At 37.2% G+C, this 48,119-nt stretch carries 46 protein-coding genes, 4 tRNA genes, 3 other RNA genes and 1 pseudogene; 48 read left to right on the top strand and 6 right to left on the bottom strand.

Features of this window, described 5'->3' with window-relative positions; all coding sequences use genetic code 11:
- Positions 1 to 415: 415 nt before the first annotated feature.
- The gene (locus J2S10_RS17340; protein WP_307410023.1) at positions 416 to 982 is read right to left on the bottom strand and encodes a membrane-spanning protein; all 567 of its coding nucleotides are present in this window, start codon (positions 980 to 982) and stop codon (positions 416 to 418) included.
- Between the two features lie 124 nt (positions 983 to 1,106).
- On the opposite strand from J2S10_RS17340, the gene J2S10_RS17335 reads away from it, so the two are divergent.
- Positions 1,107 to 1,244 carry a hypothetical protein gene (locus J2S10_RS17335; RefSeq protein WP_307410020.1) on the top strand — a complete coding sequence of 46 codons (138 nt, stop codon included), beginning with the start codon at positions 1,107 to 1,109 and terminating at the stop codon, positions 1,242 to 1,244.
- Between the two features lie 413 nt (positions 1,245 to 1,657).
- Here the strand turns inward: J2S10_RS17335 and J2S10_RS17330 are convergent, their stop codons facing one another.
- A complete protein-coding gene (locus tag J2S10_RS17330; RefSeq protein ID WP_307410018.1) occupies positions 1,658 to 1,993 on the bottom strand; it encodes a hypothetical protein in 336 nt (111 codons plus the stop codon).
- Positions 1,994 to 2,116: 123 nt separating this feature from the next.
- Between J2S10_RS17330 and J2S10_RS17325 the strand changes: the two genes are divergently transcribed.
- The 15 genes and pseudogenes from J2S10_RS17325 to J2S10_RS17255 all read left to right on the top strand — a co-directional run bounded on the left by J2S10_RS17325 (position 2,117) and on the right by J2S10_RS17255 (position 13,747).
- Positions 2,117 to 2,311: a hypothetical protein gene (locus tag J2S10_RS17325; RefSeq protein WP_307410016.1), complete on the top strand. Its 195-nt coding sequence runs from the start codon at positions 2,117 to 2,119 to the stop codon at positions 2,309 to 2,311.
- Positions 2,287 to 2,466: a hypothetical protein gene (locus J2S10_RS17320; RefSeq protein WP_307410014.1), complete on the top strand. Its 180-nt coding sequence runs from the start codon at positions 2,287 to 2,289 to the stop codon at positions 2,464 to 2,466. The genes J2S10_RS17325 and J2S10_RS17320 overlap by 25 nt, the downstream gene beginning before the upstream one ends.
- A 22-nt stretch (positions 2,467 to 2,488) precedes the next feature.
- On the top strand, positions 2,489 to 2,758 hold the full coding sequence (locus tag J2S10_RS17315; RefSeq protein ID WP_307410012.1) for a recombinase family protein: 270 nt from the start codon (positions 2,489 to 2,491) through the stop codon (positions 2,756 to 2,758).
- Positions 2,759 to 3,404: 646 nt separating this feature from the next.
- Positions 3,405 to 4,052, top strand: a complete 648-nt coding sequence (locus J2S10_RS17310) for a TetR/AcrR family transcriptional regulator (RefSeq protein WP_307410010.1) — start codon at positions 3,405 to 3,407, stop codon at positions 4,050 to 4,052.
- Positions 4,053 to 4,308: 256 nt separating this feature from the next.
- Entirely contained in the window at positions 4,309 to 5,091 is a 783-nt protein-coding gene (locus J2S10_RS17305) for a tyrosine-protein phosphatase (protein ID WP_307410008.1), read from the top strand.
- A 108-nt stretch (positions 5,092 to 5,199) separates the two neighbouring features.
- On the top strand, positions 5,200 to 6,549 hold the full coding sequence (locus J2S10_RS17300; protein WP_307410005.1) for a glycoside-pentoside-hexuronide (GPH):cation symporter: 1,350 nt from the start codon (positions 5,200 to 5,202) through the stop codon (positions 6,547 to 6,549).
- Between the two features lie 60 nt (positions 6,550 to 6,609).
- Positions 6,610 to 8,319, top strand: a complete 1,710-nt coding sequence (locus J2S10_RS17295; protein WP_307410066.1) for a glycoside hydrolase family 3 protein — start codon at positions 6,610 to 6,612, stop codon at positions 8,317 to 8,319.
- A 924-nt stretch (positions 8,320 to 9,243) separates the two neighbouring features.
- Positions 9,244 to 10,500 carry an MDR family MFS transporter gene (locus J2S10_RS17290; protein WP_307410064.1) on the top strand — a complete coding sequence of 419 codons (1,257 nt, stop codon included), beginning with the start codon at positions 9,244 to 9,246 and terminating at the stop codon, positions 10,498 to 10,500.
- A 140-nt stretch (positions 10,501 to 10,640) separates the two neighbouring features.
- Positions 10,641 to 10,742: pseudogene (locus tag J2S10_RS17285) on the top strand (cupin domain-containing protein); the annotation flags it as partial.
- Positions 10,743 to 10,777: 35 nt separating this feature from the next.
- A complete protein-coding gene (locus J2S10_RS17280; RefSeq protein ID WP_307410003.1) occupies positions 10,778 to 11,215 on the top strand; it encodes a hypothetical protein in 438 nt (145 codons plus the stop codon).
- Positions 11,216 to 11,535: 320 nt separating this feature from the next.
- Positions 11,536 to 12,015: a hypothetical protein gene (locus tag J2S10_RS17275; protein WP_307410001.1), complete on the top strand. Its 480-nt coding sequence runs from the start codon at positions 11,536 to 11,538 to the stop codon at positions 12,013 to 12,015.
- Positions 12,016 to 12,349: 334 nt separating this feature from the next.
- Positions 12,350 to 12,517, top strand: a complete 168-nt coding sequence (locus J2S10_RS17270; RefSeq protein ID WP_307409999.1) for a hypothetical protein — start codon at positions 12,350 to 12,352, stop codon at positions 12,515 to 12,517.
- The gene (locus J2S10_RS17265) at positions 12,514 to 12,813 is read left to right on the top strand and encodes a hypothetical protein (RefSeq protein ID WP_307409997.1); all 300 of its coding nucleotides are present in this window, start codon (positions 12,514 to 12,516) and stop codon (positions 12,811 to 12,813) included. Before J2S10_RS17270 ends, J2S10_RS17265 begins: the two co-directional genes overlap by 4 nt.
- A gap of 74 nt (positions 12,814 to 12,887) precedes the next feature.
- Entirely contained in the window at positions 12,888 to 13,028 is a 141-nt protein-coding gene (locus J2S10_RS17260; protein ID WP_307409995.1) for a hypothetical protein, read from the top strand.
- 242 nt (positions 13,029 to 13,270) lie between these two features.
- Positions 13,271 to 13,747, top strand: a complete 477-nt coding sequence (locus tag J2S10_RS17255) for an MgtC/SapB family protein (protein WP_307409993.1) — start codon at positions 13,271 to 13,273, stop codon at positions 13,745 to 13,747.
- A 96-nt stretch (positions 13,748 to 13,843) separates the two neighbouring features.
- Here the strand turns inward: J2S10_RS17255 and J2S10_RS17250 are convergent, their stop codons facing one another.
- On the bottom strand, positions 13,844 to 14,722 hold the full coding sequence (locus J2S10_RS17250) for a hypothetical protein (protein ID WP_307409991.1): 879 nt from the start codon (positions 14,720 to 14,722) through the stop codon (positions 13,844 to 13,846).
- Positions 14,723 to 15,872: 1,150 nt separating this feature from the next.
- On the opposite strand from J2S10_RS17250, the gene J2S10_RS17245 reads away from it, so the two are divergent.
- From J2S10_RS17245 to J2S10_RS17130, 24 genes are all read left to right on the top strand, one after another.
- Positions 15,873 to 16,550, top strand: a complete 678-nt coding sequence (locus J2S10_RS17245; RefSeq protein WP_307409989.1) for a FadR/GntR family transcriptional regulator — start codon at positions 15,873 to 15,875, stop codon at positions 16,548 to 16,550.
- 16 nt (positions 16,551 to 16,566) lie between these two features.
- A complete protein-coding gene (locus J2S10_RS17240) occupies positions 16,567 to 17,739 on the top strand; it encodes a trans-sulfuration enzyme family protein (RefSeq protein WP_307409987.1) in 1,173 nt (390 codons plus the stop codon).
- A 69-nt stretch (positions 17,740 to 17,808) separates the two neighbouring features.
- On the top strand, positions 17,809 to 19,125 hold the full coding sequence (locus tag J2S10_RS17235) for an ABC transporter substrate-binding protein (RefSeq protein ID WP_307409985.1): 1,317 nt from the start codon (positions 17,809 to 17,811) through the stop codon (positions 19,123 to 19,125).
- Positions 19,126 to 19,190: 65 nt separating this feature from the next.
- Complete coding sequence (locus tag J2S10_RS17230; RefSeq protein ID WP_307409983.1) at positions 19,191 to 20,123, top strand: carbohydrate ABC transporter permease; 933 nt, start codon at positions 19,191 to 19,193, stop codon at positions 20,121 to 20,123.
- Positions 20,123 to 20,956, top strand: coding sequence for a carbohydrate ABC transporter permease (locus J2S10_RS17225; RefSeq protein WP_307409980.1), 834 nt, complete (start codon positions 20,123 to 20,125; stop codon positions 20,954 to 20,956). The genes J2S10_RS17230 and J2S10_RS17225 overlap by 1 nt, the downstream gene beginning before the upstream one ends.
- A gap of 76 nt (positions 20,957 to 21,032) precedes the next feature.
- On the top strand, positions 21,033 to 22,535 hold the full coding sequence (locus J2S10_RS17220) for an L-fucose/L-arabinose isomerase family protein (RefSeq protein ID WP_307409978.1): 1,503 nt from the start codon (positions 21,033 to 21,035) through the stop codon (positions 22,533 to 22,535).
- Between the two features lie 93 nt (positions 22,536 to 22,628).
- Positions 22,629 to 22,955 (top strand): L-rhamnose mutarotase, encoded by a 327-nt coding sequence (locus J2S10_RS17215; RefSeq protein WP_307409976.1) that lies wholly within the window; start codon positions 22,629 to 22,631, stop codon positions 22,953 to 22,955.
- 233 nt (positions 22,956 to 23,188) lie between these two features.
- The gene (locus tag J2S10_RS17210) at positions 23,189 to 24,196 is read left to right on the top strand and encodes an ROK family protein (protein ID WP_307409974.1); all 1,008 of its coding nucleotides are present in this window, start codon (positions 23,189 to 23,191) and stop codon (positions 24,194 to 24,196) included.
- Positions 24,193 to 24,852, top strand: coding sequence for a D-sedoheptulose-7-phosphate isomerase (locus tag J2S10_RS17205; RefSeq protein ID WP_307409971.1), 660 nt, complete (start codon positions 24,193 to 24,195; stop codon positions 24,850 to 24,852). Before J2S10_RS17210 ends, J2S10_RS17205 begins: the two co-directional genes overlap by 4 nt.
- A complete protein-coding gene (locus J2S10_RS17200; RefSeq protein WP_307409970.1) occupies positions 24,849 to 26,888 on the top strand; it encodes a GSU2086 family protein in 2,040 nt (679 codons plus the stop codon). The genes J2S10_RS17205 and J2S10_RS17200 overlap by 4 nt, the downstream gene beginning before the upstream one ends.
- Positions 26,885 to 27,934, top strand: a complete 1,050-nt coding sequence (locus J2S10_RS17195; protein ID WP_307409968.1) for a bifunctional heptose 7-phosphate kinase/heptose 1-phosphate adenyltransferase — start codon at positions 26,885 to 26,887, stop codon at positions 27,932 to 27,934. Before J2S10_RS17200 ends, J2S10_RS17195 begins: the two co-directional genes overlap by 4 nt.
- Positions 27,935 to 27,981: 47 nt before the next feature.
- Positions 27,982 to 28,764, top strand: a complete 783-nt coding sequence (locus J2S10_RS17190; protein WP_307409966.1) for an HAD family hydrolase — start codon at positions 27,982 to 27,984, stop codon at positions 28,762 to 28,764.
- 419 nt (positions 28,765 to 29,183) lie between these two features.
- A complete protein-coding gene (locus J2S10_RS17185) occupies positions 29,184 to 30,485 on the top strand; it encodes a hypothetical protein (RefSeq protein ID WP_307409964.1) in 1,302 nt (433 codons plus the stop codon).
- Between the two features lie 171 nt (positions 30,486 to 30,656).
- Positions 30,657 to 31,856, top strand: coding sequence for a M20 family metallopeptidase (locus J2S10_RS17180; RefSeq protein WP_307409961.1), 1,200 nt, complete (start codon positions 30,657 to 30,659; stop codon positions 31,854 to 31,856).
- 12 nt (positions 31,857 to 31,868) lie between these two features.
- Complete coding sequence (locus J2S10_RS17175; RefSeq protein WP_307409959.1) at positions 31,869 to 32,066, top strand: DUF3311 domain-containing protein; 198 nt, start codon at positions 31,869 to 31,871, stop codon at positions 32,064 to 32,066.
- Positions 32,066 to 33,547, top strand: coding sequence for a sodium:solute symporter family protein (locus J2S10_RS17170; RefSeq protein ID WP_307409956.1), 1,482 nt, complete (start codon positions 32,066 to 32,068; stop codon positions 33,545 to 33,547). The genes J2S10_RS17175 and J2S10_RS17170 overlap by 1 nt, the downstream gene beginning before the upstream one ends.
- A 624-nt stretch (positions 33,548 to 34,171) precedes the next feature.
- Positions 34,172 to 35,329: a cell division protein FtsZ gene (gene ftsZ / locus J2S10_RS17165; protein ID WP_307409954.1), complete on the top strand. Its 1,158-nt coding sequence runs from the start codon at positions 34,172 to 34,174 to the stop codon at positions 35,327 to 35,329.
- A gap of 817 nt (positions 35,330 to 36,146) precedes the next feature.
- Positions 36,147 to 36,542, top strand: a complete 396-nt coding sequence (gene spxA, locus J2S10_RS17160; protein ID WP_307409952.1) for a transcriptional regulator SpxA — start codon at positions 36,147 to 36,149, stop codon at positions 36,540 to 36,542.
- A gap of 126 nt (positions 36,543 to 36,668) precedes the next feature.
- Positions 36,669 to 36,803 (top strand): BA3454 family stress response protein, encoded by a 135-nt coding sequence (locus J2S10_RS17155; RefSeq protein WP_307409950.1) that lies wholly within the window; start codon positions 36,669 to 36,671, stop codon positions 36,801 to 36,803.
- A 106-nt stretch (positions 36,804 to 36,909) separates the two neighbouring features.
- Entirely contained in the window at positions 36,910 to 37,251 is a 342-nt protein-coding gene (locus tag J2S10_RS17150; protein ID WP_307409948.1) for an IDEAL domain-containing protein, read from the top strand.
- A gap of 520 nt (positions 37,252 to 37,771) precedes the next feature.
- Entirely contained in the window at positions 37,772 to 38,599 is an 828-nt protein-coding gene (locus J2S10_RS17145) for an electron transfer flavoprotein subunit beta/FixA family protein (RefSeq protein ID WP_307409946.1), read from the top strand.
- The gene (locus J2S10_RS17140) at positions 38,599 to 39,639 is read left to right on the top strand and encodes an electron transfer flavoprotein subunit alpha/FixB family protein (RefSeq protein ID WP_307409944.1); all 1,041 of its coding nucleotides are present in this window, start codon (positions 38,599 to 38,601) and stop codon (positions 39,637 to 39,639) included. The genes J2S10_RS17145 and J2S10_RS17140 overlap by 1 nt, the downstream gene beginning before the upstream one ends.
- The gene (locus J2S10_RS17135; RefSeq protein WP_307409942.1) at positions 39,623 to 40,918 is read left to right on the top strand and encodes an FAD-dependent oxidoreductase; all 1,296 of its coding nucleotides are present in this window, start codon (positions 39,623 to 39,625) and stop codon (positions 40,916 to 40,918) included. Before J2S10_RS17140 ends, J2S10_RS17135 begins: the two co-directional genes overlap by 17 nt.
- A complete protein-coding gene (locus J2S10_RS17130) occupies positions 40,918 to 41,214 on the top strand; it encodes a ferredoxin family protein (RefSeq protein ID WP_307409940.1) in 297 nt (98 codons plus the stop codon). Before J2S10_RS17135 ends, J2S10_RS17130 begins: the two co-directional genes overlap by 1 nt.
- Positions 41,215 to 42,202: 988 nt before the next feature.
- Here J2S10_RS17130 and J2S10_RS17125 read toward each other — a convergent pair.
- From J2S10_RS17125 to J2S10_RS17115, 3 genes are all read right to left on the bottom strand, one after another.
- Positions 42,203 to 43,117 carry an alpha/beta hydrolase gene (locus tag J2S10_RS17125; protein WP_307409938.1) on the bottom strand — a complete coding sequence of 305 codons (915 nt, stop codon included), beginning with the start codon at positions 43,115 to 43,117 and terminating at the stop codon, positions 42,203 to 42,205.
- Positions 43,118 to 43,653: 536 nt separating this feature from the next.
- Positions 43,654 to 44,038, bottom strand: an RNA gene (rnpB, locus tag J2S10_RS17120) — RNase P RNA component class B.
- 98 nt (positions 44,039 to 44,136) lie between these two features.
- Complete coding sequence (locus J2S10_RS17115) at positions 44,137 to 44,841, bottom strand: alpha/beta hydrolase (RefSeq protein ID WP_307409936.1); 705 nt, start codon at positions 44,839 to 44,841, stop codon at positions 44,137 to 44,139.
- A gap of 339 nt (positions 44,842 to 45,180) precedes the next feature.
- Between J2S10_RS17115 and J2S10_RS17110 the strand changes: the two genes are divergently transcribed.
- From J2S10_RS17110 to J2S10_RS17075, 8 genes are all read left to right on the top strand, one after another.
- Positions 45,181 to 45,963, top strand: a complete 783-nt coding sequence (locus J2S10_RS17110; RefSeq protein ID WP_307409934.1) for an alpha/beta fold hydrolase — start codon at positions 45,181 to 45,183, stop codon at positions 45,961 to 45,963.
- 185 nt (positions 45,964 to 46,148) lie between these two features.
- A tRNA-Ser gene (locus tag J2S10_RS17105) sits at positions 46,149 to 46,239 on the top strand.
- Between the two features lie 9 nt (positions 46,240 to 46,248).
- Positions 46,249 to 46,611: a transfer-messenger RNA gene (ssrA, locus tag J2S10_RS17100) on the top strand.
- A 6-nt stretch (positions 46,612 to 46,617) separates the two neighbouring features.
- A tRNA-OTHER gene (locus J2S10_RS17095) sits at positions 46,618 to 46,680 on the top strand.
- A 26-nt stretch (positions 46,681 to 46,706) separates the two neighbouring features.
- Positions 46,707 to 46,791, top strand: a tRNA-Leu gene (locus J2S10_RS17090).
- Positions 46,792 to 46,826: 35 nt separating this feature from the next.
- Positions 46,827 to 46,898 (top strand) — tRNA-Asn (locus J2S10_RS17085).
- Positions 46,898 to 46,982, top strand: an RNA gene (gene ffs, locus J2S10_RS17080) — signal recognition particle sRNA small type. The genes J2S10_RS17085 and ffs overlap by 1 nt, the downstream gene beginning before the upstream one ends.
- A 397-nt stretch (positions 46,983 to 47,379) precedes the next feature.
- Positions 47,380 to 48,045, top strand: coding sequence for an MIP/aquaporin family protein (locus J2S10_RS17075; RefSeq protein WP_307409932.1), 666 nt, complete (start codon positions 47,380 to 47,382; stop codon positions 48,043 to 48,045).
- Positions 48,046 to 48,119: the final 74 nt, after the last annotated feature.

Genomic DNA, 48,119 nt, shown 5'->3' with positions numbered 1-48,119 from the left:
AACTCATATCAATTACACGTAAATCCAAATACAAGGGTTATGAAATCCTGCGAATAAGTGAGCATTCGAGAGATAATCGTATCAAACTGAGGGAGATAATCGTATCAAACTGAGGGAGATAATCGTATCAAACTGAGGGAGTTATATAAGATAATCCTTACTCTATTTTTATATCTTAGTTTAAATGTTTATCATACATAGTTATGGGTGCTTTTTATTTTACCTAAGAAGGTGATGTTATGAAAATTGCTGATGATTTATCCAAAGAACACAAACAGCAGCTGAACTAAATTAAACACACCTAAGAAGAAGCAAGGGGAGTTAAGCAAAAAGGATTTAAAGAATTTGATGAAGCCACCCACGCCTATTTTACATAGGAAACGTGGAGGAGCATGGGGAAATAAATATTGATATTTTAAAACCTTCTTTTAATACAAACAGAATAAATGGAAACAAGAAGAGCACTAGCTGTACTTGAGATTAAGTCAATCATGGTATCTTTATTACCGCCTTCTTGCATAATATGGGTAAAAGTCTGATCACCTATAAACTCATAGATTTCCCATAATACACTTACCATCACTGGAAATGACAGTACAAAAAGAAAAATAAACGGTCGTGAAATATCTTTTTGTATATTATTGGGAATCAAATGCTTATAAATTGCAATACTTACAAAAGCCATATACATCCCCTTGTACGCATGGAGTGATGTGTCCCACCAGGTGAAGCGATAATAAAAATTTGCAATTGACCCCAAAATTGCAGAATAGACAAGGGTAAAATAATATCCGATAATTATAGGTAAGTTAAAAGGATTCTTCTTGAAAAATAATAATGTCGCTGGAATTGGACTAACCATCATTCCTCCAAGTGCTACGAGCCAACGAGTTGAATCACCCTTTATTAAGTAAAAGATGAAAAGACCTGTAAATATTATAAAAAAAACGATACTTAAAATTATAATTGTTTTCTTTTTCAAAATAACCAACTCACCTAAAATTCATTTGGTAATTAGTATGATTAATATAAGAATATTTATGTATGAGTTTCTTTTAGAGCATCTATCGGGGTGCTTTTTATTTTGCAAATTGGAAGATGTTGAAATGAGAATTGCTGATCATTTATCTAAAGAACTGAAACAGCAGCTAAATAAAATTAAGTCACCGAAGAAGAAGCGTAAAAAGAAAAAAGAGAATCTTAGCTTTAAAGATTGGGAAAGATATCATGGGTACCAGACGTGATACTTATGAAAGAAAGAATGGAGCTGTGAGGAGGAAATAAAAAAGACCCCTTTTTTAGGTAAGTAGTTCAGTTTTGAGGTAGAACTAATTCCTAAATTATATCATCAGTTTATTAAAAGGCATATGGACTATCGTAGATAATATCATTCAACTCAAAGATTTTACCTGTTATCCCTAGCCTTTTCAGCATAAAATTTAGCATTCAAATTAACAAAAGACCAACAGCTATTGTCCTTCAACCAATTCATATGCTAATTTCAATGTTGTTTTTACTATTTTTTGAGTGAAAATGTTGATATGACAACAAAAATAAATAGTCCAATTCATCTGCAAATTGGACTACAAAATATATTGCTAATTTAATTTTTCTACTTCAAAACTGAACTACTTACTTTTTTAGGAGCGATTTTAAATTAATAATAAGCAGGAATTTTATAAAATGACAAAATATTACTGCCGTTGATATCCCTTATATAAGCGTTATATTTCTTGGAATCTGATAGATCTGAAAAACAACGGTGCATTTCAATACTAGTTTTTGCTGTAGATATTATTGCATCAAAGTCAATCTTATCAAATTTTTCTATGTTTACTTGAATCTCATGATTTTCTGGCGTAATGAACCATAAACTAGAGTAACTTATGTCATAATCTTCTATTTGAATATTGTTTAAGGTAACTGTTCCAGATAAAAGGTCAAACCTTTTTTTAGTATTCCTTAAATGTTCAAGTAATGTTACAATCGCCATTCACAATCCCTCCATTTTAAATAATTTGTAAAGATATATGTAAATAAAGAACAATTAAGTCCTAATAATGAATGATTTTTGAAGACACCCAAAATGGGTGTTTTTTTATTTGGAGTGAAATAAATGCCAAGTAAACCATTAAAGCCATGCAATAAAATTGGTTGTTCCAATCTAACTAAAGGAAGATATTGTGATGAACATAAACAACAAGAACTGCAGAAGGGGACAGTCAATCGAGATAAGACTAGGCAATACGATAAGCAACGTGGTAGTGCTGCCAGTCGTGGGTGGGGATGGCTGTCAGTGCTAAAGCATTAGCAAGTAGTATTCCGATTTGGGCAAATGAAGATGCTGCAGCATCAGATAAATTAGTTCGCCAAGCAGATGGAGTATCTTATACCGTGGGTTCTGATGTGAAAAATAAAACGGTTGTTTTCCACAGGGGGCTTAAATATAGAACAAAGAGGAATTGATTTTATCAGTGTTAATGACAACATGGACACAACAACAGCTATTGGTAAAGCCATGTTCCGTATGTTGGCGGTATTGAGCGAAATGGAACGTGATCTAATAGCAGAACGGACAAGGGCGGGGCTTGAAGCTGCAAGGGCAAGGGGCAGAAAATGCGGCAGACCAAAAACAGATTCAAAGATACTAGATAAGGCTATCCGATTATACAAGACAAAGGAAAACTCAGTTAAAGAATTTACGGAAATGACTGGTGTTTCAAAGGCTAAGCTATATCAAGTATTAAAGGAAGTTTAAAGCTATTAAACAGAATGTAAAATTTTTCATTTAACTGAGCAGTTAAGTGGAAGAGTCCCGTTTGATCTTTGTTCAGCAATTGGGCCATTTAACGGAGTAATACTTCCAAACTAAACTGTGTATTTTTGTTAAAATTTGGTGCGATATGATAATCGTAGACTCCACCAGCCGGAAGTATCATTTTTTAATTGCCAATTGGATTAGAGAGTATATGGAACCTAACTTTTAAAGGTGTATCTTTGCGTGCATCTTTTTGTTTTTTCTATAGAAATTCCTAATTAAGATTTATATTAATTGTCGAAATTGGCAAAGAAAAGTAAATTCCACCCTTTTATATATAAGATTTCTGACGAAGAAATATGTTTGTAAGGAGTGATAATGATTAAAATTCTTTGGGTGATTTTATATTTATGTTTTTAGGCTTCTACTATGGTATTTACGAAGTATTTAACGATAGCGAACATAGATACTCGTCAAAAATTGCGGGATTACTTTCCCTCTTTTTATGTACATGGATACTGTTTTCATTTTTGATGTCTGCAAAAAAACGAAATTGACATAAATAATTGTTTCTAAAATGTATGTGAAGTTATTAATTATACATGATAAAATGTCTAGGAGTTTAGAGTTAGGGGGCAGTAGCTAAATGAATCAGCAGTGGAAAGAGCAATTAAAGAAACACAGAAATAATCGTAAAGAAGAAATCCTTACTGCAGCTCAGCAGTTATTTCTTGAAAGAGGATTAGGAGTTGTAAAGTTAAACGATATCGTAAAGCAGTGTGGGATTAGCAAAGTTACCTTTTATAAATATTATAAATCAATCGATGAAGTCATTTTTGCAGTACAAATGAAAATACTTAGGGAGTTTATTGAAAAGGATAAAAATTGGATGACAAAAGGAAAGAACGGATGGGAAAAAATGGAGTATGTTCTCCGAATTCAAATTGAGACTTTAAAAACTGATAAAGCTTCAGTCAGTTTCATAGGTCTTTTTGATATGCATTATCGTGACCATTACCCCACTCCGGAATTGGAAAATGCATTTTTAGATCTTTTGAAAAAAGGTCGGTCACTCTTTAAAAACATACTCTTAGAAGGAATTCAGGATGGATCAATTCGTAATGATATTGATATAACGACTCTGCAATTTACAATTAGCAATATAACGAGTGCGACTATTCAACGTATGGCTTTAAGAGGGAAAATTTTAAAATATGATCAAGGTATTGATCCAGACTTGATACTTGAACAGATGGTTAATATAATATTGACATACTTAAAACCAATGAAATAAATAGAATGAAAAAAGGATGTTGTCTTTAATTGAGACGGCATCCTTTTTTTTTTGTAAGATTTACAATTCTTTAACAATATAATTACACTTAATTAAAAAAGGATTACTATAATTAAAAATGTATTTACCGACGGTAAACACTTAATTATACCGTGTAAATAGAATAGGGGGTCAACCAACCAAAAAGGAATCTTAACAAAAATTAATCAACTGATGGCATTACTAAGACTAATCAGGGCACGGAGGAGAATTAGGTATGAATATAAAGGATAACCAAACATTAGAAAGTAGAACAAATTTTCGACCGATAGCGAGTTATCGAACAAGGGATGGACGAAAAATCATTGAGAACCGACTTTTTCGTTCAGGAGAACTAGCTCAATTTAATGAAGAGGACCTTCATTTTGTCCATTCTCTTGGGTTAAGTTACATTATAGATTTTCGTTCTGAAAAAGAAATTGATGCAAAACCGAACCCCATTATTAAAAATACTAAGTACGTCAACATACAAGCTATTGGGGGGTCGATGAATCAAGATGAAATGATGATTGCCCTTAAGAAATTATTAGAATCTAGTCAATCAGGAGGTTTCTTAGAAAACGTCAACCGTAATTTTATAAGAGATACTACTTCTAAGAAGGCTTTTAGACAATTTATTGATTTGGCAATTGAGGCTGATGGGCGCCCATTTCTGTGGCATTGTACTGCAGGTAAAGATCGAACTGGCTTTGCTGCAGCTATCCTATTAATAATACTTGGAGTACCAATGGAGCAAATTTTTGAGGATTATTTACAAAGTAATAACAATCGAATTGAAGAGAACAAAAAAATACTGGAAATAATTAAAACGATGTTTCCAAATAAAGATGAATTTGAATATATCAAAGAATCTATGTCAGTAAAATCATCCTATCTTCAAACGGCATTGGATGAAGCCGAGAATAGCTATGGCTCTATTGAAAACTATCTAGAAGAAGGACTTGGTGTAACAGCAGATATACGTTTACGCTTACAGGAACTTTACTTGGAACAGGAGTGAAATCATGTCCTCATTTAAATTAAGAAACGTTACAAAAAACTATATTAAATCTAAAACAGTAGTAGACCAAGTGGATTTAGCTAACATTACAACGATGAGGTGGCAAAAATGAAGGTTTCGTCAAAAACAGTTCTATCATACGGGCTGGGGAGTCTTGGGTCGAATTTGATTTGGGGGTTAACTCTTGGTTATTTAATGCTATTTTATACCGATTACTTTGGGATTTCGGCAGCTGCTGTAGGAACATTATTTCTTGTAGCTCGAGTTTGGGATGCTTTAATGGATCCTATTATGGGTGTCATTGTGGATAATACAAAATCCAGATGGGGAAAGTTTAGACCGTATCTTCTGGTTGCCCCGGTTATTATGGCCGGTTTTACGGTTCTTTGCTTTTTACAGCCTCATATCAGTCCCGCATCCAAGATTATTTACGCATATGTAACGTATATCATGTGGGGAATGAGCTACTCTGTAGTGGATGTTCCGTATTGGTCCATGACTTCCGCCATTACAGACGATCCAAAGGAACGGACAAAAGTGGTTATGGTGCCCCGGGTAATGGCAATTATCGGTGGATTAGTTGTAAGCGTCTTTACCTTACCGCTTGTTAAAGCGTTAAACAGTTGGTTCCTTGTGAGCTTGATCTATGCAGTATTATGTGTCGTTTTCTTCTGGACTACATTTTTCAACGTAAAAGAACAAGTTACAGTAACACGAAATGAAAAGTTTACGTTCAGAGATGCTTTTCGCGTAATCAAATTGAATCAGCCGCTTCTGCTGTTGTTGTTGACAATGTTAATAGAAGACATCATAACAAAATTCCGCGGTGCTTTCGGTATCTACTATTTCAAATATTATTTACATGCTGAAAATCTTTTCCCTCTATTTTCTTTGGTGAGCATAGTGCCAATATTAATAGGAGCCATGTTAGTACCGATGATGTCGAAGCGCTTAGGGAAAAAGAAAACGACTATCATCGGACTTGTTGGTTCCGGTGTGTCGGGAATTGCTTTATTCTTTGTAGGCAAAAGTATGATTCCGTTCTTTACACTAACTATTCTAGGTGGTTTGTTCTTTGGTATAGCGACGATTACGATGAGTGCTATGATTGCCGATTGTGTGGAATACGGCGAATGGAAAACTGGAAAACGGGCAGAGGGAACGGTATTTGCAACTAACACCTTCCGCTCTAAATTCGCAGGGGCGATTGGGGGAGGAATAGGAGCTTATCTGCTTTCTGGTATTGGTTATATCCCTAATCAAACTCAAACAGGTACAACGATGGTGTGGATGCAGCTATTATTTACGATTATTCCAGGAATCATATTGCTTATCTCTGTTGTGCCGCTCATTAAATATCAGTTAACAGAAGTGACTTATGAGAAGATTTTAACTGAGATAAAAATGAAACGGGAAAGCAATAAAGCTAAGGCTGAGACTTTAGCTAAGGTTCAGTGAAAACACAATTTTTTCATCAGATCAAAATATAAAAAAGTGACTCGAGGAGGAAAAACATTGATGAATTTAAAAGGAAATCCATTTTATTTAACAGATGAAGATATTGATTGGGTTAAAGCTACTTTATCATCTATGACGGTTCAAGAAAAGGTCGGTCAGCTTTTTTGCCTGCACGGAACGTATAAGGATAAAGAGCTTTTAAAAGAGACATTAGATACCTATAAGCCCGGGGGATTTATGTTTAGACCGGATAAGGGGGAGACGATTCAGGATGTTCATCGTTTCTTGCAAGAGCAATCCGCTATTCCTCTACTTCTTGCAGCAAACCTAGAAGCCGGAGGAAATGGCATTGCATTGGACGGGACAGCAGTTGCTAATCCTATGCAGGCAGCAGCAACAGGAAACACAGAAATAGCATACAAGCTAGGGGAGATTGCAGCTAAAGAGGGTAGTGCTGTCGGCTGTAACTGGTCTTTTGCACCTGTAGTAGATATTGATATAAACTTTCGAAATCCTATCACCAATATTCGTACCTTTGGATCAGATGTTTCCAGCATTATAAAAATGAGCAAAGCGTATGTACAAGCCTTGCAAGAAAATGGACTAGCGGCATCCATCAAACATTTTCCAGGAGACGGTGTCGATGAAAGAGATCACCATCTAGTGACTTCTGTCAATTCTCTCTCTATAGAGGAGTGGGATCGTACCTATGGTATTATTTATAAGGAATTAATTGAGGCAGGTACAAAAACAATTATGCCTGGACATATTATGCTCCCTCATTATTCTAGAAAGCTTCGTCCTGATATTAAGGAAGATGAAATAATGCCGGCTACTCTATCTAAAGAATTGTTACAAGATTTACTAAGAGAACAACTGCAATTTAATGGTGTTATTGTCTCTGACTCTACCATGATGGCTGGTTTCGCAATGGCAAAAAATCGTGAAGAGGCAGTTCCTTTAACAATCGAAGCAGGCTGTGATGTGTTCCTCTTTAACCGAGACATACAAGAGGACTTTAAATTTATGATGAAGGGCCTTGAAAACGGACTGCTGACGGTGGAAAGAGTAGAGGAAGCAGCCACGAGAGTGTTGGCCTTAAAAGCATCTCTTGGTCTCCATAAAAAAGAAGCCGCTTCGCTAATTCCGAGAGAAGAGGAGCTCAAGGTACTCGGCTGTCAAGAACATAAGAAGTGGGCATCCATTGCAGCAGATGAATCCATTACCCTGGTAAAAGATACAAAACAATTACTGCCTATATCGGCTGATCAACATCGGCGAGTTTTGTTAATTCCTGTAGAAAACATAAATTCTCAGTTAAAAGCAGAGGGCTTCTACTCAAAATCCTATACTGAAAGCTTTGCAGATAAGCTGCGAAAAAATGGGTTTGAGGTGGTTCTCTTTGACCCAAATCAAAATTTTGGAGCGTCATTTTCAGCGCCTACGTACACAATAAAAGAACAATTTGACCTTGTTATATATTTGGCGAACCTTCCTACGGTTAGCGTAAAGCCTACTTTACGGCTGCAGTGGTCGCCATTGCTTGCGGGCGACTTACCATGGTTCATTCAGGAAGTGCCTACTATTTTTATTTCTTTAGCTAATCCGTATCATTTATTCGATATTCCTAGAGTCCCTGTCATGATCAACTGCTATCACGCAAACGAAAACATTATTGATTATCTTTATAAGAAGTTAACGGGGAAATCCGAATTTAAAGGAAAGAGTCCGGTAGATCCGTTTTGTGGATGTTGGGATACACGGTTTTAACCAATGATGTGTTATTTTAGTGAGGAAAGTTGTACTCAAAAACGAAAAAAATAAGCTAAATTCTTATAAATAACTGTAGGGATATATTATTTTCTTTTTGGGAGCACTTCAAATACTAGCTTGATGGTTATGGGATAACACTTACAAAATGCGGATTTTGTATGTTGGCAATATCGAAATAAAAAAGTCGATTTTCTTACAGAAAAATCGTCACTTATTCTGTTACGTTTTGTTGTAATCGAATTTAAAATTCAGTTCCTATAGTGTAAATTTTCATGTTATTCCAGTTTCGCATAGTCACAGAATTCTAGAATGGTTAAATAAGTAAAAGATGTGTTGTACGGCTTTACATGGAGTAGTGGGTATGGTATGCTCGGTACCTTGTGAAATAAGCGTTTATCGTTTCGGCTTTCACTAACATCCATGCCTACAGAGGCTCCATGTCAAGCCATTTACAGGTTAACATACAAATTTTAGGTAAAGTTCTTTCACATTACACCAGTTTTTTGCTGGAAAAATGTGCGAAATCACTAACTAATTTGAAAAAAAGTAGGGGTTGTTTGCCGAAAAAATGTGCAAATTTACACCTATAGTTATTCTACAATCGGGCGCTTTTCCGGAATTGAGAAAAGCGTCTTTATTATGTCTCCAGGGGTTATACAATGTTTGATTAAATTGTTTTTTTGGCACCTACTAAGGAGCATAATCAAGTATGTGATACCTCAAGAGTTATGAATTGGGAAGTTAAGGTAGAGGAACAGAGGACTTTTATCACGACTCCCAATAACTTTAAAAGCAGCGATAACCTCCATTAAATTACGAATTTATTTTTTGTTAAAAATATTCAAAAAATATGATATATGAAGTTTAGCTGTTTTGTTGGGAGGGCTCTATGAAGTGTTAGCTTTTCGTAAATTAAGAGGGATGGATCGGAATGTATGGATTCGCGTCATAGGGGAGACTGTGACGAATAGTACAAAGATGATGTTGATGCCTTTTTTTGCTTTATATTTAGAAAATCGAGTAGATTCCATGTTCAAGGTCGGATTTATTATGTCAATTGCCCCGATCGCGTCTTTATTTGGAGGTATGATTGGGGGAAGATTAGCAGATTTATATGGCCGTAAACGGATAATGGTTTATTCTACAGTGTCTAATGCAATTATTTTAATGAGTTTTACATTATTTGATGGTTATAAGGCTTATTTGATTCTTTCAATCTTAATGGGTTTAAGTAATTCTTTCTTCAGTCCTGCATCTTCAGCGATGGTCGCTGATGTGACTAATCAAGAACAGCGAACAGAGGCTTACGGTCTTTTAAGAGTTGGACATAATCTAGGTACTGCTATTGGTCCGATCATTGGAAGTACCGTTGTTTTTTTCTCAAAAGATGCACTTTTCTATATCACTTCTATTACATTGTTTCTTTACAGTCTGGTCTTAATTTTTTTCTTAAGAGAAACGCTTCCATTACACAAACCATCAATCAAGAAAGAACCGAAACAGCAAAATATCACGACGAAGGAATTGCTGAAAATTATTCTTTCAGACAAACTATTAATATTCTATATAACTACAGGGATTATCATCTCAATGGGATTCTCACAAATAGAAGGAATGCTCCCACTTTATTTTAAACAAACACTATCGATTGTTTTTGAAAAATGGAGTCTGTATCCTTTTCTCATGTCGATCAACGGCTTACTCGTTGTATTGTTTCAATTTCCAATTTCTGGATATTTATCGAAAAAATCAATTGGTAAAGCGATGTATTATGGGACGCAATTGTTTGGAATTGGAATTCTTTCTTTTGGTATGTTACCTCCATTATTTGTTTTATATGGAACAGGAAAACTCCTTATCATAGTAATTTTAATTTTTGTAACTGTTTACTATACAATGGGTGAAATGGTCATGTCACCTGTTCAGATGACATTTGTCGCCAATATTGCACCTGAACATTTACGTGCTACTTATATGGCTGTAGGTGGTTTCCAATTGACAATTGGTGGATTTTTAGGACCACTTATTGGAGGATGGTTTTTCGATTTAAAATTAGGTTTATGGTTATTTATCTTTCTAGGAGCTGGTGTCATTATTGCCGGATTAACATATCGTTCGTTAGATGGAAAAGTTGCTATGCGTGAACAAGAACAGAATCATGCTTTAAAATATTTGTAATAACAATTCCTTTAAGATCAGTTTGGCAATTTTAGTGGCTTATCCTATTGTGTTAAACCAGCTAATAGAAGGTACTCAGTTATTCCAGAAATGGGCGCGTTTCCTGTATAAGAGATGCCCCAGTTTTTTTTATCATAACTACGGATGCAGGCTTGCTCCCAAATATGAAATTTTCATTCTCAGATACTTCTATGAAATTAGATCACGGAGGATGGTCCCGCGAGATCACGGTGAGGGAACTAACGGGGGCAAGAGTTGAAGTAGCAAGGAGAATTTTATGGGAGTAAACGACTCTATTTTATTAAAAAACATATTTTTTCACTTAATATTTTCTTTGTTTTTTATATATACTTCTATTTGTTTTATAGGAAATCTAAATCCATTTAATTACAAGAAAATTGTAACCACTAATATTTTTATAAAGATATTTAGTAGGGTAATAATGCCAATTGTATTATTTTCTGCATCACTTTGGTTTAGTGACGAGATTATTTTAGACTATACTTTGAAGGATTATCAGAGTGGCAAAGGGGTTATCGAGGGAATCAATAATCCATATAGGGATTTTAACTCTGAACTATTAATTGTTGGGAAAGATGGTTCATATTCTATACCTAGAGAGTTATTAAAGGGGTTAGATAAAGGACAAATAGTGCAGTTTGTATATGGCAAGAGAAGTGAAATAATTTTTGAAATAAATAAAGTTAAAAAATAGTCGATGTTCTTCAACGAACGGGTGCTTGAGTTCAATATCCAAAAATCCTAATAAGCCGAAAATATGCAAGTTTTTATTCATTTCTTGCTTATTTTCGGCTTTTTTGCATTCAAAAAACATATTGCTATAAACAGCATTTTTTAATTGCCAAATACACTTTGACCCCTTTTTACATTTTTTTCTATCTATCATGCCGTTTTTGGACTTATCTCGGATTTACCCCAAATTAGATTAAAATTGCTGTTGAGTACTTTGCACATATCTTCTGCATTTGGAATAGTCTACAACAAATCCGGTATCTAAAGGAGGGAGATTATTGAATGTACCAATATGTTGGATACTACCACCCTCTTCCCCCTTATCCATACACTTCTCAAAATATTGTTAGGTATCCGTATTCATACCCGTATGTTTATCGAGCACCTTATCATCCATTTTGGGAGGGTCCTAACATATCAGGATATTGGCACACTAAATACGGTAGTAAAGCAGGGGTTGAACCCGAAACCCCAGCAGGTATGTATCTAAATCATCATCCAGATGGTAAGGTAGATGGATATTATAAAGGAGCTACTGCTGCAGGGTGGTTAGATGGTATGTATTCCGAAGATGAAGATACATTTAAAGGGGAATGGAGATCTGACAACTTACTTTTCCCGGATAGGAAAGGTAGGTTTGAATTTAAATTTAAACCAGATGGAAAGTCCTTTACAGGAAAATGGAGTTACCGAGAAGATGCTCCACGTTTACCGTGGAATGGCACTTTTGTAAAGGACGGTCAGCATCCAGAGTTTCGCTAACTTCACTGTGAATGTTTTTGCAATGACTTCCGAAATGCTTCGGCTCTGGACTAAGCTGACCGTAAAGGCGATACTGAAAACTTTACTATCATTATTAACCTATTGACCGAAATGTTTTCAGCATTTCGGTTTTTTTATTTATCATACCATTGCGTAGACGCAATTTACATATACAACCATACACGAAAAGAATTTTAATTTTGAGTATGACCTCGCTAGCAACACTGTTTTGGGAACAAAAAAGAAGATTTCGAATATTTTTTTCCAAATAATTCATATCAGAGTATAATGGATTTGTAAAACCGTGGCGTCAAAACTAGTGGGGGGCATTATTATGTCGGAAAATGAGTTGGGAGTTCTTGAACAAATTGAACAGGAAGTATTAGAGGAGGAAGAGGGAGCCTCCGGTGAAAAAGAAGTAAGCTTAGAAAAGCAATTAGAGAGAAAGAAGAAAGCAGATGCATTATGGAAAGCCGTTCAAATAGGGATGATAAGCATTTGACTACTAGGGTAGCAAATATTTTAAATAGGTACCCTGAAACCAGAAAATCAGATATTACTCTCCAAATAAAATACTGGCAAGTTTATAGTGGTCTCAAATCTAATTTTGTTGATTTGACAAAATTGTATAGTCTGGAGCGATTAACTTCCCTTGCAAGGGCTCGTGCAAAAATTCAAAATGAATACAAATTATTCCAAGCTGACATAGAGACAAGACGTCGAAGAAGAACATTAGAGGAAGAAGAAAAGGAAGCCCAAATGTTAGACAAGCCTTCAGGTTTGGCTACCTCGTGCTGAATATGAAGACGGTTCAATTGCTATAGGTGACGTACTTGAGATGGTTAGGGAAGCTTTAAAAGTACGAAAAATAGATGAATTTAAGTTCATCGGGAAAAGAACGTATTTGGAGCAGAAACTGGTGGAAGAACGCTTCTGATGAAATCGAAAGAATTGATCAGAAAGTTAAAGAACTGTTGAAAAGCGATGAGGTTCAGGAGAAGGTAGTTCATTAATTAGGTCAAATTAGTGTGCCAGGGACCTTTAAGAGATTGGTGGTTCCTGGCGTTTGCATAAGTTTAAACATTGATGAAAAAATAATGATTATATCGAAATTTAACATTGTCAGTAAATTTGACAGTAGTTAAAGGGTCTATCATCGTACGTGATTATGATTACGAGAAAAGTAAAGCGCCAAGCTGGATGGTATGAAGATTTTGGAAGAAGTTAAGAGTTTAAGTAGAAAGGTGTGTCTTTTATGGTTAATGATATTAATACTGAATTACACTATTTGCCCATTATTATCCTTCGTCTTTTTCTCGCATTTATTGCAGGAAGTGTGATTGGCTGGGAACGGGAAACTAGTGCGGACTTGCCTGTCGATCATCATGGTTCCATGTACCGAATGTTTGCTTTGGTTTGCATAGGTGCTTGTATATTTACGGTTGTTGGTGAATTTGGTTTTTCTAAACCGCTAACTGCTCCAGACAGGGTGGCTGCTAACGTTGTTACTGGGGTTGGTTTTTTAGGGGCGGGGCTAATTTTGAAAGATAAAATAGGAGAGATTCACGGTTTACCCACAGCTGTAGGAATATGGGTGAGTGCCTCTATCGGGGTGATGATTGGCGCAGGAAATTACATTTCAGGGTTAATAGGAGCCTTATTTGTCTATTTTGTCATGGATATGCCTCATCGCTTTCCCCGCTTATTCCAAAAAAGAAAAATTAAGGATTGAATTAACAAAAATGCAAAATATTGGATTAAATGGTCATGTCGATGAAAAACAAGTAATTGAGGGGCATCCAGCACTTTTTTTTCAAAAGTTTTGCCCTTACCAATCCAACGTAATCATTTCTCCACCCATATGTACTTCCATCACTTTCATTCCTCTATTCGCTTTTTCTCCTAACTCAAATAACTCCTCATGAAAAACCTTATCCAACTTCTTATTTAAGATTCCAAAGAAGTAGGCAATCGGTTTTTTTATCGCATTCGTAAATTTTAGTTTTCTAATTAATTGTTTAAACGATTGGATAGAAATATCCACGATTTGATCTGTTTCCTTTTCCAGGTTATAGCGGTATGCGGCAATTTGGGTCATATGCCAATATTCTTCAATCGTTTTTGCTTCTGAGAAGAAGCACTTTACAAACTGGACAAATGGCTGTGGAACGCGATTACTTACATAGGTGTGGTCTAATTCGAGCGTTTTTTCGTTACATTTATTTGGTTGAATCATTTCAGACGTTTCTTCTTTACGTTTAGTTATCTTTTGATTTTTAGTTTTTAAAAGATCAATGGTTTCATTATGGTGGTCCATTATTTCTTCTTTGGGTGGTTCATTAGCGGGAAAACGGTTAAACACGTATAAATTACTGGACTGGGATCCGTTTTTTCGTTCCGTCTCATAGACAGTGAATATTCCGAAATCTCTTGCCTTGATTATCATCCGTTTAAAAGTGGAACGGGAAATGCCGTTATTGTTGTATTCTTCATTAATTGCTTTTAATACAGTGGCTATTTTGGCATTGCAGACCCCCGGGACTTTTGCAGCAAAGCGGACTAAACGTTTTAAACCTGCCAATTCTCCTTTTGTAAACTCATGCTTGTAATCCAACATCCAACTCTCGAAGTGGGAATTAAATTCCTTCAAACTAGTAAATTGCGAATATTGTTCAAAACCTTCAACCTTGCCTGATTTTAAATGCATTTTTTTGCACCACCCTTTTACCTTTTATATATAAATCAGGTGGCAAAAAGGACATGGTTTCAGGCAGGAGGTTGTGACAAATTTGTGAAAAAATAAGTACATATTTTAATGGATATATCAACTCTAGTTTATATATAGGTATGACTAGGGCAAAGAAATATCTTGGTTTGTGGTATTCGGGAGAATCGGAATTTACGAATTATCTTAATAAAAAAGGCTCTTTTCGTAAACTTTGTTGCTCTCTCCGTACTTATTTGTGCTCACTTTGTGGCGACTTCGGACAGGAGTGGTGAAATCAAGGAAAATCGAGTCCGAACCTAGGCCGACTTCGGACAAGTCTGGTGAAATCAAAGGCACTCGAGTCCGAACTAGTGGTGACTTCGGACAACTTTGGCGAATCCAAGGGCAACTGAGTCCGAACCCGGGACGACTTCGGACAAGTTTGTTGAAATCAAAGGCACTCGAGTCCGAACTAGTGGTGACTTCGGACAACTTTGGCGAATCCAAGGTCAACCGAGTCCGAACCTGGGACGACTTCGGACAAGTTTGTTGAAATCAAAGGTACTCGAGTCCGAACTAGTGGTGACTTCGGACAACTTTGGCGAATCCAAGGGCAACTGAGTCCGAACTAGTGGTGACTTTGGACAAGTATGGCGAATCCAAGGGACAACTGAGTCCGAACCTGGGACGACTTCGGACACGTTTGTTGAAATCAAAGGCACTCGAGTCCGAACCAGTGATGACTTTGGACAAGTATGGCGAATCCAGAGGCACCTGAGTCCGACCTTGATGCCCTTAAATCTATTCGAAAAACACCAATCTTTGCGAAAATAGCCTAAAAAAAAGATCGATCAAGTCAAGAAGAAAAGTGTTTCGGAGTTTTCAACAAGAAGTACAGATGATGAAGATATTTTTACGGATCCCAGAATTAAAAGAATACCGGAAATTGATTAAGGTTCATCTAGTAATTAAAGCCATTTGTATCTTATATAGAAACAAATGGCTTTTTTCTTTGTCTATTAAAAATTTAATCAAAACAGATTTATTTAAATTTATTGACTTTTTAAAACATTCAGAATAAAATTTACCTATCGGATAGGTAGACAGTCGTAAAGCAGTGAAAAATAAGACCATTAGAGGGTGTCCGTCTATGAAAAGCATTAAAAAAGTGTCTTTACATGAAATGATTGCGGAAGAAATTAAGAGATACATTAATGATCATCAATTAAAAAGGGGTAATAAACTCCCTTCAGTGGCTGAATTGACTGCCATTCTAAATGTTAGCAGATCAAGTATTCGTGAGGCCTTACGATATCTTGAAGGTATAGATGTCCTTGAGGTGCAAAACGGAAAAGGGATTTTTGTTAAAGATAATGATGAATTAAAAATAGTAGCTAAAATTGCTGTCGAACAGGAAAAAAATTATTTATTGCATATCAGCGAGCTGAGAAGAGCTCTTGAAGGCAAAGCAGTGGAGCTAGCTTCAATAAGAGCGACCGATCATGAAATTAAAGAAATGGAAAGACTGCTTGCGGAAGTAATCTCTCTAAACGATGAAGGGATTGATTCCTCTAAAGAAGATTGGGCTTTCCATAAGACTATTTATAAAGCGTCCCATAACCCGCTTTTAGAAAGTGTTGCTGAATCTGTCTCAGAAACATTCAACAAGCTTTGGAGTAAGCCTTTTGGAATCGAACATATTTTTGAAGATACGTTGCCATTTCATTTTACGATGATGGAGGGTATTAAGCAGCGTGATCCAGCCTATGCAACACAAGAGTTTAATAAAATTATAGACACCGTAGAAAAAACTGTTCGAAAAATATAGGAAAGAAGGAATGAGAATGACAAGCCATCTGTTTTCAGATGAACATATTTGTACACATCAGGGGGATGAATATGAACGGTTCCATGGAGCGGTTGTTCCTCCTATTTATCAGAATTCACTTTTTGTATTTAAGGACTTTGACCAGCTTACGGAAGCGATGAAGGATGAGCAAAACAGCTATCTTTACACACGCGGAACGAATCCAACTGTTGAAATTGTGGAGAAAAAAATTGCCGCGCTTGAAAAAGGGGAGAAGTGTAAATTATTCTCCTCCGGAATGGCTGCGATCTCATCAGCTATCTTAACCTTCTTAAAAGCAGGAGACCATGTTTTAAGCATCAGCAATATTTACGGGCCGACGACTAAGTTTTTAACCTACTTAGAAAAATTCGGAATCTCCCATACCAATACTCTTAACACTGAATTAGATAATATTGAGTTACTGATTCAACCAAACACAAAGGTTATTTATTTAGAAAGCCCTACCACTATGAACTTTAAACTCGTAGATTTGAAAGCGGTTTCAATTATAGCGAAACAGCGAGGGATTAAAACAATCATTGATAACACATGGGCGACTCCTATATTCCAGAATCCTATTACATATGGAATTGATATCATCATTCATTCTGTTTCTAAGTATTTAGGGGGGCATAGTGACCTTGTAGGGGGTGCATTAATTACAAGTAAAGAAACCATGGACCATCTATTCTACCATGAGTATCAATTATTGGGCGGAGTAATGCCACCCTATGAAGCATGGTTATTAATGCGTGGACTTCGAACGCTTCCAATCCGCATGAAAGCACATCAAGAAAGCGGATTGAGAATAGCTTCCTTTTTAGAAAATCATCCTTCTGTAAAAAAAGTCAATTACCCAGGATTAAAAAGCTCACCTGATTATGAACTTGGTAAACAGCAATTAACAGGATACTCGGGTTTGATGAGCTTCGAACTAGCAAATAATTCCTTTGGGTCTGTTCGAAATGTCATCAACCGTTTGAAACAATTTCAAATCGGAGTTTCCTGGGGCGGCTTTGAAAGTTTAGTAATATCACCGAATTATGGCTATAACTCAGAGCAATTATTGAATAGCGGGATGGACCCAGGGTTGATTCGTATTTCCGTAGGCTTAGAAAATGTGGATGAACTAATAGAAGACTTACATGCGGCATTGCAGGCGACATAACGAACGGTATAAAAGGAGCTGGTACCTTTTATATAAAAAAGAACACATTTCAGAGGGGGTTAAAATTTTATGCTTCATCTTAAAAAAGGATTTCTGTTTTTGGTGTCGGCAATGGTATGTTTAGGCATCATCGCAGGCTGCAGCAGCTCAACATCGGAGAAAACAGGAGGAACAGACGGAAAAGTCACGTTAAGGATGGTTGAAAGTCTCACAAGTCCTGCAAGAACAAAACTGTTAAGGGAAATGCTAAATAAATTTGAAGCTGCAAACCCAACGATTAAAGTTGATTTGATTTCTCCTCCACTACAAAGTGCGGATCAAAAAATAACACAAATGCTTATGGCGAAACAGGATATTGATGTATTAGAAGTTCGCGAACAAACGGTAAAAAATTGGGCCAATGACAAGTTTATCGAAGATCTATCCCCATACACAAGCAAATGGGCGAACTGGAATAATTTAACAGAAACTATCAAGCATGGAGCAACAGCTGTGGATGATAAGCCTTACTATATTCCGTATGGTGTTTATGAAAAAACGCTTTTCTATAGAAAGGATTGGTTTAAAGCGGCAGGTTTGGAAGCTCCTAAAACATGGGATGAATTAGTAAATGATGCTATAAAACTTACTGACCCTTCCAAAAATCGATATGGTTATAGCTTCAGAGGCGGTGCGGGTGTATCTGACTATATCGAATTTATGACATGGTCCAATCTTGGTAAGCAAATTAATCAAAAAGACTCTTATTTCACGAAAGACGGCCATGTGATGTTTGAAACACCGGAAGCCAAGCAGGTTCTAGATACATTAGTGAATTTATATAAGAAAGCATCCCCTCCTGACTCCATTAGCTGGAGCTATCCGGAAATGGTTCAAGGCTTCACGTCTGGGGAGACAGCCTTGTTAATCCAGGACCCGGAGGTCATTGCTACAGCAGAAAAAAACATGGTAAAAGGTACTTGGGATACGGCGCCTCTTCCTAAAGGAACGCCATCAAATGTAGCTCAACAACCTGCAGGAACAGCCGGCTGGGGAATCGGTGCTTTTTCTAAACATAAAGAGGAAGCCTGGAAGCTCCTTTCTTTCCTATCAAGTCCTGAACAAAATTTATACTTTTCGAAAAATAATTCTTTAATCCCGATCTATTTAAGTGCCGGAGATGATCCATACTTTAAGGAAGGCTATTATAACTCCTATATCCAAATGAATGCCAAGCCGGAAGAATTCTTAGTTGCTGACCGCCCTGTTCAATATCAGGGATATGCTGAATACAGAGCAATGGTTGACAAAGACGTTCAATCCCTGCTATTAGGTAAGTTATCGAATGAAGCTGCTTTATCCAAATGGACTGATTTTTGGAAAAAGCAAAAAGAAAATAAAAAATAGAGTATATTGAGGGCAGTCCTATCCTGCTGCCCTTATTTCTTTTTTTAGAATGGAGGAAATGAATCTTGAAAACGCAAACGGAAACAATTGTAGATCGAGGCTTGCCATCGTTTCGTGTAGCCAAACATGGACTTTTCATCTTCCTTTGCTTGTTCCCGGCTTTACTTCTCGTAACTGTTTTTATCTATTACCCCTTGTTCAAAGGGGTGATCATGGCCTTTCAAAATTATTCGTTATTTGATTTAAACAACATCGATTTTATAGGTCTAGGAAACTTCAAAACCATTTTAGCTGATGCAGGGTTTAAACAATCACTACTAAATAGTTTCTATTGGGTCTTTTGTTCTTTAATTCCCCAATTAATAATTGGTTTCATTGTTGCATTATTATTAAGGAAGAAATTCCGAGGGAGGGGAATTTATCAGTCTTTCATCTTTTTCCCATGGGCGATGTCCGGGTTCTTAATCGGTTTAATTTGGCGTTGGATGTTAAATGGCCAAGGTGGTGTGATTAACGACCTTTTGATCAAGCTGAAGATCATTCATTCAGCTATTCCCTTTTTAGCCGATCCGACCTGGGCAATGGTTTCTGTCATTGTGGCGAATGTTTGGTATGGCATTACCTTCTTTTCCATCATGATATTAGCCGCATTGCAATCGATCCCGGACGAATTGTTTGAAGCTGCGAAGATCGACGGTGCCAACTATATGCAGCAGCTTTTCAAGATTACGATTCCCTATATCCTGCCAACCCTTATTGTTACAACATTACTACGAGTGATTTGGATTTTAAACTTTCCGGATTTAATTTATTCTCTTACAAATGGAGGACCTGCTGGTTCTACCCATATTCTTTCGACCTATATGATAGATAAACTTATTAATGGACAAAATTACGGTCAAGCAGCTGCGGTTGGTGTCATGATGATGATCATCCTACTCTTTTTTGCCGTTTTTTATTTACTTGCAACGAAATTTAATAAAGCGGGTGATTTTTAATGGTGAAACAGGTAAATTGGCAACCGTTGCTAAAGTGCATTTTTTTATCGTTGTTTCTTGTCTTTACTGTGTTTCCGCTTTATTGGATTTTCATTACGTCATTAAAACCTAGTAATGATATGTTTACGATCCCTATTCATTATTGGCCGAAAACGATTACGTTCGATAATTATATTAATATCTTTAAAATTTCTAACTTTGGAGTTTATATTTTCAATAGTTTAATTTTATCCGTAGTTGCCGGTTTTTGCTCCCTTATCATTGCATCGTTAAGCGGATATGTACTTGCTCGATTTGAGTTTAAGGGGAAAGCCCAAGTAATATTTGCTTTTTTTATTACTCAAATGATCCCATTATTTATTGGCCTGGCTCCTTTGTATTTATTAATGTCCAAGCTTCAACTACTTAATCGTTTACCATCTCTCATGCTTATGTATACGGTTATGATGGTTCCTTTTTGTACCGTTATTATGAAAGGTTTCTTTGAACGGATTCCATCGAGCCTTGAAGAAGCTGCGATGATTGATGGGTGTTCTAGAATTACCGCCTTATTTAAAGTCATAGTCCCAGTCATGCTGCCTGGTATCGCTGCAACATTTATCTTTGCCTTTGTTCAGTGCTGGAACGAATTGTTTTTAGCCATCATGTTCATTGACAAGGAAGAAGCGAAAACGATTCCGGTAGCCATGAATGCATTTATCACAAAATATGATATTGATTGGGGATCCATGTCAGCAGCCACTGTTATATCCGTTATTCCAACGCTTATTTTATTCGCATTTGCGCAACGATACATTGTAGAAGGTATGACTCAGGGCTCTGTTAAAGGGTAAAAAGTAGGGACTCAGTGACGTCCCTGCTTATTTTTATTCGTATTTTGTGAATGCTATTTTTTAAGGAGTGGTTTACGTGTCGATATTTTCACCGATTAAACCAGCCAAACGAGCGAGAGTTGGAATTTATTCCATTGGCTTGAAGGCTTACTGGAATCAGTTTAGTGGTTTGAAAGAGCGACTTGTAGAGTATGGAAGATTCATAGAAACGCGTATGTCAGAATTTGCGGAGGTTTATAATTACGGTCTGGTTGATGAGGAGAGTGAGGGGAGGAAGGCAGGGGAGTGGTTTAACGAAAAAAATGTTGATATCATTTTTTGTCATGCCGCGACATACTCCACGAGTTCAACCGTATTGCCGGTACATCTAATTTGTAAAGCACCCTTAGTCGTTCTCAACCTTCAACCGACAGAACGTATTAATTATGAAATAACAACTACAGGAGAATGGCTTGCTCATTGTTGTGCATGTCCCGTACCTGAGATCTCCAATGCTCTAAATCGTAGTGGAATTGAATTTCGTGTGATAAATGGATTACTTGGTATGAACAATACACCAACTATTTCCTTAACGAATGAAACGACAAGCGAAAGAAAAGAAGCCATCAGAGCTTGGAAACAAATTGAAGAATGGACTCGTGCGGCGTCAGTTCCAAGAACGCTTCGACACAGTCGGTTTGGTTTCTTAGGAAATACCTACAGTGGAATGCTCGACATGTATAGTGATTTTACCATGCTCCAAGCTCAAACAGGCATTCATATAGAAGTTTTAGAAATGTGCGATTTGGATCGATTGCTAAAAGAAGTGACTCCCAGTGATGTCAAAGAAAAGTTAGAGGAAGTCTATAAAATGTTTAAAATTAGCGGAGAATCATCATCAGATCCGATTGCAAAAAGGCCAACTGAAGAACAATTGGCCTTGTCCTGCAAAGTGGCAGCCGCGCAAGAAAAATTAGTGCGAGAATATAATCTGGATGCCTTAACTTATTACTATCACGGTGCTCCAGGCAGTGATTATGAGAAATTACAAAGCGGATCTATCGTCGGCCATTCCCTGTTGACTGCAAGTGGGATTCCTTGTTCTGGTGAAGGGGATTTAAAGACGGCTGTTGCAATGAAAATATGCGATATTCTTGGTACGGGTGGAAGTTTCTCGGAAATTGTTGTCGTTGATTATGAAGATGAAACCATTTTACTTGGTCATGATGGCCCGTTTCATATCGCTATTTCAGACGGTAAGCCACTTCTTCGGGGAATGGGCTTATATCATGGAAAGCAGGGTAACGGTGTTTCTGTAGAAGCAAAGGTAAGAACAGGTCCTGTGACAACCTTAAATGTAACGCAAACAGAAGATGGGAAACTCAAGCTCATTATCAGTGAAGGAGAATCCACCGACGGACCGATTATGAGAATTGGAAATACCCAAACACCGGTTAAGTTCCGACTTCATCCGGATGCGTATATGGAAAAGTGGTTTATGGAAGCTCCAACTCATCACTGTGCATTGTCTATTGGCCATAATGCCACCTTGTTCCAAAAGGTCGGCCAATTAATGAATATAAGGCAAGTAACCCTATAAATCTTATAAGTCAATCAAATAGTTTCAAATATATATAATAGACCCTCCAACAAACGGTATGTTAGATGGAGGTTTTCATTAGGGAGGAAATCTATGATTAACAGTAATAAAATGGCATGGACTTGGACCATCAAGGATGAATGCCTGGATGAATACTTGAAAATGCATATCGAACCATGGCCGGAAATAATGGAAGAACATCGGAAAGCCGGAATCAAAAACTACTCAATCTTTCAAAATGGGAACCAGTTTTTTTATTGTTTTGAATGTGAGGATGTGGAAACCGCCTTTGCCTACATAGCAAAGAGCGACGTGTGCAATCAATGGAATGCGATCACGTCAAAAATGGTTAAAGGGTCGTTTGATTTCAATGAAGCGGAGCCAATCAAACCTATGCGGGAAGTCTTTTATCTGAAATAATTGTCAAAAAAATGGGCGACAGCGATTTTGGGCGTTTCGGGCAGAGCAATATCACAGTTAACCTGCACTGTAGATAAAGACTATGAAAAAAATGGTTGTATTGTCATTAAGCCATAAGTAATTGACTAATAAGGGTGGACGTCACGATTACCTTTTTAACAGTTTCATTCATACTGATTTAGATATAGAAAAAAGAATTGATCATTGTAATTCAAGAGAAGGGGCAAATACCTATGTATCTAGTTGGAATCGATATTGGCGGAACAAAAACAGCTGTTACTTTAGGAAAAATAAGAGATAATAATTCGATCGAATTATTGGAACGTTTAGAATTTGCAACAATTTCTGGCGATAAATATGTTCAAACACTAGATAAAATAGAAGAACTGTCCAATAAGATTTTAAGGTATTTATTATTGACATGGAAGGATATCGCTGCTGTTGGGATTAGCTGCGGTGGTCCGCTTGACAGTCGAAATGGCGTGATATTGTCCCCACCAAATTTGCTTGGCTGGGATAATGTACCAATTGTTGACTATTTTCAAGAGCGATTCCATGTTCCAGTAGCCATTCAAAATGATGCCAATGCATGTGCTTTAGCAGAATGGAAATGGGGAGCTGGTAAAGGGACTAATCATATGATTTTTCTTACCTTTGGTACAGGATTAGGAGCTGGTCTTATTTTCAACGGACAGCTTTATAATGGAGCAAGCGGAATGGCAGGGGAAGTCGGTCATATTCGTTTGGAAAGTCAAGGCCCTGTAGGATTCGGAAAACGAGGCTCATTTGAAGGTTTTTGCAGTGGTGGAGGTATTGCACAAATTGCAAAAACGGTCGTGTTGGAAAAAAAACAACAAGGGATTGATGTTCCTTGGTGTCGTACGGATATGCAGTGGGATGATCTAACGGCAAAAACGGTCGCGCAAGCATTGTTTCAGGATGATCCAACAGCAAAAAAAATTATGCAAGAGGTAGGGCTCTATCTTGGAAAAGGGCTTTCAATAATGATTGATATGTTAAATCCAGAGAAAATCATTATTGGAAGCATTTTTGTTCGTCAACATGAAATTTTGGCTCCCATTGTACAACAAGTGATTCAATCTGAAGTACTTCTACAATCAAGTAGGGTGTGTCAGGTTGTGCCAGCCGGACTAGGTGAAAAACTAGGAGATTATGCCGCTTTATCAGTTGCCTATGAAAAAGCAGTAGAGAGAAAAGAGCAGGGTGGGATGGCAGGATGAGAAATGGAACAAGGCAAATTTTAGATTCACTTATCGAACGTTATCCACCATTATTTGTATGTAAAAATTCAATTGAATCGGCTTTTAACATCTTTTCAGATTGTTATGTAAATAATGGAAAACTATTGATATGCGGAAATGGTGGAAGTGCTGCCGATGCAGAACATATTGTCGGTGAATTAATGAAAGGATTTATGCATAAACGACCGATTTCCAATAGAGATCGTGATGCAATATTTGCAAATCTCGGGGAAAACGCTGAGAGTCATTATCTAATCAACCATTTACAATCAGCTTTACCGGCAATTTCATTGGTAAGCCATAGTGCATTAATGACAGCTTTTAACAATGATGTACAACCTGACCTTGTATTTGCTCAACAAGTATATGGCTACGGACGTCAGGAAGACGTTGTTGTGGGATTAAGTACTTCAGGAAACTCTAAAAATGTTGTCTATGCTATGAAAATTGCAAAAGCATTTGGTTTAAAAACGGTTGCATTAACTGGTCAACATGGAGGAGAACTAAAAGAAATTGTAGATGCGTGTATATGCGTACCTGCCAACTCAACACCCATCATTCAAGAGTACCATTTACCGGTTTATCATGTGTTGTGCATGATGGTCGAGTCCGAGGAATATGGGGTGAAAACTTGAGTAATCAACTACCTGATTCAAATCGTAAGTTAACTTTTGAAAAAGTTAAGACTAATTCTGTTTATACGAGAAAAAACCTCGTTACGATTGAAAACATGGCACGGCCTAAGAATGATCAAGCTCCTTCTTGGAATTATCCCAAAGAATTCGAAACTCTAGTTGATCGAATAATCAATGCTCGTTTGACAGGAAAACCAGTAATATGGTCAATGGGAGCACATGTCATTAAAAACGGGCTTTCTCGATATATAATTGAAATGGTTCGGGCCGGAATAGTAACTCATGTTGCGGGAAACGGTGCCTCAAGTATCCATGATTTTGAACTTGCCTTCCTCGGTGAAACATCTGAAGACGTCGCAACCGCAATTGAAGACGGCTCATTTGGGATGTGGGAGGAAACCGGAAGATACATGAATGAAGCGATCCAACAGGGGGAAAATCAAGGATTGGGATATGGTGAAAGCTTATCGGAATATGTTAGGGCTCATCTTCACATGTTTCCATATGTTGAAGATTGTGTTTTTGTTCAAACAAAAAAAGCTGGAGTTCCTTATACTTGTCATATTTCGATTGGAACAGATATTATTCACCAGCATCCAATTGTAAATTTTGCTACTCTTGGGTCAGCTTCTGGAAGGGATTTTTCCACGTTTTGTGACTCATTCTCCCAATTAGGTAATGGGGGAGTTTTTCTTAACTTTGGTTCAGCCATATCTGGACCGGAAATTTTTTTAAAAGCATGGACTATTTGCAAAAATTCTGGATTTCCAATGGAAGGGATTACAGCTGCAAACTTTGATATTACCTCGCTTAAGATGGGTGAAACGTATGATTGTTCCAATGCTTTGTATTATTATCGCCCTCGTAGAAATATGATTGAAAGATTATCAAAATGTGGGGGTGAAGGCTTTCATTTTCAAGGTCTTCATCAACAGACAATCCCAACCCTATATCATTTGTTATTAAAGAAATGGAATAAAGTTACACAAGAACAAGCGATCAATTTAACAATCACTAATAAAAATACATCACCATTAACCCTGTTAAATGAATCGAGAGAAATGATTCATGTCGAATGTTTACCAATCAAGTATAAAAATAACCAGATGACAATTAAGCAATTACTAGTCCCGGAAACAATAGGAGATTATAAGCTTAATAGTCTTTCTCATGAATGGAATTCTCCTTTATTTGAAGAGTTTGCCGAAAAAATTTGGATTGCAAAGAAAAATAGTTTTCCAATTGTTTTTTCAATGGGGGGAAACGTCATTTCAAATGGCCTTTCAAAGTACATCATTGAATTGATGAAAGAAGGTTATATCACCCATATAGCTGGTAATGGCTGTTCTAGTATGCAAGACTTTGAATTGGCTGCGGTTGGTGGAACAGAAGAAGTTGAAGAGAGCACTTTACAATCTGGATATCTAGGAATGTGGGAGGAAACCGGTGCTTGGATGTTGGAAGCTATTGAAACTGGATATGCAAAAGGGCTTGGTTATGGAGAAAGCATAGCTGTCTATGCGGAACAGAATCCTCAACGATTTCCTTATTTAGAAACCGCTATTTTCCATCATGCAGCAAAACTAAATATTCCGTATACTTGCCATATAACATTAGGAACTGACACCATCCATATGCATCCGAAAACTAATTTTAAAGTGTTGGGTGGAGCAAGTGGGATCGATTTTCAAATTTTCTGTAAAACCGTTGCTCATTTGGATGGGGGCGTATTTATGAATTTTGGGTCAACTGTAACAGGTCCGGAAGTATTTTTGAAGGCTTTGTCGATTGGAAGAAATCTCGATTATACAATTAGCAAAATTACTACAGCAAATTTTGATATTATTCAACTTGGTGATTATCACCGTAAAGTTGGCTATGAAGATCAAGATTATTATTACCGTCCAAGAAAAAATATTGTACACCGTCCAACCAGCTTAGGTGGTAAAGGGTATCATTTTGAAGGATTACATCAACAAACGATTCCTCCACTTTATGAATATTTAAAATGTAAGGAAATGGAGGAACGGCGATGATTGACATTAAAACTGGGCAAGTGCTGGCTTATGAAAAGATAGAGCAAATGTTTTTACAAGTATCAAAGCTTCGTATTGGTGTCATTGGGGATGGTTGTTTGGATGTTTATTGGAAGGCGAACATGAATTTAAGTGAGTTATCACGAGAAACCCCTCATTACCCCCTACCAGTTGTTGAAGAACGGACTTCCCTCGGTGCTGCTGGTAATGTAGCAGCAAATCTTCGCGATCTTGGCGTAGGTCAAGTTTATTTGTGTACAGTTATTGGAGATGATTGGCGGGGGCGTGAATTACTAAATCACTTAGCAATGAAACAAATAGATGAGAGTCATATAATTGTATATTCTGATTGGATAACACCTGCTTATTGCAAGCCTATTCGTACAGGAATCTCGCATGTTGAATATGAAGATCCAAGAATCGACTTTGAGAATCGGAAATCGTTAAGCTTTCATCAAGAACAAAAATTAATTGAGCAAATCGATAAATTGGTCACAAAAGTGGATGCAATCATCGTTACAGATCAATTCAAATGTGGTGTGGTAACACCAAGGATAAGGGAAGTATTAATTCAATACGCTCGTGAAGGATTAATGATTGCTGTTGACAGTCGCAATAGGATTGACCATTTTACTGAAATGATTTTAAAACCAAACGAATTGGAAACCATGAAAGCGCTCCATTATCAGTCGAAACAGAAGGAACCGTCGATGGAGGAGTACATTGAATCTGCTCGAAGCTTGGCTCAGAGACAGAATAGTCAAGTTTGCATGACATTAGGGGAAAAAGGGGCTATTTGGATTGATAAGGATCAAGTGACTTTTGTTCCTTCCCAGGCTGTTTTAGGTACTTTTGATATAGTAGGTGCTGGAGATTGCTTTATGTCATCCTTCGTTTCAATGTTGGCAGCGGGATTTAAAGGAGCAGATGCGATAGCATTTGCCCATTTAGCGGCATCGATTGTTGTCAAAAAAATAGGAATGACTGGTACAGCAAATCCTTCTGAAATTCGTGAAAGATGGATTAGGTTGGAAAAATCATTGTAAATCATAAAAAAATATTCGGACAGCTTTGAGAAGTGGAGGGAATTGAAATGAGGCATATTCGTGCTGCAGTATTTGATTTTGACGGAACCATTTCTACACTTCGAAATGGATGGGAAGAGGTTATGCACCCAATGATGGTAGAAATGATTGTTGGGTGTTCAGAAATTGACGAAGGCACGTTAGAAAAGATCAGTAACGAAGTAAAAACATACATTCATGAATCAACAGGGATCCAAACAATATACCAAATGGAATGGCTTACCGATACCGTAAAAAAGTATGGATATGTCAAAGAAGCGCTTGATGGATGGGGGTATAAAGCAATATATAATGAACGTTTATTAGCTAATGTTCAGGATCGCTTAAAACAAATAAATGATGGTTCTGTTTCCCCAGAAAATTATATTATAAAAGGATCTGTCTACTTCCTAGAAGAACTTCAGAAACGTGGAGTAGATATTTATTTAGCAAGCGGGACAGACCACCCTGATGTTGTTAATGAAGCTAACATTCTTCAAATCAGTTTATACTTGAAAGAAATTGCCGGTGCACCGGTAGGTCGAGCAGATTGTTCCAAAGAAAAAGTCATTCGTGATCTGATAGTTGAACAAGGGTTTGATGAACAATCGTTATTGGTTGTTGGAGATGGTAAAGTAGAAATTAGCTTGGGAAAGGAATACGGAGCCTTTTGTCTAGGAATTGCCAGTGATGAAGATAAAAGGGAAGGGATCAATGATGTGAAACGTCATCGTTTGGAGAAGGCGGGTGCCGACTTAATAGTAGGAGACTTTTTGCAAAGGCAAGAACTATTAAATAAAATTGGGCTTTAAAAATAAATATTGATGCGAAATCTCGCACAATAAAAAATCTTTGTTTTCAATAAAATTACATCTTTATCAGTTGGACCTTTGCTTGTAGAAGCGATTGACCGTATTTACAATGAAAAAGCAGTATGCCCTTTATTTAAATAAGTTTTAGTTTTAGTAGAAAAAAAGAAGTGCTCAGAAACATAAATAGTTTCTATTATAAGGTTTTTGTATTCTCTTGTTACGGCGGATAATTTTATCCGTTGTTTTCTTTTGCAACAATCTTAAGTCTAAGAAGATATGGTTAAAAAGGGTAGTTATTGTTAAGATAATTTATATATACTTTAATTATATGAGAAACAGAATTTTTATTGTTCAAAGCCAAATTTTCTTCTATGGAACATAAATACATAGTGATTAAATATAGAAGGCAGGAGTTAAGGATGTATCGAGTCGGAGTGGTCGGACCGGAATGGTCGGTAGAACGAATTCTTGGTCTAGCTAAAGAATTCGAGCAGGGAATGGAATTTTTAGCTTACCCTTATGAAGAACCTGAGGAGACAAAAAAAATTGTACTGGATCATGAACATACTATTCATGTCTGGCTTTTTTCTGGTAAATTACCTTATGATATCGCAGAAAAAATTTTAGGTTCGAATGAAAATCTATTGTATATTCCACATACGGAATCTACTCTCTACAAAAGTTTGTTAAATATTATCTATTCACAGGAGAAATTGATAACTAGGTTGAGTATCGATATACCCTCTTCGACCAATCTGTTTGAAGAGTCAGTAGAACAATTGAATATGACATTTAATGAGATTTACGTGAAAAAGTTTGAACTAGATGATATTAATATGGAGCAATTGTTACAATTTCATCTAGAATTGTGGGAATCAAGAAAAACTGAAGGAGTATTGACCAGCTTTCCAACGGTTTATAAGCACTTAAAAGAGGCTGGTGTACCAGTCGATTGGATTTCGACAAGTCGAATGGAAATTCGCCAAACTTTAAGGATCCTAACCGAAAAAATAAAGGGCTTGTACTTTAAGGATACACAAATTGGTGTGGAAATAATTGAGATCGAGCATTTTGAAAGTATTGTCCAAAAGGCAAAGAGTCCTTATTATTTACAGCATTTGGAACTTCGATTGAAGGAAATACTCCTGAATCTCTGTGAACAATTAAATGGTTCATTGATAGAAAAAGGAAATGGTAAATTTGTAATTTTTAGCTCTCGCGGCGCAATTGAACGTGAAATGTCAATGTTAGAACACACAGTAGAACAGTTGTCGCTGGAATCAGATTCAATGGTTGCTGTAGGAATCGGATTTGGAGAGACAGTGTTTTCTGCTGAGATAAACGCTCAGTTGTCAATTCAACAGTCAAAAGAAATGCCTGACCGTAAGATTCTTATAGTCCAAGAAAATGGCAAGATTATCGAGTCATTTGGGAAAGAAGAAGAGATAACCTACTCCTATCGTACGGACGATCAAGATTTTTTGCAGAAACTGAAAAAGGGAAATATTAGCGTAAAAACTTTCCACAAAATTGATGCACTAATCAGGAGAATGAATTGGAACGATTTTACGACAAAGAGTTTGGCAGCACACCTTCAAATGACAGAACGGAATGCAAGACGGATTGTAACAGATTTATGTGAAGTGGATCTAGCTGAATGTATTGGTGAAGAATCTTCCTCATTTCGTGGAAGACCTAGTAAAATATATCGTTTAAAATAAACATTCCAAATTAGGATGTTTATTTTTTATGATTAATTTTTAGAATATTCATAAAAACTGTTGAATAAAACGTTTTCATCGTATAAACTTTATTTAAGGAAATTTACCTTAAATATTCCTTAAATAGTTTTTGCTAAGAAGTACAAACATTATGAAAATGGAGGTTGTTTGATGATGCACGATATTTTATCTGAATTGAAGTTAACTGAACGGATTGAGTCAATCAACAGTGAAGTAATCGAATGGAGAAGATATTTACACGAGAACCCAGAATTATCCTTCCAAGAGGAAAAGACCGCACAGTTTGTATTTGAAAAACTCCAATCATTTGGAAATTTAGAAATTTTTCGGCCAACAAAAACAAGTGTTGTCGCTCGTCTTATTGGAAACAATTCTGGAAAGGTTCTTGCTATACGAGCAGATATGGATGCACTTCCAATTCAAGAAGAAAACCAATTTTCTTTTACTTCTAAAAACAACGGGGTTATGCATGCATGTGGACATGATGGTCATACGGCAATGCTTCTAGGTGCAGCAAAATTACTTTCCGGGATGAAAGATCAACTAAAAGGCGAGGTTCGTTTTTTATTTCAACATGCAGAGGAACTACCTCCTGGTGGTGCAAAAGAGATGGTAAAGGCTGGCGTGCTTGATGGGGTGGATTTGATCATCGGTGCTCATGTAATGAGTACGTTGCCTTATGGTAAAATTGGTTTGAACTATGGTCCGATGATGGCTGGCGCTGATATGTTTAAAATGACGATCGTGGGTAAAGGGGGACATGCCTCTCAGCCAAATCAAGCCATTGATCCAATTGCAATCGGTACTCAAGTGGTATCGAATCTTCAACACATCGTTTCACGGAAACTTGATCCTGTAGAAACCGCTGTCATTTCAGTGACTCAGTTTAATGGTGGATCAGCGGTTAATGTAATTCCCAGTACCGTTACAATTGGTGGCTCTGTTCGAACTTTTAAATCGGATCTTCGTGAAAAGATACCAAATTTAATTGAACAAATTGTTAAAGGAATTACCGAAGCTCATGGTGCTTCATATGAATTTGATTATCAGTTCGGCTATGCCCCCCTAATCAACGATGCAGAAGTAACTCGTTTTATGGATGAAACCGTTTGTGAAATATTTGGAGAAGAAAATCGAGAGATTGTCATGCCAATGATGGGAAGTGAAGATTTTTCAGCCTATCTAAAAGAAATTCCGGGATCTTTTATATTAATAGGAGCTCGTAATGAAGAGGAAGGAATTATTTATCCTCACCATCATCCGAAATTTGATTTTGATGAGCGGGCCTTACAAAATGGTGTAAAGTTATTTGTTCTAGGGACAATGAAAATATTAGAAAATCAAAATTAAGGGGAGTAGAGGATGAAAAAGATATACTGGCTTGGAATTATTCCAGTTCTTGGATTTGTTTTAGGTGCTTTGTTTTCAAATACAGTTACTCCTTATGTGCTTGGAATGCCGTTTTTTCACTTTTGGATTGTCCTCTGGTCTCTACTCACAACAGGAATTTTAGGTGTGATATATAAATTTGATCCTGCGAATCAAGAGGGGGATATATAATGAATATTGGCATTTTTTTCATTCTGTTGTTTTTCGTTATTCCTATCATTTTAGGGCTATGGTCCAAAAAAGGTAAAGAGATGAACTTAGAACAATGGTCAGTTGGAGGACGTGGAATGGGAACCCTGTTCATCTTCCTTTTATCCGCTGGTGAAATGTATACTACTTTTACTTTTTTAGGTGCTAGTGGTTCGGCATTTGGTGAAGGAGGTTCCATCTTTAGTATTGTTTCATACGGCTGTCTTGCTTCTGTCATCTCTTACTGGACATTTCCTGCCATTTGGAAATATTCAAAGAAACATAAATTAATCTCCCAATCAGACTTCTTTACGAAAAAATATCAAAGCCCATATCTTGGAATATTAGTAGCAGTTGTAGGTATAGTAGCATGTATTTGCTACCTAGTTTTACAATTTAAAGGATTAGGTTATATCGTCGAGATTACATCATACGGGGTCATACCTTCTAAAATAGCCATTTGGATTGGTGCTATTGGCGTTACTATTTTTGTCATGTTGTCAGGTATTCACGGTTCAGCATGGACTTCTATTTTAAAGGATATATTAATTCTTGCTATTGTTGTATTTTTAGGTGTCTATTTTCCTATCCATTATTATGGTGGAATACAGCCAATGTATGAAGCTGTTGAACATGCGAAACCAAACTTTACCATACTTCCTAAACATGGTATGAACGTAACTTGGTATATATCTACAGTCATATTAAGTGGAATTGGAATGTATATGTGGCCACAAACGTTTCCTCCTGTTTTTGCCGCAAAAAATGAGAAAGCTTTACGAAAAAATGCGATTTTTATGCCTTTGTATCAACTGATTTTATTATTTGCTTTTTTTGTTGGATTTGCAGCCATCTTACAGATTCATGGAGCGCAAGCAAGTAACCCTGACCAAGTCTTGTTACTTCTTTCAAAAACGACTTTTGATCCATGGTTTGTAGGGATAATTGGAGGAACAGGTGTTTTAGCTGCTTTAGTGCCAAGTTCCATGCTATTGATGGTCATATCGACTTTAATAGTAAAAAATATCTATCAAGTAGTTGCTCCTTCAAAAACGGAAGCTCAAATTACAAGATTTATGAAATACTTGGTTCCTTTCATTACTTTAGTCGGCCTTTATTTTACTTTTAAAGGTGGAACTTCACTTTTTGGAATATCTTTAATCGCATACAATTTTATCACACAACTTGCCCCGGCATTTTTCTTTAGTTTGATGAAGAAGAATTTTGTGACGAAATATGGTGCGTTTACTGGAATTATTTTAGGAGGTGCGTTAGTTTCTATTATGTCATTAGGAAATAACACATTAGCTCAGATTTTTCCTCACATTCCTCAACTATTAAATGATTTGAATATAGGAATTGTTGCTCTATTTGTTAATACCATCGCTTTAGTAGTTGTTAGTCTATTAACAAAAAACAGTACGTCAGTTAATAGGAATACCGATCTACTAATTGAACAGTAAATAGTAATCTTTTATATCTTAAGGTAATCATGTTAGAAAAGGAAATTAATGTAAACTTAATACTATATTTACCACAGAAATAATTTGTAGCCAGAGATCTAAATTCAGTTCTCTGGCTTTTAGTCGTGATCATATGTCTTTCTATTTCCAAACAGTCGTTTCGGGATGAAAAAAATATCGTTTACTGAGCGAATTCAGTCTCACTTTTTATTTAATGAGCTAAATGCCTTTATTCATTGAGTCGAATTGCCTGTCATAATGATATGACAAATGGGCTTAACTTAACTGGACAATAAAATGAAGGTTAAGTAGACTAAAAACTAAACCTTGTTAAACAACTTTTTAATCGTAGGAAATCCGTTCTATCTTTCACACTTTATTTTGTAGTCTACTACATGTCACTCTTATTTAAGTGTTGAATCTCAAGAAAGTCTCTTTTTTCTTCAGGATGTCATCAGGATTACAGTTTTGGTTTGAGATAATCAAAATGCAAGTGCAAAATATCCTGCCTCCTAATCTACTAACCTATAAAAAATGGAAAATTCGAATAATATGAAGCGGTTCTTCGGGCAACCATGATTCGTGTGAAATCAATGAAATTTGGATGAATGAGGGGGAATAATCATGTTGGATTTTGATGCAAATATAGACCAATTCGCCACGATTAAAGTCATTGGTGTTGGCGGCGGGGGAAACAACGCTGTGAACAGGATGATCGAGGCAGGAGTTGAGGGTGTAGAATTTATTGCCGTTAATACAGATGCCCAAGCGCTTAAGCAATCAAGAGCAGGTGTCACAATGCAAATCGGTGCATCATTGACAAGAGGACTAGGAGCGGGTGCAAATCCAGAAATAGGAGAGAGATCTGTGGAGGAAAGCAAACAGCAGATCAAAGAAGTGTTAACAGGCGCAGACATGGTTTTCGTTACAGCTGGTATGGGCGGTGGTACAGGCACAGGGGCAGCGCCTGCTATTGCTAAAATTGCCCGTAATCTTGGTGCTTTGACAATTGGGGTTGTAACACGTCCTTTCAAATTTGAAGGCCACAAGCGTGCAGTAAACGCGATTAGAGGAATTAACGAAATGAGAGAAGCAGTGGACACCTTAATTATTATTCCAAACGATCGCTTATTGGAGATCGTAGATAAAAAAACACCCATGGTAGAAGCTTTCCGTGAAGCTGATAATGTACTCAGGCAGGGTGTTCAAGGGATTTCCGATTTAATTGCTGTGCCAGGTTTAATTAACCTTGATTTTGCTGACGTAAAAACGGTCATGTCCCATAAAGGAACTGCCTTAATGGGAATTGGTATTGCAAAAGGTAAAGATCGTGCTACTGAAGCTGCAGAGAAAGCCTTAAATAGTCCGTTACTGGAAACTTCCATCAATGGAGCTCATGGTGTGATCATGAACATAACTGGCGGTCACAATTTAAGTCTTTATGAAGTACAGGAAGCAGCCGATATCGTTGCTGCTGCTTCTCACGAGGAATTAAATATGATTTTTGGTTCGGTCATTAACGAAAACTTAAAAGAAGAAATTATCGTAACTGTCATTGCCACAGGATTTAATGAGCAAGACGATACTTTAATGCAAACGTCTTCCCAGCCATCCATGGAAGGAATGTCTAATCCAAATCATAGGGAACAGGGTAGACAACATATAGAAAGTGATTCGATATACCGAGGCAAACCGGTTCAAGATTATGACCAATACTCAGAACATCCAGAAAAATCTTTGGATATTCCAGCGTTCTTACGCAATCGAAAAAGACGATTTTAATAAATAAAAAATTTGCTTTCTCTGCCAGCGAAACACTACATAAAGCAATAAAAACAAAAACACTCAACAAATGGGGCTAAAAGACCTAAACCATATCTATGATCGTAGATACTTTAGTTTTTCAATCGCTGATACGTGACCGTACGTACAGTGGTGTGAGAGGTAGGCTGATCAACTAATGATTAGCCTACCACTTGATTGGATAGAGTTCAATTTGGAAATGGAAATCTTAAAAACGATGAATCCCATCATAGAAAGTACATGGAACAAATAATGATCCAAGAACTGGCCGAAAGTTCTTTTTAAAAAAAAGAAAATGTTGAAAGGACAAAGAAGATTTTTTCTATTCTCAATTTGCATATGCTTACGACAAATATTTATTTGCAAACCATAAGTTTACAGTTGACTTAATGAACTGTAACGATTAAATTTACAGTATGGTCCTTAGGAAATGAGTTGATTGAGATGAAAGTGTATTGTCTAGCTTTGCAAAGTTTAGTTTTATTAGCCGATTAACTGCTCAAATGGCCAAAGTAATATTATTGATGCAGACTGTAACTCAATTAAATAACGAATTGCTCTGCTGGGATGAAGTAACAGACTAGAAAAGGAAACACTGCGAGTTTTTGGTGCTAAACTGTAAGTTTTTTTATTACAATTTATGATTTTGAACTGTAAAGACATGAAGGAACAATTATTTGGCATAATAAAAATTATTACGAGGTTTTATCAACTAACATAGAGTTACCTACCCAAAGTTGAAGTAGGGTTTGGTACCGAATGTTTGCCAAAATATATTTAAGGAGTGTGTAAAACTATGGTAAATCTGTATACGACACCAAGCTGTACTTCTTGCCGAAAAGCAAAAGCTTGGCTTGAGGAACATCATATTGACTATATTGAAAGAAACATTTTATCTGATCCCCTTACAGTCGATGAGATTAAATCTATTCTTCGCTTGACTGAAGATGGGACTAGTGAGATTATTTCAACTAATTCAAAAACCTTTCAGGAATTAAATATAAATATTGAATCTCTTCCGCTCAATGAATTCTATAAATTAATAATAAATCACCCCAAAATGTTGCGCCGGCCAATTATCCAGGATGAAAAAAGATTACAGGTCGGATATAACGAGGAAGATATTCGTAGTTTTCTGCCCCGTAGGCTTCGTACATTCTTGAACACTGAATTGCAAAAAGTGGCCAATTAAAGATGAAGTTATTAAGGCGATATTCAAAGCCTTAACGGTTTAAACTGATTCTTGGAACTGATAGTAGGATTGCCATCTTTTGTTGTTTATCTTGAATATGTTTTTTTTGAAAGGAGGAAGAAAGAGATGATTGAAGTATTCGTAACAGTTAATTATAAAGATAGAAATTTTCAAACCAATGTCATTGTGAAAAAAGAAACGACGTGGGAAAAAATTGAACTATTAGCTGCAGAACAAGTCAAAAAACAATGGAATGTTTAAATTTATAGCTGCAGACTTCTTTTTAATTAAACTGTAATAAAAAAAATTACACATTGATAAAATTCCTCTCATTTCATACAAAATTAATATAAGTAGGTGAGAAAGTATGTTCTCCAATAATCATGCTATTTTAAAAACAGGGGATTGGATTAAAGGCAAAGCACGGGATGGGGAATTAATAATTGGTTATATTGAATCTATGTCACCGGAAATTCCAGAAGAAGCAGTTAAGGTTACTGTCGTTACAAGTGACAATGATGAAATGATTGGCAAAACAATTCCGATTTTAAGTAAAAGGGTTAATAAACTGCCTATTTCTAAAGTGACCAACATGGAACAAATTCAATTTCTAATAGACTTGGCATTATCAACAGGGGATAAGGATTGGTTTATAGAGCTTTCTACCGAGTTAAACTCAATGAAGCAGCTTGTTAAGGGAGTATATTAATAAGAATTAAAAAATTTGAAAAAATATGTCAATATAACAAGAAGGGAAGATCCACATGGAGAATAGTAAAAAGGATAGCGTTTGAAATTAACTTCGAAATGAGACACGTATAAAACATCATTTAGGCTGTCTTCATTCCAAATTCTTTTGGAGTGAGGTAGCCTAATTTTTAATGGATTCTTTCTTCATTATAATGGTACATATAGTCCTAAATTTTTGATACCACATTCAAATTTCTGTTCCGTTAAACCCCACAAAACCACGCCAAATTCAAATTAAATACTATTATTAAGATATTTATCTGAAAAATTCGAATGTAAGTACAACTCCCTTAATATAGTAATTGTAAATAGACTTAAAGACAGTATCATCTTAAGGTTTCTTAAGGGTACAAGTATTCTAGTTAAATAACTTTTCAGGTGAGAAAATGGTCTAGCTCCAGGCACCTAGTCGCTTAAGTTTGTTTTATTGTGAGCAAGGCGCCGTGTGCTTTTTTAATATGAAGGAGGGGTTAAATTAAATGCTACATATTGTGGCCTGTATTAAGCAAGTACCTGACACCAAAATTATTAAGATGAATCCAAAGACAAATACAATGGATCGGAGGACGGCACCTGCCATATTAAATCCTTATGATACCCATGCGGTGGAAGAGGCGGTACGTCTAAAGAAAAGGTATGGAGGGACTGTGTCCGTCTTAACTATGGGCCCGCCACCAGCTGTTAAAGCGATTAAAAAGTGTATAGAAATTGGGGCAGATGAAGGGTATTTGATCACAGACCGGAGATTTGCAGGAGCGGATACATTAGCAACCAGTTATGCACTTACGAAGGCCTTGGAAAAAATTTCGAAAACCAATCCTGTTGATCTCGTCATCTGTGGGAAAATGACCATTGATGGAGATACAGGGCAAGTCGGTCCTGGAATTGCAAGAAGACTTGATATACCACCACTAACTTCGGTTAATAAAGTAGAAGAAATTAATAAAGAAGAGGGATATGCCATTGTCCATCGGAAATTAGAAGACGGGTATGAGGTGATTAAATCCACTTTACCGTGCCTTTTTTCAGTTGAAAAGACCATCAATGAGGTACCCTATTCTCCATTTCCAAACATGCTAAAAGCTGCAAAATATCAACCAGTCATATGGTCTGTTGATGATTTGGAGGATATTGATATTAAACAGCTTGGTTTGAAAGGATCACCAACAATTGTTTCGAAAGTATGGGCCCCTCCTCCACCAGAAGGGGGAACGATCATGGAAGGCAAACCACTGGAGCAAGTTGGACAATTACTTTCCGTCATTCTTGAAAAGAAAGAATTGTTTACGGTAAAGGAGGGAAATTGATGGATTTTAAGGATTATAAGGGTGTTTGGGTATTTATTGAAGAAAAGGACGGGGGAATTGCTCCTGTTTCACTAGAGCTATTAGGAGCGGGGAGAAAATTGGCCGATAAACGAGGAACTGAATTGGCGGGTGTTTTAATAGGGGAAAAGATAAAACATTTAACAAAAAAAGTTTTTGAGTACGGAGCGGATACCGCCTATGTATATGACCAGCCCATTTTTAAACATTATCGAACAGAATCCTATATGAAGGCACTTCTTGAGTGTTCCAATAAATATAAACCTGAAATTATCCTTTTCGGTGCTACCTCAACCGGAAAAGACCTGGCTAGTGCTGTTGCCACCGATATGCCAACAGGATTAACAGCAGATACGACCGAGTTAGATGTTGAAGAGGAGACCGGTCTGCTATTGGCAAGCCGCCCGGCTTTTGGGGGAAATATTATGGCTACGATTCTTTGTAAAAAATATCGGCCGCAAATGGCAACAGTACGTGCGAAAGTAATGAAAGCGCTGCCTCCGCAAGCAGGCAGAACAGGCAAGGTGATCGAAGAAACGATTTCCTTAAAAGAAGAAGATATTCGTACAAAGGTATTAGAAATTGTGAAGGAAACCACAAAAAAGGTCCGAATCGACGAAGCAGACATCATTGTTGCCGGTGGAAAAGGCTTGGGGAGTCCTGAGGGCTTTCAGTTAATCCACCAATTAGCAGACACTCTTGGCGGAGCAGTTGGCGCTAGTCGGGATGTAGTGGAAGCGGGTTGGATCAATCATGCTCACCAAGTAGGTCAAACCGGTGTAACGGTAACACCAAAAATTTATTTTGCGATCGGAATTTCCGGTGCGATTCAACATGTAGTAGGGATGAAAAATTCCGGTTTAATCATTGCCATTAATAAAGACAGGGAAGCTCCTATTTTCCAGGCTTGTCATTATGGAATTGTTGGTGATGCATTTGAGATCGTGCCTTTATTCATTGAACAGTTTAAAAAGGCATTATCTAATGAGGAGGTAAGCGTAAGCTATGCCAGAGAAGTTTGATTGTATTATAGTCGGGGCAGGTCCAGCTGGAATCTCCTGTGCGTATGATTTAGCAAAAGGCGGCGCAAACGTATTGCTTCTTGAAAGAGGAGAGTATCCAGGTTCAAAAAATGTAATGGGGGGTGTCCTTTATCGAAAAATGATGGAGGACATTATTCCGGATTTTTATAAAGAAGCTCCTCTCGAGCGCCCAATCGTTGAACAACGATTTATGATGATGGATAAAGAGTCTGCGGTCACCTTTAGTTATAAGGGAATGGAGTGGGGCAAGGAACCTTACAATAACTTTACTGTATTAAGAGCCCATTTTGATCAGTGGTTTGCCGAAAAAGCGGTAGAACAAGGTGCGATATTAGTAACCGAAACCGTCGTATTAGAATGTATTGTTGAAAATGGGAAGGTTGTCGGTGTCAGAACAGACCGTCCAGATGGCGAAATATATGCAGATGTCGTCGTTTTAGCAGACGGTGTAAACTCACTTTTGGCCCAAAAGCTTGGGTTTCATAAAGAGTATAAACCCGATGAAGTAGCCTTAGCCACGATGGAAATTTTGAAGCTTGATAAAAAAGTAATTGAAGACCGCTTCAACCTGGAGGAAAATCAGGGCTGCACCCTTGAATTATTTGGAGATGCCACAAAAGGAATTCTAGGCACAGGGTTTCTTTATACCAATAAAGATACGTTAAGCATTGGTGTGGGTACCCTGCTATCCGGGTTGATTAAACATAAAATTAAACCATATGACTTACTTGAATATGTGAAAAACCATCCGATGATCCGCCCGTATATTCAAGGAAGCGAGCCGCAAGAGTATTTAGCCCACCTGATCCCAGAGGGAGGCTATAATTCAATGGGGAAAATTGTCGGTAACGGTGTCATCGTGATAGGGGATGCTTCCCAATTAGTCAATGCCATCCATCGAGAGGGTTCTAACTTGGCGATGACTTCCGGGAGGTTAGCAGCGGAAACGGTTCTTTTAGCGAAGGAAGCGGGAGATTTTTCTGTAGGAATGCTCGACCATTATCGTGTCAGGTTAATGGATGGGTTTGTCGGCCAGGATATGAAAAAATATAAAGATTCTACCCATCATTTTAATAAATTCCCGCAATATTTTGATGCATATATTCCAATGGTAAATAAAGCTGCAAGTCAAATGTTTACCGTCGATGGAGCGTCCAAATGGGAGAAACAAAAGAAAATATGGAGTGGACTAGGATCAGCTAAAGAAAAAATGAAACTCGCTCGTGATGTGTATAGAGCCTGGAAGGTGATGAAATAATGGGTGAACAAAAAAAATATCAAACGATCGAAGAAAAGCAATACCTTGTTCGCTTCAACGCCGATACAAAATCTCATCTTCATGTGAAAGATAATGATATTTGTTTAACGCAATGTCCTGATAAAATTTGTACGATTTTTTGTCCAGCAGAGATTTATAAATGGGAAGACATACGAATGCATGTTGGCTACGAGGGCTGTCATGAATGTGGGAGCTGCCGTATTGGCTGCCCGCATCAAAACATTAAATGGGAGTATCCAAAGGGCGGTCACGGAATTGTGTTCAGGTTAGGTTAATCCATGTTTCGTAGTTGAGGGCTACCTTTAGGGATAGTCCTTTTTTTATCTAGGGGAATCGAGTCCGAACCTGTTGTGTCTTCGGACAGGTTTGGTGAAATCAAAGGCACTTGAGTCCGAACCCGTGGTGAGTTCGGGCAGGTTTGGTGAAATCAAAGGCACTCGAGTCCGAACCCGTGGTGAGTTCGGACATGTTTGGTGAAATCAAGGGCACTTGAGTCCGAACCCGTGGTGAGTTCGGACAGGTTTGGTGAAATCAAGGGCACTTGAGTCCGAACCCGTGGTGAGTTCGGACAGGTTTGGTGAAATCAGAGGCACTCGAGTCCGAACCTGTCGTGAGTTCGGACAAGTTTGGCGAAATCAAAGGCACTTGAGTCCGAACCCGTGGTGAGTTCGGACAGGTTTGGTGAAATCAAAGGTACTCGAGTCCGAACCCGTGGTGAGTTCGGACAGGTTTGGTGAAATCAAAGGCACTCGAGTCCGAACCAGTGGTGAGTTCGGACAGGTTTGGTGAAATCAGAGGCACTCGAGTCCGAACCTGTCGTTAGTTCGGACAAGTTTGGCGAAATCAAAGGCACTTGAGTCCGAACCCGTGGTGAGTTCGGACAGGTTTGGCGAAATCAAAGGCACTTGAGTCCGAACCCGTGGTGAGTTCGGACAGGTTCGTGAAATCAAAGGCACTCGAGTCGACCCTGATGCCCTCTATCTATTGGAAAAACAACAAGGATATAGCAATCTTATCATTTTTATTTAATTCCAGATATTTTATCGAGGATAGCACTTCTATAAATAGTCGGCAATGCTGCTAAATACTTATATCCGTAATCTTTTATGTGGAAAGAGAAAAACACAGAATTAATCTTCCTTTATTGAAAAGGATAAAAACTTTAATAGAGCATTAATTATAAGATAAGCATAACTTTGTAATGAAATAATTACTCTATATTATCCGAGTTTAGCGTTTTTTCTTTTAGCATCCCATGGTTTTTTATGCTAAATGTTCATGTAGAAACTTAAGAACACGGTTCTCATATTCTTCTTTATACAAAAGATACGAATTAATATGTTCGGCATCTTCTGTTAGCCACAATTCTTTATGGTGACCTGAAGATATACTTTGAAATATGTTTTCGCTTTCAGAATAAGGAATTGCTTCATCCTTCTTGCTATGGATTAAAAAAAAGGATTTTCCTTCACCATTTTTAACTTTGGTAATAGGTGAAACTTCATTGAGATCAATTTTCAAGAGTCTTCGCATAGAATGAATAATCATTGGTGTAAAAGGGAGTTTGGGCAATTTGGTCCAGAAAGAAAGATTTTCCCTTAAATAAGAATATAAATTACCAAATGGGCTGTCAGCAATGACAACGGAAACAGAAGGATGTTCGCATCCGGCAACAATAGCAGTGGAAGCTCCCATACTCCATCCAAGAAGAGCAATCTTTTCCTGTTGTTTTTCCTGAATAGAATAATCAATCGCAGAATATAAATCATGTTTTTCAAAATACCCGATTCCAGTGGTTCTTCCTTTCGATTTGCCAGCATTGCGAAAATCAAACATGAGAACATTATATCCATTGTCAGAAAGAACTTTGGCGAGCAGCAGCCCTTCTATACCTTCCATTGAACGTTCATTCGTATATCCGTGGGCAGTAATGACGACTTTATTGCTTTTTTTAGAGGAACGGGCAGCAATCCACCAACCCGATAGCTTGACTCTGTCTTTTCGGCTTAGAAATTCAAATTCTTCAAATTCAATACCGTAATCATTGGGATTTTTCGTGGTTCTTGCGGGGAACGGATGAGTGAGATAAAAACCAACTGTAAGAGGTGCGAGTAAAAAAAGAATAGGAACTACCAACAGCGATCGCCAAAGTAATTTTCTTTTTTTCACTTTTTTCACCATCATCTCCTCCTTTCCATTTTAAGTTATTGGTTCTTTATCATATGTCGTTGAACAAGTTATTTGATAAAGCTAAAATACTTTAAATAACCCATACCCATTATTTATTTGTTAAAAAATTGGCTGTGTTAAAGGCGAATGTTGATTTTTTACAACTGTTGATTGGAGCGGAGGGTGCTCGACTCCTGCGGGATAGAGAGGTCACGGGAGACCCCGCTTATCTCTAAGCGCCGAGGAGGCTCTCGGACCTCCCCGCGGAAAGCGAGCGCCAGGAGCGGAAATCAACAACCAAGTTTAACAGAGCCAACAAATTAAAAAAGCGGGGGAAAGATAATGATTATTCAAGAAAAAATTCCGAATAGAAAGAAGGCGGAACTACCAAAAAGTGACAAAAAAATAACCTTAGTCCAATATTCTAACGGACTAAGGTTATTTTTTAATAAAGTATATATGTTGCAATACAACCAAGATAGTTACTGCGACTCCACCTTGCGAATGAAAATGATACATTAAACGTTAAAATCAGCTCATGAAATGGCTGTAAGCCAGGTTTTGTTCTTCCGTACTGCAAACGGCAGCAAGCCTTGTACTGGAAGTAGTAGTCATCTATCTATCGACTGATGGCCGATTCATCCATTAGGTTCATTTCCCGCAGGATGATGCCCCTACCTAATTTGGGTTGCTCGCTCGTGGGGTTTACCCGTTCCACCTTTTCCGTTTCCAGAAAAGCTCCGTCACTGTGGCACTTTCAGGTTATTCTCAGCATATCCCGAGGGACTTAGCATGATTTCACCGCCGTCAGTCGATACTATTCATCAACTGCCCACCCTTGCGGATGGCACGAACACTACAGGCATCTCAGCACTGTGCGAGCCTGGACTTTCCTCAGCTCCTGTTAAGGAACCGCAACTACTCACCATTTCATGTTCATTTTCATTCGTCCAAAAGCGACAATAGATAATATACCATGGTCAACAAGATAAATCTTTAGTAGGTTAATTCCAGTGTTTCCATCAAGTTTAATGATATTTTTCTAAAAACTTTGTAACTAGTTGAATTACAGTGTCAACTTCGCAATCCTGGCAAATGTGGTGCTTTGAATGCGGAAGATAATGTAACTCTTTTTCTTTTGATGAAACAACACGATATATTAATTCAGAACTTTTCGGGTCTATTGTCTCATCCTTTTGACCATGAATGATACAAATCGGTATAGAGATATGCTGGAAAATCATTTTCGCTTCTCGGACGATTTTTTGAAATTGAAACAGATTATAAAGAGGAGTAGAACGAATGAATGAAGGATTCTTGAGAATCCTTTGACCGGATAATAAACGATTCTCTTTAGTTCTAGTATGGCGAAAAAATTGTTCGAGCTTCATTTTTAATAAGTATGGTGTAAGCACGTATACTGCTGGAGAAAGCAATACCAGGGTGGATATTTGATAACGATAAGCCATAATAGAAGCGATCATTGCCCCCATCGAAAAACCAATCAAATGAATCTTTTTGTTTTCTTCAATTGCGTGTTTAACGATTTTTTCAATCATTTGTAACCAATCCAACGCAGTAGCTTTTTCCATCCGCTCTTTATTCCTCCTGTGACCAGGTAACAAGGGGGTCATTACTTCGTAGCCCAAACTTTCTAAGGCATGTGCCAATGGCTCTATTTCCCATGGGTTTCCTGCGAATCCATGAATAATGATACATAAATCCTTATGCATAAAAAATCCCTCCTTGACAGTTGATTTGTATAACACATTTTGGGGAAAATGCTAAGCTGAAACATCCGAATCATTTCAACATATCAACACGGAATTTGTTTGTTTTGAATCTTAATGATCGTTCAGATTAAGGGTTTATTTTAAGAATTACGTTCTTAGTTTTCCGGTGTAATCTTTGACTAATACATAGTGATTCAACTATGTTCCCGAAAATATAACAGAAAAACTCCAATTAAATATTTTTAAAATCTTTCATAATAAAAGGGAAAAATTATGGAATCATAAAAATAGTTGTCAACATAACTTAGAAACTCATTTACGGCTGAGGTGATCGGATATATGCCCTTCATTATGGCGGATGATTGTGAAATCTATTTTACGGTACAAGGTCAAGGAACACCTATACTCTTTATCCATCCCCCGTTACTTACTCATTTTAATTTTGAGAACCAAATGAAGGAATTATCAAGGGATTTCCAGGTTATTACCTTCGATATTCGAGGGCATGGAAGAAGTTCCTTTTCAAAACAGCATTTAACTTACCCTTTGATTGCAGAAGATATGAAGCATTTATTAGATCATCTAAAAATTCAAAAGGCATTTATTTGCGGCTATTCAACGGGAGGGACAATCGCCCTTGAATTTCTTTTGTCTAACCCGGATCGAGCTTCAGGTGGAATCTTGATTAGTGGTATGTCTGAGGTAAGTGATTGGGTCTTAAGAAATAAAATTAGAGTAGCGATTACCTTAACAAAATTAAAAGGCCTTTCAGCATTAGCATTGTTTATAGCATGGACGAATTCAACCAAATCTTCATTTTGGAAAATGGTAAAGGAAGAGCAAAAGGGAAATGCCCAAAATATTGAAGAATATTACCAGTATAGTTTGTCCTATAATTGCACAAATAAATTGAAAAATATAAATAAGCCCATTTTATTAATCTATGGACAAAAAGATCAAGGTTTTCATCGATATGCTAAATTATTGCATGAAAAGTTACCGCAAAATGAATTGATATGGATTCAGGATGTGAAGCACCAACTTCCAACAAAGGCTGCCTTTTTATTAAATAGTCAAATCAAGCAATTCATCTATACATATAAGGAACCGGATGTAAAATGAAAGACTTCCTGAATTTCAGTTTTAAGTGGTAGAACAAAATGAGGTATCTGTTTTGATCCTCAAACTAAGGGGAGTAGTATTAGGACTTTTGAACTACCAAAATTTACAGCTATCTTCCAATTTGGATAGATGATATAGTTCTTTTGTAAGTTCTTAACGGAACATCAAGATATGGATTTTATTACAGAGAAGTACTCAAGAGGCTGAAGAGGCGCCCCTGCTAAGGGTGTAGGTCGGGCAACCGGCGCGAGGGTTCAAATCCCTTCTTCTCTGCCATTCTATTATGGGAATGTCTTGGTATCGACAAGGATAGTTTGAGCTTATATTGCGAGTCGTGGGGATCGGCCACGTAAAAACGTCACAGCCTATAACTGGCAAACAAAACAACAACTTCGCTTTCGCTGCTTAATAACAGACGTTAGCGGTTCCTCCCTCCATCGTCCATGTGGTAGGGTAAGGGACTCATTCTAAGTGGACTACGCCGAATTCCACCGTCTGAGGATGAAGGAAGAGTATAACCAGACTAGCCGCTTCAATGCCTGTCAGTAGGCTAAAGAAGTGGGCGAAAACTAATTTTACTGACTATACTCGTAGATGTATAAGTGCCAATATCTTTGCACACGGGTTCAACTCCCGTCATTTCCACTTAACTATGCCGGTTTAGATCAATTGGTAGGAATCAGTTGGTTGGGGGTTCAAGTCCTCTAGTCGGCACCATTAAATCATTAAAAAACAACTTTTTTGCGGGTGTGGCGGAATTGGCAGACGCACCAGACTTAGGATCTGGCGCCGCAGGGCGTGGGGGTTCGACTCCCTTCACCCGCACCAAAGATTTCTGTGCTAGCAAAATAACTAACCATTATTCCGCAGTAGCTCAGTGGTAGAGCTATCGGCTGTTAACCGATCGGTCGTAGGTTCGAGTCCTACCTGCGGAGTCATAGTCCAACGAGGACACTAAGAACGGGTCAGGGCGGGAACGCAGCAGCCATAACTAGTGAAATTGTGTGGGCTATTACATACAAAAAAAGAAAAACGCTAAACTCAATTTTAGTTTGAGTTTAGCGTTTTTTAATTGTTCTAATCGATGATATTAATAAAATTTAATAAGCTAATTAAAAAAACCTATCTTGGCGAAATTTGTTAGAAGTATTACAGTATTGGCACATGTTGATATTACTCACTTTTAAGATAAGAAGTAATTTGAAATTAGATCAAAAAAGTAGACACAAAAAAAGTCTAAAATGACTCATATATGTCATATATTCATAGTAACTTAGAGCTCTAAGATACCAATAACTTAAATCTTAACGTTTCGTAAATGGCTTACGCATCCAGGACAGCCAAATTTAAAAAGCCTACAAAATTACCCTATTCAAATGAAAAAATGCGATTCAACTACGTGTAAGGAGGGGTATTATGCTTAAAAAGGGAGTTGCTGAATTTATCGGTACTTTTGTACTGGTTTTGTTCGGAACTGGAACAATTGTTTTAGGTGGGGGAATACAAGGAATTGGTATTTTAGGTATTGCTCTGGCCTTCGGATTATCCCTTGTTGCAATGGCATATAGTATCGGAACCATTTCTGGATGCCACATCAACCCGGCAGTGTCAATTGCGATGTTTGTAAACAAACGAATAAATGCTTCAGAACTTCTTTGTTATTTAGTAGCACAAGTTTTAGGTGCTTTTTTAGGAACTGCAATTTTAGTAGCCTTTTTAAAATTATCAAACATGTCTATAGATAATCTAGGACAAAATGGCTTTGAAAAGCTTGGATATTCGGGTGCGTTCTTAGTTGAAGCTGTATTAACATTCGTCTTTATTTTAGTTATTATGGTCGTAACAGGTAAAAATGGTAATGCCTCTTTAGCTGGACTTGTAATTGGTCTTACATTAGTGTTAGTCCACTTATTTGGTATTCCATTGACAGGATCTTCTGTTAACCCTGCACGGAGCCTTGCACCAGCAATATTTGCTGGCGGAAAAGCTGTTTCTCAATTATGGATATATATCGTTGCCCCAATCTTAGGTGGTATCATTGCGGCTCTTGTGGGGAAATTTGTATTCAACACTGAAAAATAAAGTGACATTCATCTCCCGCAGTATGTCGAGTGTTATAGATGGATAGTCAAAAACAAATAGGCGGAGTCGGTAGT

The sequence above is a fragment of the Neobacillus ginsengisoli genome (assembly GCF_030813055.1).
Note: the sequence above shows the minus strand (reverse complement) of the source record. Positions and strands in the feature narration are given on the sequence as shown.

Coding starts and splice junctions, on each gene's coding strand:
- J2S10_RS17270 (WP_307409999.1), top strand. CDS start 12,350: ATGTCGGAAAATGAGTTGGGAGTTCTTGAACAAATTGAACAGGAAGTA.
- J2S10_RS17335 (WP_307410020.1), top strand. CDS start 1,107: ATGAGAATTGCTGATCATTTATCTAAAGAACTGAAACAGCAGCTAAAT.
- J2S10_RS17280 (WP_307410003.1), top strand. CDS start 10,778: ATGGGAGTAAACGACTCTATTTTATTAAAAAACATATTTTTTCACTTA.
- J2S10_RS17075 (WP_307409932.1), top strand. CDS start 47,380: ATGCTTAAAAAGGGAGTTGCTGAATTTATCGGTACTTTTGTACTGGTT.
- J2S10_RS17170 (WP_307409956.1), top strand. CDS start 32,066: ATGAATATTGGCATTTTTTTCATTCTGTTGTTTTTCGTTATTCCTATC.
- J2S10_RS17330 (WP_307410018.1), bottom strand. CDS start 1,993: ATGGCGATTGTAACATTACTTGAACATTTAAGGAATACTAAAAAAAGG.
- J2S10_RS17300 (WP_307410005.1), top strand. CDS start 5,200: ATGAAGGTTTCGTCAAAAACAGTTCTATCATACGGGCTGGGGAGTCTT.
- J2S10_RS17115 (WP_307409936.1), bottom strand. CDS start 44,841: ATGCATAAGGATTTATGTATCATTATTCATGGATTCGCAGGAAACCCA.
- J2S10_RS17180 (WP_307409961.1), top strand. CDS start 30,657: ATGATGCACGATATTTTATCTGAATTGAAGTTAACTGAACGGATTGAG.
- J2S10_RS17130 (WP_307409940.1), top strand. CDS start 40,918: ATGGGTGAACAAAAAAAATATCAAACGATCGAAGAAAAGCAATACCTT.
- J2S10_RS17235 (WP_307409985.1), top strand. CDS start 17,809: ATGCTTCATCTTAAAAAAGGATTTCTGTTTTTGGTGTCGGCAATGGTA.
- J2S10_RS17295 (WP_307410066.1), top strand. CDS start 6,610: ATGAATTTAAAAGGAAATCCATTTTATTTAACAGATGAAGATATTGAT.
- J2S10_RS17305 (WP_307410008.1), top strand. CDS start 4,309: ATGAATATAAAGGATAACCAAACATTAGAAAGTAGAACAAATTTTCGA.
- J2S10_RS17320 (WP_307410014.1), top strand. CDS start 2,287: ATGGCTGTCAGTGCTAAAGCATTAGCAAGTAGTATTCCGATTTGGGCA.
- J2S10_RS17145 (WP_307409946.1), top strand. CDS start 37,772: ATGCTACATATTGTGGCCTGTATTAAGCAAGTACCTGACACCAAAATT.
- ftsZ (WP_307409954.1), top strand. CDS start 34,172: ATGTTGGATTTTGATGCAAATATAGACCAATTCGCCACGATTAAAGTC.
- J2S10_RS17190 (WP_307409966.1), top strand. CDS start 27,982: ATGAGGCATATTCGTGCTGCAGTATTTGATTTTGACGGAACCATTTCT.
- J2S10_RS17140 (WP_307409944.1), top strand. CDS start 38,599: ATGGATTTTAAGGATTATAAGGGTGTTTGGGTATTTATTGAAGAAAAG.
- J2S10_RS17155 (WP_307409950.1), top strand. CDS start 36,669: ATGATTGAAGTATTCGTAACAGTTAATTATAAAGATAGAAATTTTCAA.
- J2S10_RS17255 (WP_307409993.1), top strand. CDS start 13,271: ATGGTTAATGATATTAATACTGAATTACACTATTTGCCCATTATTATC.
- J2S10_RS17275 (WP_307410001.1), top strand. CDS start 11,536: ATGTACCAATATGTTGGATACTACCACCCTCTTCCCCCTTATCCATAC.
- J2S10_RS17260 (WP_307409995.1), top strand. CDS start 12,888: ATGAATTTAAGTTCATCGGGAAAAGAACGTATTTGGAGCAGAAACTGG.
- J2S10_RS17315 (WP_307410012.1), top strand. CDS start 2,489: ATGGACACAACAACAGCTATTGGTAAAGCCATGTTCCGTATGTTGGCG.
- J2S10_RS17185 (WP_307409964.1), top strand. CDS start 29,184: ATGTATCGAGTCGGAGTGGTCGGACCGGAATGGTCGGTAGAACGAATT.
- J2S10_RS17205 (WP_307409971.1), top strand. CDS start 24,193: ATGAGAAATGGAACAAGGCAAATTTTAGATTCACTTATCGAACGTTAT.
- J2S10_RS17225 (WP_307409980.1), top strand. CDS start 20,123: ATGGTGAAACAGGTAAATTGGCAACCGTTGCTAAAGTGCATTTTTTTA.
- J2S10_RS17210 (WP_307409974.1), top strand. CDS start 23,189: ATGTATCTAGTTGGAATCGATATTGGCGGAACAAAAACAGCTGTTACT.
- J2S10_RS17215 (WP_307409976.1), top strand. CDS start 22,629: ATGATTAACAGTAATAAAATGGCATGGACTTGGACCATCAAGGATGAA.
- J2S10_RS17195 (WP_307409968.1), top strand. CDS start 26,885: ATGATTGACATTAAAACTGGGCAAGTGCTGGCTTATGAAAAGATAGAG.
- spxA (WP_307409952.1), top strand. CDS start 36,147: ATGGTAAATCTGTATACGACACCAAGCTGTACTTCTTGCCGAAAAGCA.
- J2S10_RS17245 (WP_307409989.1), top strand. CDS start 15,873: ATGAAAAGCATTAAAAAAGTGTCTTTACATGAAATGATTGCGGAAGAA.
- J2S10_RS17290 (WP_307410064.1), top strand. CDS start 9,244: ATGGATCGGAATGTATGGATTCGCGTCATAGGGGAGACTGTGACGAAT.
- J2S10_RS17110 (WP_307409934.1), top strand. CDS start 45,181: ATGCCCTTCATTATGGCGGATGATTGTGAAATCTATTTTACGGTACAA.
- J2S10_RS17325 (WP_307410016.1), top strand. CDS start 2,117: ATGCCAAGTAAACCATTAAAGCCATGCAATAAAATTGGTTGTTCCAAT.
- J2S10_RS17310 (WP_307410010.1), top strand. CDS start 3,405: ATGAATCAGCAGTGGAAAGAGCAATTAAAGAAACACAGAAATAATCGT.
- J2S10_RS17250 (WP_307409991.1), bottom strand. CDS start 14,722: ATGCATTTAAAATCAGGCAAGGTTGAAGGTTTTGAACAATATTCGCAA.
- J2S10_RS17150 (WP_307409948.1), top strand. CDS start 36,910: ATGTTCTCCAATAATCATGCTATTTTAAAAACAGGGGATTGGATTAAA.
- J2S10_RS17175 (WP_307409959.1), top strand. CDS start 31,869: ATGAAAAAGATATACTGGCTTGGAATTATTCCAGTTCTTGGATTTGTT.
- J2S10_RS17240 (WP_307409987.1), top strand. CDS start 16,567: ATGACAAGCCATCTGTTTTCAGATGAACATATTTGTACACATCAGGGG.
- J2S10_RS17135 (WP_307409942.1), top strand. CDS start 39,623: ATGCCAGAGAAGTTTGATTGTATTATAGTCGGGGCAGGTCCAGCTGGA.